At 42.9% G+C, this 55133-nt stretch carries 71 protein-coding genes (2 of these 71 only partly in view); 31 read left to right on the forward strand and 40 right to left on the reverse strand.

The genetic code is table 11. The features are described from left to right. The 3 genes in view from ttrA to ttrB are tightly spaced (each overlapping or abutting the next) and all read right to left on the reverse strand, a layout consistent with a single transcriptional unit that may run on beyond the window. Positions 1-831 carry the 5' portion of a tetrathionate reductase subunit TtrA gene (gene ttrA / locus I3B46_RS14225; RefSeq protein ID WP_104873376.1) on the reverse strand. It extends 2256 nt beyond the left edge of the window, so 831 of the gene's 3087 nt are visible here — the first part of the coding sequence; it begins with the start codon at positions 829-831; its stop codon lies off the left edge, out of view. Next, positions 824-1852: a tetrathionate reductase subunit TtrC gene (ttrC, locus tag I3B46_RS14230; protein WP_014658010.1), complete on the reverse strand. Its 1029-nt coding sequence runs from the start codon at positions 1850-1852 to the stop codon at positions 824-826. Before ttrC ends, ttrA begins: the two co-directional genes overlap by 8 nt. Continuing rightward, a complete protein-coding gene (gene ttrB / locus I3B46_RS14235) occupies positions 1852-2589 on the reverse strand; it encodes a tetrathionate reductase subunit TtrB (RefSeq protein WP_004918495.1) in 738 nt (245 codons plus the stop codon). The genes ttrC and ttrB overlap by 1 nt, the downstream gene beginning before the upstream one ends. Positions 2590-2853: 264 nt before the next feature. Here ttrB and ttrS point away from each other — a divergent pair, with 264 nt between their 5' ends. The 8 genes from ttrS to I3B46_RS14275 all read left to right on the forward strand — a co-directional run bounded on the left by ttrS (position 2854) and on the right by I3B46_RS14275 (position 11905). Continuing rightward, a complete protein-coding gene (gene ttrS, locus I3B46_RS14240; RefSeq protein ID WP_081384213.1) occupies positions 2854-4599 on the forward strand; it encodes a tetrathionate respiration histidine kinase TtrS in 1746 nt (581 codons plus the stop codon). 128 nt (positions 4600-4727) lie between these two features. Continuing rightward, entirely contained in the window at positions 4728-5324 is a 597-nt protein-coding gene (ttrR, locus tag I3B46_RS14245; protein ID WP_004918493.1) for a tetrathionate respiration response regulator TtrR, read from the forward strand. Positions 5325-5592: 268 nt separating this feature from the next. After that, complete coding sequence (locus I3B46_RS14250) at positions 5593-6537, forward strand: Kdo(2)-lipid IV(A) acyltransferase (protein WP_004918492.1); 945 nt, start codon at positions 5593-5595, stop codon at positions 6535-6537. Between the two features lie 71 nt (positions 6538-6608). After that, the gene (gene mdtG, locus I3B46_RS14255; RefSeq protein ID WP_004918491.1) at positions 6609-7829 is read left to right on the forward strand and encodes a multidrug efflux MFS transporter MdtG; all 1221 of its coding nucleotides are present in this window, start codon (positions 6609-6611) and stop codon (positions 7827-7829) included. A 443-nt stretch (positions 7830-8272) separates the two neighbouring features. Then, entirely contained in the window at positions 8273-9805 is a 1533-nt protein-coding gene (locus tag I3B46_RS14260; RefSeq protein ID WP_004918490.1) for a peptide MFS transporter, read from the forward strand. Between the two features lie 142 nt (positions 9806-9947). Beyond that, positions 9948-10739: a PhzF family phenazine biosynthesis protein gene (locus I3B46_RS14265; RefSeq protein WP_036943694.1), complete on the forward strand. Its 792-nt coding sequence runs from the start codon at positions 9948-9950 to the stop codon at positions 10737-10739. A 212-nt stretch (positions 10740-10951) separates the two neighbouring features. Further along, positions 10952-11356: an acyl-CoA thioesterase gene (locus I3B46_RS14270; RefSeq protein WP_004918488.1), complete on the forward strand. Its 405-nt coding sequence runs from the start codon at positions 10952-10954 to the stop codon at positions 11354-11356. A gap of 267 nt (positions 11357-11623) precedes the next feature. Continuing rightward, entirely contained in the window at positions 11624-11905 is a 282-nt protein-coding gene (locus tag I3B46_RS14275; RefSeq protein ID WP_060561364.1) for a DinI-like family protein, read from the forward strand. A 47-nt stretch (positions 11906-11952) separates the two neighbouring features. Here I3B46_RS14275 and I3B46_RS14280 read toward each other — a convergent pair whose 3' ends face one another. The 31 genes from I3B46_RS14280 to I3B46_RS14425 form a co-directional block, all read right to left on the reverse strand. Further along, positions 11953-12276 (reverse strand): helix-turn-helix domain-containing protein, encoded by a 324-nt coding sequence (locus I3B46_RS14280; RefSeq protein WP_042116475.1) that lies wholly within the window; start codon positions 12274-12276, stop codon positions 11953-11955. Positions 12277-12394: 118 nt separating this feature from the next. Next, entirely contained in the window at positions 12395-13732 is a 1338-nt protein-coding gene (locus I3B46_RS14285) for a phage tail fiber protein (protein ID WP_196993037.1), read from the reverse strand. A 64-nt stretch (positions 13733-13796) separates the two neighbouring features. Beyond that, complete coding sequence (locus I3B46_RS14290) at positions 13797-18107, reverse strand: phage tail tip protein J-related protein (RefSeq protein ID WP_196993038.1); 4311 nt, start codon at positions 18105-18107, stop codon at positions 13797-13799. Beyond that, on the reverse strand, positions 18108-18506 hold the full coding sequence (locus tag I3B46_RS14295; RefSeq protein WP_036940605.1) for a DUF6950 family protein: 399 nt from the start codon (positions 18504-18506) through the stop codon (positions 18108-18110). It lies immediately after the preceding gene. A gap of 56 nt (positions 18507-18562) precedes the next feature. Continuing rightward, positions 18563-19201 (reverse strand): hypothetical protein, encoded by a 639-nt coding sequence (locus I3B46_RS14300; protein WP_196993039.1) that lies wholly within the window; start codon positions 19199-19201, stop codon positions 18563-18565. A gap of 45 nt (positions 19202-19246) precedes the next feature. Then, positions 19247-19828 (reverse strand): hypothetical protein, encoded by a 582-nt coding sequence (locus I3B46_RS14305; protein WP_196993040.1) that lies wholly within the window; start codon positions 19826-19828, stop codon positions 19247-19249. After that, positions 19828-20424, reverse strand: a complete 597-nt coding sequence (locus tag I3B46_RS14310) for a phage protein (protein WP_036940609.1) — start codon at positions 20422-20424, stop codon at positions 19828-19830. The genes I3B46_RS14305 and I3B46_RS14310 overlap by 1 nt, the downstream gene beginning before the upstream one ends. Before the next feature lie 3 nt (positions 20425-20427). Then, positions 20428-23538, reverse strand: coding sequence for a tape measure protein (locus I3B46_RS14315; protein WP_196993041.1), 3111 nt, complete (start codon positions 23536-23538; stop codon positions 20428-20430). Positions 23539-23559: 21 nt separating this feature from the next. Next, a complete protein-coding gene (locus I3B46_RS14320; RefSeq protein WP_306464634.1) occupies positions 23560-23829 on the reverse strand; it encodes a phage tail assembly protein T in 270 nt (89 codons plus the stop codon). A gap of 14 nt (positions 23830-23843) precedes the next feature. Next, positions 23844-24236, reverse strand: a complete 393-nt coding sequence (locus tag I3B46_RS14325) for a phage tail assembly chaperone (protein WP_036940612.1) — start codon at positions 24234-24236, stop codon at positions 23844-23846. After that, entirely contained in the window at positions 24236-24718 is a 483-nt protein-coding gene (locus I3B46_RS14330) for a phage tail tube protein (RefSeq protein WP_196993042.1), read from the reverse strand. Before I3B46_RS14330 ends, I3B46_RS14325 begins: the two co-directional genes overlap by 1 nt. Positions 24719-24779: 61 nt before the next feature. Beyond that, the gene (locus I3B46_RS14335; protein WP_014656484.1) at positions 24780-25112 is read right to left on the reverse strand and encodes a hypothetical protein; all 333 of its coding nucleotides are present in this window, start codon (positions 25110-25112) and stop codon (positions 24780-24782) included. Then, positions 25109-25558, reverse strand: a complete 450-nt coding sequence (locus I3B46_RS14340; protein WP_196993043.1) for an HK97-gp10 family putative phage morphogenesis protein — start codon at positions 25556-25558, stop codon at positions 25109-25111. The genes I3B46_RS14335 and I3B46_RS14340 overlap by 4 nt, the downstream gene beginning before the upstream one ends. Continuing rightward, positions 25551-25874 carry a phage head closure protein gene (locus I3B46_RS14345; protein ID WP_036940618.1) on the reverse strand — a complete coding sequence of 108 codons (324 nt, stop codon included), beginning with the start codon at positions 25872-25874 and terminating at the stop codon, positions 25551-25553. The genes I3B46_RS14340 and I3B46_RS14345 overlap by 8 nt, the downstream gene beginning before the upstream one ends. A 9-nt stretch (positions 25875-25883) precedes the next feature. After that, the gene (locus tag I3B46_RS14350; RefSeq protein WP_036940621.1) at positions 25884-26210 is read right to left on the reverse strand and encodes a head-tail connector protein; all 327 of its coding nucleotides are present in this window, start codon (positions 26208-26210) and stop codon (positions 25884-25886) included. Next, positions 26210-26395: a DUF7210 family protein gene (locus tag I3B46_RS14355; RefSeq protein WP_036940624.1), complete on the reverse strand. Its 186-nt coding sequence runs from the start codon at positions 26393-26395 to the stop codon at positions 26210-26212. The genes I3B46_RS14350 and I3B46_RS14355 overlap by 1 nt, the downstream gene beginning before the upstream one ends. Before the next feature lie 47 nt (positions 26396-26442). Beyond that, on the reverse strand, positions 26443-27657 hold the full coding sequence (locus I3B46_RS14360; protein WP_014656489.1) for a phage major capsid protein: 1215 nt from the start codon (positions 27655-27657) through the stop codon (positions 26443-26445). An 11-nt stretch (positions 27658-27668) separates the two neighbouring features. Next, complete coding sequence (locus I3B46_RS14365) at positions 27669-28520, reverse strand: head maturation protease, ClpP-related (protein ID WP_036940627.1); 852 nt, start codon at positions 28518-28520, stop codon at positions 27669-27671. A 5-nt stretch (positions 28521-28525) separates the two neighbouring features. Next, positions 28526-29842: a phage portal protein gene (locus I3B46_RS14370; RefSeq protein WP_036940630.1), complete on the reverse strand. Its 1317-nt coding sequence runs from the start codon at positions 29840-29842 to the stop codon at positions 28526-28528. Continuing rightward, a complete protein-coding gene (locus I3B46_RS14375; protein ID WP_036940632.1) occupies positions 29842-31359 on the reverse strand; it encodes a terminase large subunit in 1518 nt (505 codons plus the stop codon). Before I3B46_RS14375 ends, I3B46_RS14370 begins: the two co-directional genes overlap by 1 nt. 9 nt (positions 31360-31368) lie before the next feature. After that, entirely contained in the window at positions 31369-31845 is a 477-nt protein-coding gene (locus tag I3B46_RS14380; protein ID WP_036940634.1) for a hypothetical protein, read from the reverse strand. Positions 31846-31968: 123 nt separating this feature from the next. Then, the gene (locus I3B46_RS21870; RefSeq protein ID WP_231405862.1) at positions 31969-32562 is read right to left on the reverse strand and encodes a hypothetical protein; all 594 of its coding nucleotides are present in this window, start codon (positions 32560-32562) and stop codon (positions 31969-31971) included. Position 32563: 1 nt separating this feature from the next. After that, complete coding sequence (locus I3B46_RS14390; protein WP_196993044.1) at positions 32564-32902, reverse strand: HNH endonuclease; 339 nt, start codon at positions 32900-32902, stop codon at positions 32564-32566. Further along, positions 32899-33579 carry a phage tail tip fiber protein gene (locus I3B46_RS14395; protein WP_196993045.1) on the reverse strand — a complete coding sequence of 227 codons (681 nt, stop codon included), beginning with the start codon at positions 33577-33579 and terminating at the stop codon, positions 32899-32901. The genes I3B46_RS14390 and I3B46_RS14395 overlap by 4 nt, the downstream gene beginning before the upstream one ends. Before the next feature lie 190 nt (positions 33580-33769). Then, positions 33770-34537 carry a KilA-N domain-containing protein gene (locus tag I3B46_RS14400; RefSeq protein ID WP_196993046.1) on the reverse strand — a complete coding sequence of 256 codons (768 nt, stop codon included), beginning with the start codon at positions 34535-34537 and terminating at the stop codon, positions 33770-33772. 826 nt (positions 34538-35363) lie between these two features. Then, a complete protein-coding gene (locus I3B46_RS14405; RefSeq protein WP_196993047.1) occupies positions 35364-35588 on the reverse strand; it encodes a hypothetical protein in 225 nt (74 codons plus the stop codon). 15 nt (positions 35589-35603) lie between these two features. After that, positions 35604-35867 carry an Rz1-like lysis system protein LysC gene (gene lysC / locus I3B46_RS22725; RefSeq protein ID WP_072197211.1) on the reverse strand — a complete coding sequence of 88 codons (264 nt, stop codon included), beginning with the start codon at positions 35865-35867 and terminating at the stop codon, positions 35604-35606. After that, a complete protein-coding gene (locus I3B46_RS22470; RefSeq protein WP_231405863.1) occupies positions 35755-36159 on the reverse strand; it encodes a hypothetical protein in 405 nt (134 codons plus the stop codon). Before I3B46_RS22470 ends, lysC begins: the two co-directional genes overlap by 113 nt. 1 nt (position 36160) lies before the next feature. Continuing rightward, positions 36161-36493, reverse strand: a complete 333-nt coding sequence (locus tag I3B46_RS14415; RefSeq protein WP_036976899.1) for a M15 family metallopeptidase — start codon at positions 36491-36493, stop codon at positions 36161-36163. Next, positions 36480-36773 carry a phage holin family protein gene (locus I3B46_RS14420; RefSeq protein WP_004918415.1) on the reverse strand — a complete coding sequence of 98 codons (294 nt, stop codon included), beginning with the start codon at positions 36771-36773 and terminating at the stop codon, positions 36480-36482. Before I3B46_RS14420 ends, I3B46_RS14415 begins: the two co-directional genes overlap by 14 nt. Next, the gene (locus I3B46_RS14425; RefSeq protein ID WP_004916901.1) at positions 36770-37159 is read right to left on the reverse strand and encodes a putative holin; all 390 of its coding nucleotides are present in this window, start codon (positions 37157-37159) and stop codon (positions 36770-36772) included. The genes I3B46_RS14420 and I3B46_RS14425 overlap by 4 nt, the downstream gene beginning before the upstream one ends. Before the next feature lie 149 nt (positions 37160-37308). Here I3B46_RS14425 and I3B46_RS14430 point away from each other — a divergent pair, with 149 nt between their 5' ends. After that, entirely contained in the window at positions 37309-37551 is a 243-nt protein-coding gene (locus I3B46_RS14430; RefSeq protein WP_150376625.1) for a hypothetical protein, read from the forward strand. Positions 37552-37554: 3 nt separating this feature from the next. Here I3B46_RS14430 and I3B46_RS14435 read toward each other — a convergent pair whose 3' ends face one another. The 5 genes from I3B46_RS14435 to I3B46_RS14455 form a co-directional block, all read right to left on the reverse strand. Further along, the gene (locus I3B46_RS14435; RefSeq protein ID WP_150376623.1) at positions 37555-37770 is read right to left on the reverse strand and encodes a hypothetical protein; all 216 of its coding nucleotides are present in this window, start codon (positions 37768-37770) and stop codon (positions 37555-37557) included. 777 nt (positions 37771-38547) lie between these two features. Beyond that, complete coding sequence (locus tag I3B46_RS14440) at positions 38548-39045, reverse strand: hypothetical protein (RefSeq protein ID WP_150376621.1); 498 nt, start codon at positions 39043-39045, stop codon at positions 38548-38550. Positions 39046-39215: 170 nt separating this feature from the next. Further along, on the reverse strand, positions 39216-39995 hold the full coding sequence (locus tag I3B46_RS14445) for an antitermination protein Q (RefSeq protein ID WP_150376619.1): 780 nt from the start codon (positions 39993-39995) through the stop codon (positions 39216-39218). Between the two features lie 11 nt (positions 39996-40006). Further along, entirely contained in the window at positions 40007-41899 is a 1893-nt protein-coding gene (locus I3B46_RS14450; protein WP_196993048.1) for a toprim domain-containing protein, read from the reverse strand. 45 nt (positions 41900-41944) lie between these two features. Then, positions 41945-42889 carry a replication protein gene (locus tag I3B46_RS14455; RefSeq protein ID WP_196993049.1) on the reverse strand — a complete coding sequence of 315 codons (945 nt, stop codon included), beginning with the start codon at positions 42887-42889 and terminating at the stop codon, positions 41945-41947. 351 nt (positions 42890-43240) lie between these two features. Here I3B46_RS14455 and I3B46_RS14465 point away from each other — a divergent pair, with 351 nt between their 5' ends. From I3B46_RS14465 to xis, 19 genes are all read left to right on the forward strand, one after another. After that, positions 43241-43906 (forward strand): LexA family protein, encoded by a 666-nt coding sequence (locus tag I3B46_RS14465; RefSeq protein WP_154611481.1) that lies wholly within the window; start codon positions 43241-43243, stop codon positions 43904-43906. Positions 43907-44021: 115 nt separating this feature from the next. Then, entirely contained in the window at positions 44022-44483 is a 462-nt protein-coding gene (locus tag I3B46_RS14470; protein ID WP_231405864.1) for a helix-turn-helix domain-containing protein, read from the forward strand. A 3-nt stretch (positions 44484-44486) separates the two neighbouring features. Then, positions 44487-44726, forward strand: a complete 240-nt coding sequence (locus I3B46_RS14475; RefSeq protein ID WP_196993052.1) for a host cell division inhibitor Icd-like protein — start codon at positions 44487-44489, stop codon at positions 44724-44726. Further along, positions 44705-45028, forward strand: coding sequence for a hypothetical protein (locus I3B46_RS14480; RefSeq protein ID WP_014656512.1), 324 nt, complete (start codon positions 44705-44707; stop codon positions 45026-45028). Before I3B46_RS14475 ends, I3B46_RS14480 begins: the two co-directional genes overlap by 22 nt. After that, positions 45021-45260, forward strand: a complete 240-nt coding sequence (locus tag I3B46_RS14485; protein ID WP_014656513.1) for a hypothetical protein — start codon at positions 45021-45023, stop codon at positions 45258-45260. The genes I3B46_RS14480 and I3B46_RS14485 overlap by 8 nt, the downstream gene beginning before the upstream one ends. 257 nt (positions 45261-45517) lie before the next feature. After that, the gene (locus tag I3B46_RS14490; protein ID WP_014656515.1) at positions 45518-45928 is read left to right on the forward strand and encodes a hypothetical protein; all 411 of its coding nucleotides are present in this window, start codon (positions 45518-45520) and stop codon (positions 45926-45928) included. A gap of 74 nt (positions 45929-46002) precedes the next feature. Beyond that, complete coding sequence (locus I3B46_RS22475) at positions 46003-46353, forward strand: hypothetical protein (protein WP_196993053.1); 351 nt, start codon at positions 46003-46005, stop codon at positions 46351-46353. Then, positions 46340-46549 (forward strand): hypothetical protein, encoded by a 210-nt coding sequence (locus tag I3B46_RS14500; RefSeq protein WP_060560736.1) that lies wholly within the window; start codon positions 46340-46342, stop codon positions 46547-46549. Before I3B46_RS22475 ends, I3B46_RS14500 begins: the two co-directional genes overlap by 14 nt. Continuing rightward, the gene (locus I3B46_RS14505; protein WP_105874174.1) at positions 46546-47031 is read left to right on the forward strand and encodes a hypothetical protein; all 486 of its coding nucleotides are present in this window, start codon (positions 46546-46548) and stop codon (positions 47029-47031) included. The genes I3B46_RS14500 and I3B46_RS14505 overlap by 4 nt, the downstream gene beginning before the upstream one ends. Positions 47032-47040: 9 nt before the next feature. Then, positions 47041-47793 carry an ORF6N domain-containing protein gene (locus tag I3B46_RS14510; protein WP_060560722.1) on the forward strand — a complete coding sequence of 251 codons (753 nt, stop codon included), beginning with the start codon at positions 47041-47043 and terminating at the stop codon, positions 47791-47793. Further along, entirely contained in the window at positions 47793-48365 is a 573-nt protein-coding gene (locus I3B46_RS14515; RefSeq protein WP_196993054.1) for a hypothetical protein, read from the forward strand. The genes I3B46_RS14510 and I3B46_RS14515 overlap by 1 nt, the downstream gene beginning before the upstream one ends. Before the next feature lie 12 nt (positions 48366-48377). After that, the gene (locus I3B46_RS14520) at positions 48378-48917 is read left to right on the forward strand and encodes a hypothetical protein (RefSeq protein WP_196993055.1); all 540 of its coding nucleotides are present in this window, start codon (positions 48378-48380) and stop codon (positions 48915-48917) included. Positions 48918-48925: 8 nt separating this feature from the next. Beyond that, on the forward strand, positions 48926-49153 hold the full coding sequence (locus tag I3B46_RS22480) for a hypothetical protein (RefSeq protein ID WP_014656522.1): 228 nt from the start codon (positions 48926-48928) through the stop codon (positions 49151-49153). Then, complete coding sequence (locus I3B46_RS14530; RefSeq protein WP_196993056.1) at positions 49150-49395, forward strand: hypothetical protein; 246 nt, start codon at positions 49150-49152, stop codon at positions 49393-49395. The genes I3B46_RS22480 and I3B46_RS14530 overlap by 4 nt, the downstream gene beginning before the upstream one ends. After that, positions 49385-50134, forward strand: a complete 750-nt coding sequence (locus tag I3B46_RS14535; RefSeq protein WP_196993057.1) for a hypothetical protein — start codon at positions 49385-49387, stop codon at positions 50132-50134. The genes I3B46_RS14530 and I3B46_RS14535 overlap by 11 nt, the downstream gene beginning before the upstream one ends. Beyond that, the gene (locus tag I3B46_RS22485) at positions 50124-50276 is read left to right on the forward strand and encodes a hypothetical protein (RefSeq protein ID WP_158002586.1); all 153 of its coding nucleotides are present in this window, start codon (positions 50124-50126) and stop codon (positions 50274-50276) included. The genes I3B46_RS14535 and I3B46_RS22485 overlap by 11 nt, the downstream gene beginning before the upstream one ends. 1 nt (position 50277) lies before the next feature. Continuing rightward, entirely contained in the window at positions 50278-50457 is a 180-nt protein-coding gene (locus I3B46_RS14545) for a hypothetical protein (RefSeq protein ID WP_193450673.1), read from the forward strand. Then, positions 50454-50771, forward strand: coding sequence for a hypothetical protein (locus I3B46_RS14550; RefSeq protein WP_196993058.1), 318 nt, complete (start codon positions 50454-50456; stop codon positions 50769-50771). Before I3B46_RS14545 ends, I3B46_RS14550 begins: the two co-directional genes overlap by 4 nt. A gap of 17 nt (positions 50772-50788) precedes the next feature. Further along, positions 50789-50980 (forward strand): excisionase Xis, encoded by a 192-nt coding sequence (gene xis, locus I3B46_RS22730; RefSeq protein WP_223854887.1) that lies wholly within the window; start codon positions 50789-50791, stop codon positions 50978-50980. Between the two features lie 11 nt (positions 50981-50991). Here the strand turns inward: xis and I3B46_RS14560 are convergent, their stop codons facing one another. Next, positions 50992-52194, reverse strand: a complete 1203-nt coding sequence (locus tag I3B46_RS14560; protein WP_196993059.1) for a tyrosine-type recombinase/integrase — start codon at positions 52192-52194, stop codon at positions 50992-50994. 499 nt (positions 52195-52693) lie between these two features. Between I3B46_RS14560 and I3B46_RS14565 the strand changes: the two genes are divergently transcribed. From I3B46_RS14565 to I3B46_RS14575, 3 genes are all read left to right on the forward strand, one after another. Further along, complete coding sequence (locus I3B46_RS14565) at positions 52694-53149, forward strand: DUF1097 domain-containing protein (protein ID WP_014658006.1); 456 nt, start codon at positions 52694-52696, stop codon at positions 53147-53149. Between the two features lie 434 nt (positions 53150-53583). Next, positions 53584-54630, forward strand: a complete 1047-nt coding sequence (locus I3B46_RS14570) for an aliphatic amidase (protein WP_004918358.1) — start codon at positions 53584-53586, stop codon at positions 54628-54630. Positions 54631-54775: 145 nt separating this feature from the next. After that, positions 54776-55133, forward strand: partial view of an AAA family ATPase gene (locus tag I3B46_RS14575; RefSeq protein ID WP_163762094.1) — the start only. Its footprint extends 656 nt past the window's final position; only the first 358 of its 1014 coding nucleotides appear in the window; its start codon is at positions 54776-54778; its stop codon lies off the right edge, out of view.

Consider the following 55133-nt stretch of genomic DNA (forward strand, 5'->3'; position numbering starts at 1 on the left):
GTGCGCATTTTTATCCAGATCATCCATTAGTGCCCCAGAGCCAGCACGGTATGCCAGACCACAATAGGAGCCATGGGCACCAAAGTTTTTACTACCAAAAGCATTTTGGGCAAAGCGGCGTATAAAACCATCACGACCATCATCCCCCGCGTTAGTCACCAGCAGTTGGTTGGCTTTGGGGCCTAATTTAGGTTGTGATGGATCGAGAGGCGTTTCAAGGTCACGGATCGCCCGTAAGCCATCAACATGCCCTTCACCAAATAAATCGCCCCCTTCAACCACTTCTTTGATTAATTGTTCAAAACTGATACGTTCCCATTTACCTTCACCACGTTTACCAACACGTTTCATCGGCTCTAGGATACGCAATGGGCTAGTTAACCCTTCCATTAAGGTTGCACCGCGAGCACACGCCGTGGAGCGATGTTCTAACCCACTTTCGCCGCCCATTTTATTAAACGCCGTTTTCAGTGGCATACCATACGGGAAATGTTTTTCGTGAGACAGAGGGTGATATGGATTCCCCGCAATACGTAGCACTTCGTTTTTTGCCGTATCGACACGAGCACGGATCCCACATTGAGTCCAGCATCCAAAACATTGGGTCATCGCAATAACTTGGCTAGGATCCTCTTTCCAACCACCGTTAGCTTGCCCCTCTGGGCGCAATGAGTTGCCATGAATACGATCTAATGTGACTTTACCGGAAGTGCCATTGGCGAGGCCATCAACTGCACGCTTAGCCACATCACGGTAACCTGCACCAAATAGTGCTAAACCACCGACAACTAAACCACCTTTGAGCCACTGACGTCTTGAGAATTTAGCCATGTTGCACTCTCCTAGCAAACCAACGAACACCTTCACGAATAATAATAATCAGAGCGATCCACAAACCAAACGTACCAAGTAGAGCTAACAGTCCGTCCGTTCCCATCGGGAAGTGATATGGATTAACTAACACGTTATATTTTGGCACCGCTTGAACTTCCATTAGGAAAACCCAGCGCAAGCTCCACGTTAGCCCCATCGCCACTAATGCCGCTACTGTGATATAAACCATTGAGCGTGTAGCCTTTAATGTCATGATTGACATTGCCAATGCCACAACCCACAGTGCGCATATCCCCATGAGCATCCACCAGCCAGGGCTTGCGACCTCTAGTTGATGACGAACAGCAATACCCGAAACAGTGTCACCCGATAACCACAATGCAAAGCAGACAGCTAACAGAAGCAAGCTAATTGCCTGAAGACGTGCTAAGCGCTGCTGATATTGAGGTTCACGACGAGCCCCCAAGCTAATTAACGCAGGAACCGCTTGCATTGCACTAAAGAACAGCAGTACAGGGATCCACCAGCTAAACCAAATAGGTCGTGCGATCAGCACCGAGGCTTCACGACCGGTATATAACAATAAACCTACCGCAGACAGCGCTGACAGTAAGGCCACCCAACGTGTTGCTTTAAATTCTTTTTTCCAAATTAATTTCACCAACAATGCAACAAAGTAGAGGCCGCTAAAAGTGGTAAACAATGGCAGTAAAACTGAGCCCCACCACATCCATGACCAAATAGTTGGATGAGCATAGAAGTGCCAAACACGCGCCGTTTGGTGTAAGTCGGCGGTCAGCGCTAATGGAGCCGTGATCCCCATCGTTATCGTGATAAAGACGGCAATCATCTCTAATCGGCTATTTTCACTCTTACCTTGCCAGTGCAAGTAACAAGCATAAAGTGTCGCGCAAGCCGCGATACCGATAAAAAAGAAGTATTGAACGGCCCAAGGCAACCAGAAAAACTCTTGTGGCTGTGCCATAATTTCCGAAATATAGGTCACTTGTTCGCTCATCAGAATACCTCCTGCCATAATGCGGGTTGCCCTTTACCGGCTAGCGGTTCAACAAAAGCATCATCCAAGCCTAAATAAAACACTTGAGGTAATGTGCCACTTTCCGGTTTCAGCACTTTAATTTCGGCTTTATGTTCTTCGAGCATTTTCCGGATCGTACTGTTTGGATCTCTTAAATCACCAATAATTCGCGCGCCACCAACACAGGACTCAACGCAGGCTGGTAGTAAGCCGACTTCAAGACGATGCGCACAAAATGTACATTTATCTGCGGTTTGGGTCGTATGGTTGATAAAACGCGCATCATATGGGCAAGCTTGTACACAATAAGCACAACCAACACAGCGCTCATTATCAATAACCACAATTCCGTCTTCCCGTTGAAACGTGGCTTGTACTGGGCAAACGGGCACACAAGGCGGGTTATCACAGTGGTTACACAAACGTGGTAATAGGACGTTTGCCACGCCCTCCTGCCCTTTTAAAGAAACTTGATATTGGTTAACCGTCGTACGAAACTGACCTTGCGGTGTCTGATTTTCAACAGAACAACTAACGGTACAGGATTGACAGCCGATACAACGGCGTAAGTCAATCAGCATACCATAACGTTTTTCAGGGTTACCTTCGCGGCGAGTTGGGGAGAAATTGAGTCCAGCTTCGGCAATCGGTATTAACGATGCCCCCGCGGTGACTGCCCCTAATTGTTGTAGAAATTTTCGTTTACTCAGATCCATAATTGGCTCCAGTAGGACATTGCTAATGCAAAAACAGATGGTAAATATTAGTATGCTTTTGGTTTTACAGGCTTTATTTACCGTTACCTCAACCTATTTTTGATAACCACGGTAATTCTTATTTCTCTTTAAAAACGGTGTGTTATCTTTAATTAGCTTTATTGTATGAGGGGCTGCGTAACGACCCTATTGTGGTTTACCACATACCCGTAACTAAATTGATCTAACGCAACGAATAACCCAAATATGTTAAAGAAATCATCTATGTCTTTGTATCGCCTACTGTTCATCTTGCTTCTTGCTGGCAGTTTTCCTGCTATGGCGGCTGAATGGAAAATCGGGGTGCTTGCACTACGCGGTGCAAACTCAACACAATCCCACTGGCAAATATTAGCCGACACATTAAATGAGTCTCTACCGGGTGAACATTTCACGTTACAGCCACTTAACTTGGATGAGATGCGTGACGCAATTGCAGAGCGTAAGATAGACTTTCTGCTGACAAACCCTGCTCAATTTATCCAACTCGATAGTCGCTATCATTTACGCTGGTTACTTTCATTGCGTTCATCCGTAGAGCCTGATAGCGCCACTCGTAACGTTATCGGAAGCCTTATTTTAGTGCGGGCAGACAGTGATATTAACGAGGTAAAAAACCTAATTGGTAAAAAAGTGGGGGCAATTTCTCCAGACGCTTTCGGCGGCTACCTTTTAGGTTATAAGGTACTCAGAGATATGGGGTATGACGCAGAAAAAGATTTTCGTATGCAGTTTCTCGGTTTCCCCGCCGATGCGCTCTTATATGCCTTACGCGATAGCTCACTTTCGGCTGCTATCATCCCTGTTTGCTTATTGGAAAATATGGACAGTGAAGGATTAATTGATAAAAACCAGTTTCGGCCTTTAATTGAGCATGCGAGCACTCTACCTTGTAAGACCAGCACTGAGCTTTACCCTAACTGGTCATTTGCTGCCTTGAATGATGTCCCCGATAATTTAGTTGATAAGGTGACCAAAACATTACTTTCATCCGATAAATCTGGAATGCGTTGGGGAGCCCCAGCATCAGTGAACCAAGTCGAAACCTTGTTACGTGATGTAAACCAACATCCACAGCAACGGCAAATTTGGCAAGACATTATAAGTTGGTTGATCCAGCATCAACTATCGCTAGGCCTCGTCTTACTCTTTTTTATCTTACTTGGGGTCAATCATGTTTGGATAGCCTTCTTAGTTCGCCGCCGTAGCCGCCAATTAGAAGAGGCTCACAATCGCTTACGCCAACAGGAAGCGAATTTAGAAAAAGCTCAGCGATTAAATATATTAGGTGAAATGGCCTCAGGGTTTGCCCATGAGCTTAACCAGCCACTTTCCGCGATCCGCCACTACGCACAAGGTTGTATTTTACGTCTCAAAAAAGAGTCAGATGATCATCCCCTGATTAATGCCTTAACAAAAATTGATAATCAAGCGCAACGCGGGGCCGATATTATTCGTAATCTTCGCCTATGGGCTGGGAAACCTCACCAAGAGGTCGCACTGCAACTGAGTGAGCAGCATGTTATACCGACGATACAACATATTTGGCAATTACTACGGGTATCGCAACATTATCCACAGGTCAAACTCATGTTACCGGACAGCCGTGACGTTTCATTGAAGCTACCTGAAACACTGCTGGATCAACTGCTATCAAACCTCATTAGTAATAGCTTGCAAGCCGGCGCGACAACATTATGTTTTAGCTTTCACTTTGCCCCAGAACGGTTTTTACTCGTACTACAAGATGATGCAGGCGGCATGCAGCCTGAACAACTGACTCAAGGGATCACGCCTTTTGCAACCACTAAAAAAGAGGGATTAGGGCTAGGTTTAGTGATCTGCCAGCGATTGATCCAAAGCCAAGGGGGCGACATTCGCATTGAAAATAATGTGAGTGAGGCTGGCTTAAATGGGCTAAGAGTAACCCTCATTTTCCCGTACCATCATGGAAAATCGAGCGAAACATAGCCTTATTCAGTAACGATAAATAGGACTTTCGCATACTATTGATAACATTAACTATGTTAATATGTAAAAATACATTCATCATGAATTTAAACATTGATATCCCAATTTGATGAAGTGAGGTTCTATTCATGCCTGTTATCCATCTGGTGGACGACGATCCGGCAGTTACCGATGCTTGCCAATTTCTCCTTGAAACGCTCGGTTATACCGTCGTTGTTTGGAATGACAGTGAACAATTTGTTCAGCAAGCCGACCTTCACCAAGAGGGCGTGGTACTCCTCGACATGCGTATGCCAAAACTGGATGGTCGCCAAGTTCACCAACTGCTCAAAGCCCAACAAAGCACATTAGCGGTGATCTTTCTCTCTGGTCATGGCGATATTCCTATGGCCGTCGAACAAGTCAAACTAGGCGCTGTCGATTTTCTACAAAAACCAATTGATAGCCAGCTATTAGCAAAAACACTTGAGCAAGCACAAGAAAAAACCCAACAAGCCACGGCAAGTTATCTTATTCAGCAGCGTTACCAAACACTGACACCAAGAGAAAAAGAGATTTGCAAATACGTTTTGCAAGGCTTAATTAACCGGGAAATCGCCGATGTGGCCTGTGTTTCTGTTCGAACCGTCGAAGTGCATCGTTCTCGCATGATGGAAAAAATGGCAGTACGGAATTTGGCCGAACTGATGAGTACCCTACAGACGGCCAATTTATTAAATGAATAATTTGTTATACTCACCATACTTTAGGTGGCAACGCTGTTAATTAAGTGAATTTACTCAAATTACAGCCTTAGGTCTCTACTGACCTGCCCCTCAAATTATTTAGAGTATATAATAGATACTATTGATAATTTGATTGCTTTTAGCACTGGCTTGCTTGCTCATCTCATGGCCTTCTAGTCGCTAAAATCAATCTGTTAATCGCTGTTGTCATAAAAATTTAAACAACTCACAACAGCCTTCAGTCACTAACCTAATTTTTTGGAAACCAATGATACAAGCTCCAAAGTTTGATAAAAGTTTATTACACCCACGTTACTGGCTCACTTGGTTTGGTATCGGTCTGCTTTACGTACTGGTTCTTTTGCCCTATCCCATGATTTATTGGATGGGAACCCGTTTAGGCTTATTGTCCAAACATTTGCTAAAAAAACGCGCCCAAATTGCCGATCGCAACCTAGCGCTCTGTTTTCCTGAAATGAGCTTAGAAAAACGCCAACACTACATTGATAAAAATTTTGAGTCCGTGGGTATGGGGGTTTTTGAAACAGGCATGGCATGGTTTTGGCCTGAATGGCGCATACGCCGCTGGTTCAAAATCGAAGGGCGTGAACATATGATTGCGGCTCAATCGACAGGTCGTGGCATTATTGTATTAGGGATCCATTTTCTGACATTAGAGCTTGGTGCAAGAGCTTTCGGTATGCTTAACCCCGGCATTGGCGTTTACCGCCCAAATGATAATAAATTAATGGACTGGCTTCAGACCCGAGGACGCCTACGCTCTAACAAATATATGTTGGACCGCAAAGACGTCAAAGGGATGGTACGCAGTCTCAAACAAGGGGAAATATTGTGGTATGCCCCCGACCATGATTATGGTCCTCGAAATAGCTCGTTTGCCCCACTATTTGCAGTAAAAAATGCAGCAACCACCAATGGCTCAGCGATCTTATTGCGCTTAGCGAATCCGCTTATTGTTCCTTTTATTCCGCGTCGCTTACCCGCAGGAAAAGGTTATGAGTTGGTTATTCAACCTGCTGTCGATGATTTCCCTATCGATGATGAAGTCGCGGTTGCAACCAAAATGAATCAACTTATTGAGCAAGCGATATTATTAGCCCCCGAACAATATATGTGGCTACACCGACGTTTTAAAACGCGCCCCAAAGGAGAAACTTCTTTGTACGGTGATTTAGACAAAATCCATCATTAGATAAAACACAACGGCTGTCAGTTATCTGGCAGCCGTTGTGTTTTAAGCATAAACAGTTGAGCAAGGAGTCTATGTTAAACAGAAACAGTTATTGGAAACGTAATCTTTATGTCGTTTGGTTCGGTTGTTTTTTAACCGGTGCGGCATTTAGCCTGATCATGCCTTTTCTTCCGCTTTATATTGAGGAGTTAGGGGTTACCGATCACAGCTCATTAAACCTATGGACAGGGGCCGTTTTCAGTATTACGTTTTTGTTTTCCGCTATTGCCGCTCCATTTTGGGGGCGTTTATCTGACCGCAAAGGCAGAAAGTTGATGCTACTACGCTCAGCACTCGGTATGGCAATAGTGATGGTGCTCATTGGTTTCGCTCAAAACATTTGGCAATTATTGATACTAAGGGCCTTATTAGGATTACTCGGTGGATTTGTGCCCAATGCAAATGCCCTCATCGCCACACAAGTTCCCGTGAAAAAAAGTGGTTGGGCAATGGGCGTATTAGCGACGGGTGCCGTTAGTGGTGCCCTGATCGGTCCATTGATTGGCGGGTTACTTGCTGACCAATATGGCTTACGCCCCGTTTTCTTTATTACTGCAACGGTCCTCTTTATTTGTTTTATTGTGACCTTATTCTATGTTCGTGAACGTTTTACCCCTGTTTCACGTAAAGACGCGCTGAATAACAAACAAGTATTTGCCTCCCTCAAAAATAAGAATTTGGTGATTAGCTTATTTTTTACCACCATGATTATTCAAGCTGCGATTGGTTCCATCAACCCTGTCATTACACTCTATGTTCGTGATCTTGCAGGCACGACTGAGAATTTAGCCTTTATTAGCGGGGTAATTGCCTCAATTCCAGGGGTTGCAGCGCTACTCAGTGCGCCTAGATTGGGGAAACTAAGTGATCGTATCGGGCCAGAAAAAGTGCTACTTGCAGTATTAGCGGCCTCTATTTTCGTTTTATTCCCTATGGGATTGGTGAGTAATTACTGGGAGTTGGGGGCGCTGCGTTTCTTGCTCGGTGCATTAAACGCCGCTTTATTGCCCGCAGTACAAACATTAATTATCTATAACATCTCACATCAAGTGACAGGGCGCATTTTCAGCTACAACCAAGCCTTGCGGGATGTTGGGAACGTGACTGGCCCGCTAATGGGCTCGTTTGTGGCCGCAAGCTATGGCTTTAGAGCCGTCTTTTTCTTTACCGCTGCCTTAGTTCTATTTAACTTACTTTATTCATGGTACATCATTAAACGTCAATCTCAGGATTGTAAATCACCATCGGCCTAATAGAAAAGAGAGGGCTAAGCCTTCTCTCGCTGCTGAACAAAACATCCCATCACGTTCACTGTGAATAATCGGTAGAGTTATTTATTCATTTCCCTCATTTATTGTAGGTATAACAGCATTTTATGCAAAAAACACAGAAAACATAACATAAATTTATGTTTTATAAGGCTATGTTTCTTTTATAATCACCTCTTTTCTTGTCAACAAAATTCCTGTATTGTCGCCTACCTTATCGTGAAAAATGCGAGTGATATCGACTTTTCACCTTAAAAAAACACTTTTCACAATAAATATATTCTGTTTTTCAGTGTTTTTATAATAATGTATGTTAAAAATATGTTTACAAAATGAAGTTAACATATCTCTAAATTTTGGCACCTACCACTTTGTCAGGTGTTTTTTCAAGCACAACTAATCAAAATATAATTTATCGGAGTTCACAGATGAGTCATTCTGCGACTAAAACAAAAACCTTTTTTGGGCATCCATACCCACTGAGTTCACTCTTCCTCACCGAAATGTGGGAAAGGTTCTCTTTCTATGGCGTGCGCCCACTGCTCATCTTGTTTATGAGTGCCGCACTGCTACAAGGGGGAATGGAGTTACCTATTGAGCAAGCTTCCGCTATCGTCGGGATCTTTGCTGGTGGGGTTTATATCACATCACTTCCTGGTGGCTGGCTAGCAGATAACTGGCTAGGGCAGCGCAGAGCGGTTTGGTACGGCTCGTTAATCATTGCATTCGGCCACTTATCGATCGCAATGTCAGCGTTTTTAAGCAATACCTTCTTCTTTGTTGGTCTCCTATTAATCGTGTTAGGAACTGGTTTGTTTAAAACCTGTATCACGGTTATGGTGGGAACACTCTATAAAAAAGAAGATACTCGTCGTGACGGTGGTTTCTCCTTGTTCTATATGGGGATTAACATGGGGTCGTTTATCGCTCCACTGATCATCGGCCCTTTGCATGAAAAATACGGCTGGCATCTTGGCTTTGGTCTTGGCGGTATCGGTATGCTGATTGCACTCTTGATTTTCCGTTTCTATGCCATCCCACAAATGCGCCGCTACGACAAAGAAGTCGGGTTAGATTCAACGTGGAACCGCCCAACTGTCGAGCGTAAAAATGTCGGTAAATGGGTAACGCTCGCTATGGCAATCCTCGCGGTGTTAGTGATCCTTATCGACAATGGCGTTATCCCCTTTAATGCGGCGACAATCGCAAAAAGCTCAGCCTACATCATCTCCACGTGTGTGGGTATCTACTTCTTTTTCATGTTCTTCTTTGCCGGCCTTAATAGCAGTGAGCGTTCACGTCTCCTCGCTTGTTTGATACTGCTCATTGCAGCAGCTTTCTTCTGGTCAGCGTTTGAACAAAAACCAACCTCATTTAATATCTTTGCGCGTGACTATACCGATCGCCAAATGGGCTCATTTGAGATCCCAACCATTTGGTTCCAGTCTATCAACGCATTGTTTATTATCCTGTTGGCACCTGTCTTTAGCTGGTTCTGGCCTTCTCTTGCCAAACGCAATATCAACCCAAGCAGCATGACTAAATTTGTCATCGGTATCTTATTTGCTGCGGCAGGCTTTGCGGTCATGATGATGGCAGCCAACCAAGTTCTTGCCACACAAACAGGGGTTTCGCCGTTCTGGTTAGTTTCGAGTATTCTTTTACTCACTCTCGGTGAGCTATGCCTAAGCCCTATTGGCTTAGCAACCATGACTCTGCTGGCACCACAAAAGATGCGTGGCCAAGTGATGGGGCTCTGGTTCTGTGCAAGCGCATTAGGTAACCTTGCTGCTGGTATCATGGGCGGGAATATCAATAAAGAGCAACTAAATTCAATGCCTGAGTTGTTCTCACATGTTTCAATCGCATTAGTTATCTGTGCAATCGTGCTAGCTGCATTAATCATTCCAGTCAGAAAAATGTTAAAAAATGCAGATGATAACGAAGTAAACGCAAAATAATTTTCCGTTAGTTATCAATCATCCCCTCGCCCGATATGCAGAATTGCCTATCGGGCGTTTTTATTTCATCCTTAAAACTATTATGTTAGTGATTAATTAACGCTATACTTTTCCCCTATTTAACCTGCTTTTGGAAACCGTTATGAGTCTTTCAACACTGCCTGTTTTCTATGTTGATGCTTTTACCAATACCCAGTTTCAAGGCAACCCTGCCGCGGTCGTATTACTTGATGAATGGTTACCAGATAACCAATTGATTGCGATTGCGGCTGAAATTAATTTATCAGAAACCGCATTTTTAGTTGGGGATCATATTCGCTGGTTCACACCGGCGGTAGAGGTCAATCTCTGTGGGCATGCCACATTAGCGGCTGCATTTGTCCTTAATCAGTTTAGGCAACACCCCATTAACCCTTTTATTTTTAAATCCCTCTCAGGGGAGCTGACGCTTTATAAAAATGGCAGTGGGTTTACTCTCGATTTCCCTATTCTCAACACACAACCCGCTTCAATTGCAGATTACCCACAGCTAGCCGATATTTTGGGGGTTGAAATTGAAGCATTGTGGCTAGCTAAAGATCGCTATGTCTGTTTCTTAAGTAGCCCTGACCAAGTGGCACACTGCTCTCCAAATATGTCTGCTTTAGCTGCACTGCCTCTACCTGGCCTAACAATTACAGCAGCAAGTCATGAACCACATATCGACTTTGTTTCACGCTATTTTGCCCCAGCTAAAGGCGTGGATGAAGATCCCGTCACAGGTACCTCGCATTGTGCCATTGCCCCATTATGGGCGGCTCGCTTAAATAAAAATCAGTTAGTCGGCCATCAAATATCGGCTCGTGGTGGTGTCGTACTATGTGCGGTTGAAGATCAGCGGGTAAAATTAACGGGTGAGGCAACACTGTTTTTAACGGGTCATATACATCTATGATCACTAATATATTTACCCTTAAAATATCATCGGTGTAATTTATTTTAAAAGCATATTACACTGAGTTGATAGATGAAAGGCAGCTAGGCGACGACGCATATGCCACTAAATACATACAAATGTATGCCATTATTGCATCAATGCCGTCAGCAATGCTGCCATTTGAAGTATGACGAATATCGTCTCCACAGCAATTATTGTAAGGCCATATTATGCGTTCTGACGTTGATGAGATAATCACGCAAAAAATTGAAGGTTCTATCACAAGTGTTTCAAAGGTTATTTTTCCAACCACCACTAACCACCACGACACCTTATTTGGTGGTACCGCTCTCGCTTGGATGGATGAGGTCTCTTTTATTACCGCAACACGTTTTTGCCGTAAACGCTTAGTGACAGTCTCAACCGAAAAAATCAATTTCACTCACCCGATTCCTTCTGGCACCATCGTCGAATTAGTCGGTAAAGTTAGCCGCGTTGGTCGAACAAGTTTGACTGTCAATGTGTCGATATTCTTAGAAGATATGTATCGTGAAGGACGCGAAGAAGTGATCCATGGTCAATTTAATTTTGTTGCCGTTGATGATAACGGAAAACCAACACCAATCATTGATTAATATAAAGTTTTAATTAGTTAAAATAGCAATAAATATACCAATGGACACACTCATGGACACAAAACCAATCCCTATAAACAAGGGCTTATTCACTATAAACTGCATTCTACATATATCAGTTGCCTAACATAAAAGATATTAAAAGCCCAACTCAATCGTGTGTTCTATTTTTCTGCTCCTATTGAAATTACATTGCATTTTACTGTATAAAACAACAGTGTTTTGTACGCAAGATGTTTATCACCTTACACCTATGAAGGAGCATTTATGGTTAATATCAAAATAAGACTTGACCTCAACATGAAAGGGAAGCTCCCTATCGGCACCTTTCAAGCACTTCAAGCTCAAGTTGAGAAGAGATTAAAAAACAAATACCCTGAATTAAATGTGGATATTGGCTGGGGAGCTCATACTAGCCTAAATATTGATGGGCTAAAAAAGAATGAAAAAAAAGACTACATCGAAGAAGTGCTGCAAGAGATTTGGGAAGATGATAGCTGGCTCCCCGAAGGAAAACAAACGGAAGATATAGAATATTTTGACAAATAAATTAAACGAGCCAACTCAAGCTGTTGGCTCATTCCAATTTGAGTAGATTAATTAGCATGGGAGGAAGAGGTAATTATTATCTGGGTATCCAAATACTGTTTTTCCTTATCAATATCTGTTAATTCATTTTCAACTAAACTTTCTTTAGTTATTAGTTCAAAAAATTCCCCAATATCAATATCTAACACTTGTAATGAAGAAATTAATTCATCAATACCAATCCTATTAATCCCCCTCTCGTAACGATATAATTGCTGTTCACTTTTAATTCCAGCTTGTTTAGCTAGCTGAAATGCTGTTAGCCCACTCTGTATTCTTAGCTTCTTAAGGTGAAATCCCACTAATTTAGAAATTGAGTTAGTGCTCTTCATATTGTGCCCCTTTAGTGTAATTAACATCTCGAAATGAAGCTCTTGATATAACCTTTACCTTTAACTGAAACAATTTTCAATACATTGAAGAAACTTTCTTATAAGTTATCGCACTATATTATTCTCTTTTTATATTAATTTCACTTTTCTGCTCCTCCTCCGCTTGCCTCTCCGCCTCCTCTTTCGCCAATCGCTCAGCTTCTGCTTGCTTGAGGTTGTAGATAGAATTCACCGGCATTTCGACACGCATATCTATCCAGCGCGATTCAGGAACGTCACACGGTTCGTAGTTTTCGTAGTAAACAGGGTTGCCGTCTTCATCAAAGTGCTTAATGCGCTTGTTCTGAAAACGCTCCGGTAGGTCAGCGTTCTGTTGGTGGAAAACAAAAACTTCAATATCACCATCAGGTCTCACCTTGTAATCAATAAGCACCATGTTTTTACCGTTATGGTCTTGAGGAATGACAAAGCCGTTATTGATACCCCATGCGCCGTCTGCATTGAAACCCACAACGCCTTTGATTAAATAGTGCCCTACACCAAGGTGCTCCATTTCAACGCCTTCTGACTCTTCGTTAGTCTCGATGTGGTCAGCAAAAACTTTGACAATCGGGGATGCGGCTTTTAAGTTGCCGTTGGAGTCTTTGGTTGTATTGCCTGTTGAGTAAATTTCAAACCAGCCATTCCACACGCCATTATTTTTTTGTCGGTAAGCGAGTAATTTGGCGGTATTTCCTTGAAGTTGCAGTGTCATCCCTGACTGGTCGGCTCCACCCGCTCGACACGCATGAATGAGTGGAGAGTAACTATGAAAGTTATTACCTGCCGTAGTCGCTCCACCTCCACCCGAATAAAATCCACTTTCTAAACGCAATTCATTAGCATCTGTAAAAATGGGTCCCACCCCTCCCACTCCATAATCACCAACTTGCATTAGTGTGCCAGAGTTAGCAGGCAAGGTGTGCGTCCCTTTTGTCGACTTAATTGCGTCCTTACTGAAAGTCACATCACCAGAGATAGTTCCGCCCGTTTTATCAAACTTCCCATCGAGCAACTTATCCCGCTCTGCTTCTGTGCGTGTTTTGCGCACAGTGCCATCAGGAAGTTTGATATCAATAACTCCAGACTCTGTCATGATGCGATTCTGTATATCACTGAACTGTACATTAGATACGTTCATTGCAACAATCGCGTTTGCTGCTGCTGAAATTGAATCCATTGTTGTTGTGAAAATAACGTATTTAGCACCAGTTTGTGCTGTCGGGATTGGAAAGTTTAATGTTAGTTCTGTGTTCGACTGTATTGAGTGAATGCTGTTGTTATGAACAGTGTTGCCGATTTGAATCTGTATCATCTGCATTGGAAGTACAAGATTAATATTCTCTTTCCACTTAGTGCCCACTCCAATTAGTTTTGTGCTGTTTGCTGTCGTTGTGACTGTTCCTACGTTGTACATAATATTCTCCGAAATTTAGATACAAAAAAACCGCAATTAAGCGGCTTGTTTATGTGATAGACTTTTAACTGATTTTAAATGATGATGAGTTATGTTTGCAGGCAATAACCATTGCTGGCAGTATCTTAGTCGTACACTTCCCTGCATGATATGTGGTGTATCTAACTGTAACGACAACGTCTTTTTTGCTAGCTGGTATTGTTGCGTAGAATGAGCAAACTAATTTCCATGAACTTCCATTTATCACCTTTGTTGTTTGCGGTGTATGTGTTACCCCATCAATAATGATTTGAACATAGGCATCGATAATTGCGTCTGAATAAGACCCTGCTGACTCAAACTGCATCGTTGGCATTAATAAATCAACATCATACGGCATCCCCCCTGTATAAATGATCTTTGACTCAATGACTTGGTCATATTTACTACCATGGATTTCTTCTTTGGTGGCATACTTGTAAGTTGCTGCTACCGCATTATCGCCAATTAACTTTTCAACATAAACAGTTCCATTAAACTCGCCATCAGTTGCATAAATCTTACCGGTTATTTCAGCGTCATTTGCAATCAGCTTCCCGTTTTCAAAGTCCAGCATGAGACCTTTTTTAGCTAAAGGATCCCAATTTTTGGATTTGATAGTCGAACCGATTAACAGCTTTTCAATTGTCGCTTGATTAATAAACGCTTCATTGATAAAAACTTGTCCGTCTTCAACGAAAAACACGGGTTCTAGCTTGCCACTTACAGGGTTAAAGATACCAAACGTATCAGCACTGAAACCAATTTGCGTGACGACTTGGCCGTTTTTTACCTCCACTCCCATCATGAACTTAGCGTCGTAATATTGACCATTCCAATTAATGCCGGTCTTAATTGTGTAGATAGCAGAGCCATTGCCGTTGTGGTCAAAAATGGTTTGCCCACGTTGCTCAATCGCTGCCTGCTGATTGTCAAACTCAGCTCTCGTCAACTGACTGAAATCCGCCAAAGCTTGCTCGTTGTCGCTGATTGACTGCTTGTTATCACTGATTGACGACTCTGCTTGACCGATTCGAGTAGATAAATCTGTGTTAACTTTAGCAATCGCTTGGTCTTGCTTCGCAATCGCTTCTTTCTGCGTGTCAATTTGAGCTTGAACGGTGTTAATCCTGCTATCAAACTTCGCGTTGAGCTGCTCATGGCTTTTTGCAACTGATTGCTGAGTATCTGCCAGCGCTTCTTCTACTCGCGTAAAACGAGCGCCGTTCTCACCGAGTTGAGCATCAATTTGCGTGAACTTCTGCGCATAAGCTTTATCGTTATCAGCAACAATTTTGTTAGTTTCACGGATAGAAGCTTTAGCACGCAAAATCTCAGTGCCTTGCTGATTCTGCTGAACTGCAAGTTGCAATGTGCTTTCAGCGTGGGTGCTATCGGCATTCGCTTGCGTGTGTTGCACATTCGCAATGGATGAACTGTTGTCATTAAACTGGGATGTTTGAAGTTGCTGAAGCTCCGTGACAGTCTCATCCGTTTTCGCTATCGCTTTTGTGTTCGTCGTGACAGCGGCACTAACTTTCGATAACTCCTCTTTGTTCGAGTTGATGTCTTTCCCGAGTTCTGCGCGTACTTGCTCTGTGCGCTCAGAGTGTGCTTTGTCTTGCTCTGCGATTGATTTACGCACATCCACGAATTCAGCTTGCGAATCTTCGTAGTGCGCTTTCACGCTCTCTGCAAGCTCGGCTGTTGCTTTTTCATTCGTCGCTGTTGCATTCGCGATACGCTTAACTTCCGCTTTCGACTGTAGCAACTCAGAGCTATGTTGGTTCACTTGAGCTGTCGTCTGCATAATCGCTTCTGAAACTGCAAGCTCCACATTTGACAATGACGTCTCAAAGTGCGTGATATAGCCGCGCATCTCGCCGAATTCAGCTGTAGTTGATTGTTCAAACTTCGCTTGTGATTGCTTTAAATCGGCGGTTGCTGTTTCGACTGTTGTGACGCGTGATTTAACACCATCGACATCAGCTTTTACTTGACTAATTTGCTGCGCCGTTGCTTTCTCATAGCTCGTTTGAGTATCTTTGATATTGAGAATTTCAGCGGCGTTATAGCTTACTTCAGCACTGATTTTCTCTTGCCAGCGCGCCGCCGCTTCTCTGTCAGTGACTTGCACTTGCTCAATGCGGAATATCTCAGCTTTTCTATCAGCAACCTCTTCTTTCAAGCTGAAATGAACTTCCGTCGTGAACTGAGTGTTCATCATCACCGCTTCGTTGACCGCTTCAACATCTCTATCAATGCTGACAACTTTCTGCTTCACATCAATCGTGTCCAGCTCAAGCTCTGCAATCGCTTCTTTGCTAAAGTCAATCTGCTCTTGCATCTGCTTTCCAGCTTCATTGGTGAGGAAGGTGTCGCCCAGCTCGTCAACCATATCCTTTGGCGTTCCACTAGCTTGACCCACAGCTTCGACAAATTGCGATTTTCCATAGCTGTTAACAGTACGAACATAAAACCAATAATCTGTACCCGCCTTTAAGTTATCCTTAGTCCAAAATTGCCCCTGACCTTGTCGGTTGGCTTTTGTGGTGACTTCGACGTCATTCGTACTGGCCAGTTTTTTGTCGCTGAACCAGAATTCAAATGTATAGCCATGCTGCGCGGTTTCACCACCATGAGGGATGCAAGTCAACGAGAATATACCGCCAACCATTTCAACACTGATCGGTTTAGGTGGAGCTTGAATATCAAAGTCAACAATAGCAGGGGCAGACATCGCACCAGCCGCATTAATTGACCGAACTTCGGCACGATATGAGCCACGCACAAGCCCCGATAACTCAACGCGGTCACTCGGTACTTGAATCGATTGGATAACCTTGCCATTTTCAAGAATATTCACTGTGTTATAGCGAACATCGGCAGCGGCTGACTGCCAACTCAGATAGCCTTGAACCACTTCACCAATATTTGTGGCCACAAAAGCAAGGTTAAGCGGAGGAGCCACCCCGCCAGTCGGCAAAACAGTAAATGGCGGTCTAACAAACGGCTTGCCGATGATGTCTTCATAGATATGTGGCCCATCCTCTTCGAGCAGTAACTCGACACCCTCTTGTGGATGAAACTTCCACTCAGCCACGCGGCACTCAAAGTCCTGTATACCGATATGGGGCAAGTTAAGTAAGCAAACATCCCCTGGTCTATATGCGTAACCATCCATATTCATTTTTGACTGAATGCGACGACCCGCGCGTTTTTTACGTAGATACAAGTTTGTGACTCTTGCAGCTTGGTACGGACTAACAATAAAACGATAGTCAATGTTCTCTTTAATCTCTAATCCGTCTTCTTCAACCCACTCTTCAACAATAACAGGCTCAAAATCTGTTTGGATATATTGCTGTTCGGCATCAATAAATGTACCGTAAATGGCGTTAGTTGCATCACGTAGCCCTAGTTCTGGCGTGATATTGACCGTATCAATGATTTGATTTGGCTCGATACGCAATACAGCAGGTCCATTGTACGCTTGCATCAAGATACCGTGCTTTCCAGCCACATAGGTTGGCTCAGCAGCTATGCATTTGTGCATGTGGTCAAGCACTGATGCTGGCGATTCGGAAAGCTCATAAGCGCCATTAATTGTATAGCGAGGCTCCGTATTACCCTCTGGGGTCATTACAGGCTCATCACATAAATCAGCAGCGACTTTGAACGCATCAAAATCAATGTCGGAATCAGGAACGTTTAAATAACTACGATAATAATCAAGAATGACTAATGCGCCGTTATTACTCCACACGGTTTTACCAGTGCGCGGGTCATAGATTTGCTTCCCCCACACTTCGACTTTGACATTCGGCACGCCGTAGGGAAATTTCTCAGCATCGTACTTTAACGTTAAGCGTAACCACGCTAAACCATCCCCTATCATATCCTCTTTCCATGAAGGGGCATTTTTCAGCATATACGGATCACAATCAGTGCGGCCGTTATGAAATTCATACTCAGCTTTATCGCCAAACTCACCGATTAAATCATCGTTCAACCAAATCTGGCCAATGTGATCGAGTTTATGTGCTGCAATTGCTAACGCTAAAAATAAACGCTCATTTTCTGTTTGTTCGCCTTTTTCTTCTTCTGCAAAGAATAACAGGCCAGAGCATACTGTTTTACCGACAATGATTGTTTCTGGTGCAACGGCTGAACGCAACATCTGCTTACGTTCGGATTGGTCGCGGTAACCAGAGGGCATTTTGTCTTTGAAGATCATTGAGCCGGCAGCTTGAACAGCAATACCCGCTGCAATTAAAGCCGTTCCGAGTCCGCCAGTAACAATGACACCTGCAACCATCAGTCCAGCAGAAACGATATTGGTGACTGTCTTACCCATTTACTCTACTCTCCATGCCTTCGTTGGTTGATGCCTTACAGGTCTAGCCCCTTCTTCAGTAACTGCCCAAATTTTATTCGCCCACAACACGCCAAGAGTTTTACCTTCGTCACCCTCAAACAAAACAATGTCACCGCGACTTGCTGCACTCACGGGAATTTCAGCAAAAAAGCATGATAATGCTGACTCGATATCACCAAACTCGGATTTCAGGACACGCGCTGCTCCTGTTTTTGTTTTGTATCGACCTCGCACATTTGCGCACGGATCAAAGTCACAAATCGCCATCACGCAATCCGCTGCAAACAAGCAGCAATCATGCTCACCCCATGCAAAGGGTTTTTGCATTGCATTTTGTAGTGTTTGAGGGAGTCGAGTTGTCCAGTTGATGTGTCGCATTTACCGTTCTCCGGGCATAAAAAAACCCGCCGAAGCGGGTATGTTTGTTGTATTACTTAAAGTGGGTTTCTTTGTTTCTGGCACTCTAATTTTATTTTATCCATTATTTGGCTCATTTCTTTTTTATCTTCCTTTGGCAGAAATGCATGTATCATCCAAATAGAATAAAACCCATCAGAGCCTGATCCTGATAGCATCACATGTCTATTGCCATTTTCAAAGACGTATAGACTGCTTTTCTCGCTATCTACCTTTGTCTCTATTGGGTTGCCATATTTAAGCTCAAGATTTTTTAATATGTCATTAAAGTCTATTTTATAGATTTCTTTATTTGTAGTTGTATAGTCGTACTCCACTACCATAAGCCCGCTAAAATTTATCTCGTCATTCTCAGGAAGAAACTTTAGCTTGTAGATTTCATCTTTATTGTTTAAGCCGTAAGGTAATTTTTGCGTTTTAACTTTAATGAATGGGCATTCACTCTGGCTACTTAATACCTCGGCATTATTACCAATTTCTGCCATTACCCCCTCAAGCGAAGATCCCCATTGTAAACCAAACGGCCCAATATACCGGTCATCGATAACGCTTTTAGCTGAGCTACTGGAGACTTTGTTGGCGTCACCATCGCGTTTATCGCATGCGGTCAAATGCAATGCGGCTACCATAATGTATAAAATGGCTATTTTTTTCATTAATCACCACCAGAAATATGAAGTAATTATTTATAATGCCAGCATTTATTTATAGATGAAAGCTGGAGCATCTTTTTTACTTCCCCAATAAATGGCACGTTCAGCCATTTGGGCTACATATCGAAATATGCGGTCTCCAATATGTCGTTTTTGCCACGATTCGTCAGTAAACCTATCAGGCAAGCCTTGCGACCAACGCTCAAAGCGATTCGAAACAGTAACAGCCACCTCACACTTATCCCCCGCACTTACACCAATATTGCTAATCTGCCCTGCAAATAGCACCTCTGCAAGTACGGGTTGCCCATCTTCGTTAAGCGCAACCATCATTAGCCTAACATCACGCCCCCGACTACGCTCATTCATAACATCACCTAAGAGCGAGGAGTCAAAGCCACTAAGCGATAAAATAAGTTGCTGAGGACTGGTTGTATTTTCTTCTGATACTGTTTCAATGGCACCAAATTGCCCCACGCCTTGATAGACCTCTCCAGCGATAATTAAATTACCTGTTGAGGTGTGAACACGCGTTACACCAGATTTAAGATCTAGCTTAGCCGCAATCACAATGTAACATCCCTCATTAATTGCCTTAGTCATCTCATTTGAAAAAGGATGATAGATCATCAGTAAAGCGCCTCCTCAAAAGAAAGGGTTGTTGATGTGAATACACCCGGCACTCGACGCAATCGGCCTTGATTATTATCAGTAAGCTTAAAAATGCCATAGGGTTCACGTACTTCTATTTTATCGCCCATTGCTGGGGAGTTACGAAGCATCGGAGAAAACATAATAGTTGCATTTCCCTCTGTATCACTCATAACGTCAGAAGTCACTTTTTTAAGTTCATGATTAATTGTGATGTTATCAGCGGCTCTTAGCACTAACGAGTTGGGCTTCCACCCGCGAGTTAATAAAGATCGCCCCGTTTGGTTTGGCTGGTTAACAATCGGATCCCCTACATTACTAACGCCAGTTCTGAGCCAATCAAACAACTTAATGCGGCCTGACTCTCCGTCCAGTTGCGCCAAAATAACTTCAAGCAATCGTGATTTTTCGTCCGTTAAATTGTTGAGCGTTAAATCACAGCGCCAACGGCTACCGGGGTAACGCACGGTTTGTGCGCTCCCCGTAAACGTCGAAATGAAGGTTTTGGAGTTACTCAGCAATTGCCAATCTAGCGCCGAGGGTTCTAGCTCTTTAGGCCATGTTAAAATATCCATGGATTATTTTCCTAGTGTTTTTCGTAACTTACCATTTGTTTGAAAATCTCGCATGATATCCGCTTTAGCCTTTGCCGCGCCCTCTTCCGCCCCTTGGCGCGCCGCCTCTCTTAATGCCGCTTCAAGCGCAGCATCACCATTACCATGAACATGAATTTCCTGCTGAATAGTTGTGCCGCCAGCCGGTTTTTCATTAACAGGCATGTCAATTTTAGGGAGTTGAGCACGAACACCCAGCGAGCCATCTTTAGCGCGAGTCAGTGGCATAATGGCTTCGGGACCAGCCTCACCCATCAAGCCAAGCGATGGAACACCGCCCTTTGCAAACGGGAAAAATGTCGGAGCGTCAATAACTTGACCACTATAAGCGCTAAGCCCCGGTGTGTTGTACATTCCACCTTTAGCGTTCGGCACATAGCTTTGCCAACTCGTAGACATCCCCATGGCACCTGTATTTGCACTAGAAGCTCCCGCGCTCGCCCCCGCTGATGAACCGCCAAGACCGCCAAACAACCCCGTCAGTGAATTTGTTATCATGGCTTGCATGGCGATTCGAACAAGGTCTTGAATAATAGCTTGAGCCAGTGACGCTGATAGCTCTTGCAACGCTTCAGAAAATGACTTAGAACCTGTCAATATTCCCGTCAACGCATTGCTAGTGCGTTGCTCAACAGTTTCCAACAAGTTCATCTGCATTTTCTGCCATTTGCCCTGTGCACCATAAAGCTCTTTTGCAGCTTCTAATTGAGCCTCTTTCGAGCGATTAGTTGCTGCAATCATGAGTTCCTGGTACCGCTCCTGACTAATCAAGTCATTGTTGCGGTAGGCCTCATATAATGCTCGTTGTTCATTAAGCTGGTTTTGCAGTTTAACAACAGGGTCAATTTCCCCCGAAAGCTCATAACTTGGTAAGGCCTTTTGGTTGGCTTCTTCGGTTAACTTTTGCTTGATGTAATCATTACGCAGTTGCAAGCTGGCGGTATAATACTGCTGCTCACTTAACAGATTGGCTTGACGAAGTTCGTTCAACTCCTTGGCGGCTTCTTTTTCTTTGCGAACAATGGCTTCATAAGGACTGTATTTTTCTGCGAGCTCTAAGCGCTTGCGCTGATGATTTTCTTCATTCAGTAGCGCTAGACGCTTCATCTCAGACTGACTGACGTAGCCTTTTTTATTCAACTCAATTAATTTGTCGTTGTTCTCCTTTTCATCAGCAAGTATCTTTTGCAGACTTGAAAAATGTTCAGACTCAATCGATTTCCGCAACTGCCGATAATCGTTAAGTGCTTTATTTTTACCTTTGTCTGTGTTGCTGGTGAGTGATGGCACGGGCAACTCACTACTATTTTCAGGTTTTATATCAAATTTACCACTAGCTAAAATATTTTGAGTGTTCTCACGGCTCTTTATTTTGGCATCAAGATCTTGATTTATATCTTCTAATGCCCCTAAAACCTTTTTCCTTTCTTTCAAAAACTCATCAGGACTAGTACCAAATGTATCGGCCAGAAACTTACCTACGCCGCCCCCATCTTTTATTGCCTGCATTTCAGCAGCTCTAGTTTCAGAATATTTTTGAGCTTCACCATAAAGACGCTTGCGTTCTTTCTCTAGAATCTGAATATCGTCGTTTAGCTCATCAAGCTTTATTTCAAGTTTGATTTTTGATAACTGCTGTAGTTGCTCGATTGTTTCCACAACAGAGCCGCGCATGCTATCAAGTTTTTCCTTGGCTTCATCTGATTTTTGAGAGAAGTAAAATAAAGCCCCGCCCGCTAACATCGCCGCGCCGACTGGTCCGCCTAATAACGCTAAGGTTCCTCTGGCTGCTCTAGCTGCAAAATTCAAGCGATTTTGTGCGGCCGTAAGCTCGTCAACAGTTGCTCTTTCAGCACGATTAAGAGAAATGATTGTGGCTGAGTTTTTCGCCATTTGTTGACGTATTGCATTACGCTGAGTTTCAGTCTGAGCCGCACGTAGCTGTGCTGCTAATGACTCTTGAGTGGTAATAGCAAATGCCTTGTCAGCTCGAATTTTCTCAAGCGTGGTCTCTAACCCTTTCGCCTGTGCCGCATTCAAAACATAATTGTTTTTCGCTGTAACAAGCATGTTTTTACCAGCTTCATACGCACTCAGCGACAAATTGCCCATATAGCGCGATAAACCAATTCCCCCTATCGCAATCGCCGCTGTCGCAAAGCTGCTAAAGTTTTCACTGATTGTAGCTAACCCTGCCGCCATGGAACGAGTGATCCCAAAACTGGCGTTAATTTCACCAAAATAAGATTTGGCTGCATTGGTCGCCTTGGTGAAACTATCCGAAACCGTGTTATCCATGCTGTCCGCAAGGGCATTATTCGCCTCTTTGGCATTAATCAACGCGTTGGCAAATAATGTCATTGCAATGCCGCTTTTAGCTGCCATTTGCTTTACATCATTTTCAGTGACTTTAACGCCACCGCGCATGCGTGAGAGTTCTTTGGCTATATCCCCCACGACAGAAGGCATGGCATTTAACACAGAATGCCAGTCATTACCCTTTAAAACGCCGGTGACCATCGCGCGGTTTAATGCGTTATAGGCGGATTCAGTTTGTTGTGCACTGGTCGCATTGGCCGTAAAAACCGACGACAACGATTCAATATAATCCAACGTGTTTGCCGTGGAATATCCCAGCTCTTTCATGGCTGAGGCTGAACCGACATACAGTTCTTGGGTCGTTTCAATCGCCTTCCCGTTGCGGTTGCTCACCGTTAAAAAGCGCTGCTGAAGCTCCTCATAACGACTGATATCGCCTTCAACTGAATTTAATGCCATTTTTATCCGTGCGGACATCTGCCCCCAGTCATCAACAACGGTGATCAGCGTTGATACCGAAAAGAAGCCCGCTAACGCCCCTGACATCATCTTAGCGGTGTTAGTGACAGTGGCTAGTTGCCTATTGATGTCACTTAATGCCTGACGCTGAGCACGTAATTCACGCTCAAGGCGACGACTGTTTGCCCCCATCGAACGATAATAATCCGTTCCCATTCGGCTGGCGCGTGCGATTTCAGCCTGATAACTGGTTGAGTTAGCCGAAATTTTAATAATAAGTTCACGAAGTTTTGACATAAAAACCCCTCAGCAAAATCGCTACCCTGATAATGATGCAAAAAAATCTTCTAATCCCGACCCTGCTTGCTCCTCCGCCTGCACACTCTCGACATCCCACCGGAGCAGCGTATCGTTCAAGGTTGTCTTGACCCCTTGAGCATTAAAAATAGCGGCTGTAATTTGGGCTGCATGCACATCTTGACGCGCATCACCAATGGGGTTTATCGAATCAAATGCCCACCAGAGCTGTAATTCACTGGCAGGCATCTGACTGATTTCAGAGAGGGTTTTCCCTAGCCGTAAGGCCAAGGTGAGCAAGAACTTTAGTGCAGGCTCACGGACTTTTTTTCTGCCTCATTCGTGCTGGTAATGAGTTGAAAAGCCTGATTAACCAACCGTGCATGAACGGGGCCGTAAATTTTCAGTACCTCGCCCTTATCTTCGGGGGTAAAAACCGGGGTTAAATCTTCGTCAAGCAGGACGTTGATCAGGAACTCAACATCCGTTTCAAGGTTACGCTTCACCACCTCTTCCGTACTCATTTCGGTCGCCTCCCCCAAATCGCGGTGCTCTTTTAGCCATTTCAGCCAGATAGAGACCGACGGCTCGCGCAATACAACATCAGAACCCCACTCAGGGACGTGTACTTTTTTAGTGCGAAATGAATTTGCAGCATTCAGGGCGACATCACGCAAGTTTAAGGTTTTCTTTGCCATTACTTAGTGCCTCCGGTCGGTTGAGACTGCGTTGCTGGTGCTGACTTGCCTTTTACGACGGGCGTTGGCTTACCTTTCAAGCGCAGCGTAAATGAAGCGCTAACAACGCCACCAGTGGAAACTGACCAGCTATTTTGACGCACCTCCGCTAAAAAGACGTAACCATTACCCGAGGGAAAAACCACTTTAAAGGCATGAATCGTGTCGTCGTCATACGCCTGACGTAACACCTCCTGACCCTCGTCAGGTGTCCAGTTACCACTGATAGTCACTTCCGCCTGAGCTGGCAGCCCGTTTATGGTCTCCTGCTCGGTAGAGCATAGTGTTGTAACATCAATGTCGGCCTTTTGACCGCCCGTATAGCTAATTTCTTTCGTTGAGCAATCAATCGACACCGAATCTGTTTCGACTGCAGTAATATCCGTTGCTGCCAGTCTAGATACACTGATTTTGGTGCCTTGCGTTTTTTCATATTTAGCCATTCTTTAATTTCCTATAGACATAAAAAAAGCTGCCGAAGCAGCTTGTGAGGGTAATTTGAAGTTATTGCCAAACTTGACATTCTAGGGTGGCGCGAAAAAGCTTTGTGTCCGACTCATAAGATTGCCGCTCCGTTATTGATGTAGGGTTCAATACGTTAATCGCTTGCCGCATCCCATCACGAATGATCCGCGCTTCGTCAACTGTATTGGCATAAACATCAATTTGAATATTGGTCATGGTTTCCGCCTGCCCACTAAAGACATCACTCGGGATATCGTAAATAGACAAAACGCACCAAGGCGCTGTGACGGGTTTGTTTTGTGGTACAACATAAGAAAAGACCTTGTTCGGCAAAACCGGTTTTAACAGGGGGATGATATCGCCTTCGGTCATCGTCGCAGTACCTCATCAATGGCCTGATTTAACTTGCTGATCGCAAACTCTGCCGCTTCATCCGCTTTACTGTCAAATGCAGGGCGAATGAAGGGGTGCGGGGGCATTTTTGACGTTCCCTCCTCAAGAAAGCGCCAATAGTAAGCGTTATGCGGATCATCCGCTTTCATCTTACTATCACTGTTTGTTCCCGCTTTATTGGTGCCTCGAACATAAACCCCTGCCGAGACCTCACCACGCTGACGGCCGCGTTGATTGCCTGCAACAATGTTTTTGGCCAGTTTCCCTGTACGCTTTGGGGCTTTCGCTCTGGCTTCATCACGTAGCACACTCGCTGCCGCATAAGCCGCCTGTCGCAATACTCTGTTACTTTCTGCCTGACTAAGTAATTCCAACTCCCTAGAAACGTCATGGAGTCCGCCAAAATCAATACTCACATCAACCATCGGAAACTCCTTGCTTGCACAACAACTCAAGACGTGTGAATTTAACATCAGGGATCACGGATTGGATATCGTAATTCAGCCCACGGTAGACCATGCGGCATGCTGGGGTAATATCCGCCCGATAACGCAACCAAACACGCACAGTCACTTCGGCCATCTCTGCATCCGCTGCCAGTAACTCGCGACCGCTAATCATTCTCACTTCTGCCCGAACCGAGGCAATATCTTGCCAATTATCCACATAAGTGCCTGACGGTAATTCAACAGGATTGTTTTTCTGAAAGGTGACTTTGTGTCGTAATCGCCCTGCTTGCATCCCACCTCCTTATAAACCATAAATACGGTAAGGTTGAAGTAGCGCGCTAACCGCGAGAGGCTGGGATGAGAAAGACGACCCAATCACCGCATTTTCCCGATTGGCATACCATTGACCAATCAGTAATAGCATGGCGTTTTTGACATCATCACTTAGCAGTAATGGTTCGGGATCGTCCTGATAACCGGTAGATGATTCGCTTTCATACAATTTCCGCCGCGTGTAGTTTTCGACATACTTCACGGCAGCCGCTGTATAAACAGCCAGTAACTTATCATCATCAGTAAAATCAGCCTCGATATTGCAATGCGCTTTAACGAGTTCAAGAGAAAGCATTATTTCTCCTTTTTCGCCTTCGTTTGCTTTGTGCTCGACTGTCCAGTAGTGTGATTGACAACACTGTCAGAGGCATAGCCTTTTTGGATCAATTCACGCCCATGCTGCTCAGTTGTCTCAATTTCATCACCTTCAACGGCCACGCCACCGCCAAAGCAAATGGGGCGCAATAGCTTTAGTTTCATTTCGATGCTCCCAAAAGAAAGGCGACCGCAAAGGCCGCCTAAGTGGATTACTCACCCGACGCAGGCGCTGTAAAATCGCCGTAAACAAACGCCTCTGGACGCTTCACGGCTAATGCCAAACGCTCTTCACAACGGATAGAGATCATGTTTTTCTCAAAGTCATCCGCGTTTTCAGTTGAAATCACCACGTTGGTTTCTTCTCGGTCAAAAAGCTGAGCGCCCGCGTTGAAGGCACCGGTTAAGAACTTACCTTTAAATGCGGCAGTTTCCGTGACCACGACGGGCAAGCCCCATAACGTTGGCCCTGTTAATGCCGACGGATTCGCCAGAATGTAGCGACCCAGTGAATCTTTCAGCAGTTCAATCTTCGCCCAGTCGATGAAGTGCAGAACGTGCCCTGTTGCTGGGAAACGCGCTAACTGTGCTTGCAGCATAGCCAAACGCAAATCATCAATGCCGTTTTGTTTATCGACTTCAAACTCCGCCTTGAACTTAGACGCCTGCGGGATGATACCGTGCAAATGCGCGCCAGAGCCGTCACCGAACAAAATTTCTTGCTCTTCGACAAACTTCAAGCCGTAACGCATTTCAGCATCCACCAATGACTGCAACTGTGCAAAGTCATCCAAGATCTGCTTAGACGCCTTGAACATATGTGCAATCGTCGTGACCGGCGTAATTTTGGTTGCAAACTGAATGTCGCTGTACGGCTTGGTGGTATTTTCCGGCACCACGGTAGCCGCGTTAGTAAATCCCGTTTGTTGCACCCAGAAAATGGCCGGTGAGGTTGTCTTCCCAGAAGCAATTAAATCGCGAATGAATAAGCGTTGTTTCGGCGCAACATCAATTCCCGGTAAGCGTTGTGGCTCAACCACGCCTTCTGCAACATCAACCGAGGTCAATGCAGCCTGAACGGGAACCGAAATTCGCTTGTTGCCCTGAATGCTGGAATTAATATCTTTCAACACGTCGGCTGAAATGACTTGCTGACCGATACTTTTTGCAGCCTGAACCGCGTTACCTAGCGGCATTTGAGCGACATGTTGCTCCAACTCGCCTAAGGAAGCTTTCAGTGTTTTTTCAGACTCACGCAGCGCATTGAGCTCTGTCGCCATCTTGTCGACCGCGGCCTTAGTTTCCGCGCTAAGGCTGCCTACTTTTTGCGCTTCTTTTAGCGCTTCTTCGGCTTTAGCATTAAATTTACCGTTGGCTTCTTCAATTTTAGCCGACAGGTTTTTCAGTAATTCATTTGTATCAGACATAGTGTCTCCAATTAGTTAACAGTGGCAAAAGCATTGACTGCCTTTTCCAATTCAGAAAGCGTTTCGGGATTAATGTCAGTGGTAGCGCTTGGCATACCGTGAGGATCTGAAGTAGCGCTCGGCATACTTCGTGTTAACGCACTGATGAGCCTTCGCCGTTCAGAGCGTGGTGTTTTAGCTTTAGCCAGTAAGGCATCTAATTTACGGATAGCCGCTTGTGGGCTTTCATCGCCATCATCCATAGCATCGGCAGCGAGCAGGCTATCGGCAAAGCCTTTCTCAATCGCATCATTCGCACCAATATAGGTTTCGTTATCCATCATCTGGCTGATGGTCTCTTCTGGCAGACCGCTACGCGCAACGTAGATATCCGACATGGATTTATCGAAAGGAGCCAGATCATTCGCCAACTTCGCAAAGTCATGGCGATTGCCGACCCCCACAGCCCAGCAGTTATGGATCATCAAAAAAGCACCACGCCCCATTCTGATTTCATCGCCCGCCATGGCAATAACAGAAGCGGCTGAGGCTGCAATACCGAGAATGTTAACGGTGACTTTACCATTGTGTGCACGAAGCAGGTTATAGATGGCCAATCCTTCAAACATATCCCCACCCGGGCTATTGATGTTGACAACAACATCTTGGTTTCCGATAGCGCGGAGGGCGGCAGAAATCCGCTTAGCGGTAACGCCTTCCCCCCAAAAATCCTCACCAATCACATCCAACACCGAAATAGTGTTATCCGAACTGGCGGCACGAATACCGCTATTCCATTTATCCAGCGCCTTGGGTTTAAGCTCATAGCTAATCGATGTGCAGGGGCGATCCTCCAGTGCAACTGGCAGATGACTTTTTTTCATTTAAATTACTCCTCGATATGAGGTGAGTTGTGTTGAACTGTGGGAGCACCCTCAGGGAACAACCAATTTGTGATTTGCGCCTTGAGCTGTTCAGGATCATGACGCAATGTGTCTTTTCCCAATTGTTCAATGGGCGTCAGGTTGAGCTGAACAGTATAGATGTCTCCCCCTTCAATGGGGGGTAAGTTTTCGAGCCGTCTTACGTCATTTCGGCTCATCCACCCGTTTTGCAATGCCGTCGTGTAGTATGCAGCGCGACCCGCACTGTCCGCACGGAGCAATCCCTCAACTGAAAACTCAGCGTAATAATCATCATCACTATCAAGCAGGCAACGGTTGATTTCTTGCTCAATATTGACCAGTAACGGCCGCAAGGTGTTGGTCAGAAACTGCATGTTCATCCCTTCCACACTGGATGCCCAGCTGCTCTGTTTATCGGCATGCCCCACCATGAAAGGCGGCACCCGGAACCAGCGACAAATTTCCTCAATGCTCCATGAGCGACTCTGCAATAGCTGCGCATCTTCGGGATTCATGGAAATGCCGTTATAGGACAGGTCATTTTCCAAAATCATCAACTTGCCTGCATTTTCAGAGCTGATAAATGCGTTCAAGTAACCCCGCAACTTTTCGCGCTGCTCTTTAGTTAGTGCTGTTTTTGAGGATAAGAAGCCTGATGCGAGCAAGCCATTGCGAAAAATCTTAGCGGCCGTTTCATCGGTAGCTATCGCCGAACCTAAGATATTGCGCCCCACCTGGATCGGCGTGAGACCAACAACCCCGTCTAACCCAAACCCACGAATATGCATCATGTTTTTAACGGGGATAGGCCGATTCTTCCCCCCTTGCTCCACGCATTGATAATCCAACAGGCCATTATCAAGTCGCTTTACCGTCACTAATTGTGGCAATAATGGCTGCAAGGAAACCAGCTTTCCACCGATATAGCGTTTTTCAATATACGCATTACCTTGTAAACAAAGGCTGGCAACAACCATCAACATAAAGCGTGATGGAGTCATCTCTGCATTGGGTCGTCGGCACAATACCCGATAAGCCGGATGATCTTTCGCTATCACCCGTGAGCCATCTTCTTGGTGCAAATAGATTTTTAAAGGCAGTGTTGAAATCGACTCACTCAGGAGCCGAACGCAAGACCAGACAGCAGAAAGCTGTAGCGCCTTATCTGTTGATACGGTCTTCCCACTACTGCTTATCCCGCCTAGCGCTTTTAATAAATCTTGAGTATCAATCCCTGCCGGCGTTTTTTGCTGGCTAGCCTGTAGCTGCCGAGCTTTGCGTTGTGATTTTCGTCTGGCCATTAGAACCCTACCATGATTGGATCATCAAAAAAGCCATCGACGTCCCCACGCTCAACCTCAACACCATTTGAAGCCCCGACCGCCATGGCAAAGGCCACCATGCCATCCATGCGCCCTGTGGATTTTTCTTTGGTTAATTTACGGTTAGACGCCGCATCTTTGACAGTAATGGCATTCGCAGCGCACATGTTCATCACGGGGTGATTACCGTGCCGGATTTGTTTGTTCAGTAACATTTGCTCAAGCTTATCCAGTGCAGGTGCCATGTCTTTGTAGCCCTGCCCAAATTCAACCAGCGGCAGACTTAAACCGATATTTTCAGCCGCCTTCTTAAACATTTGGATACGCCAGCGGTCAAACGCAATGACTTCAATATCAAAATCAGCCAGAATTTCCGCGATATCTTTCACGACATAATCGTAATCAACCATAGAGCCGGGGGTCGTGCGAAGTAGGCCTTGTTTCGCCCACACGTCATACGGCACACGATCCGTTTTTGCACGGTCTAATAGTGTCTGTTTCGGAGTCCAAAAGAACGGATACAGGTTCCATTTGCCATCGGCAGACTGACCAATCACCACTAAGGCGGTTAAGTCTTTCGATTCTGACAAATCAAGGCCGGCATAACATTTGCCGACAATCGGTTGAACCGGTGATTGACAAGACTCCCACACCGAACGGGAAATAAACGGCGATACCGTGGAAACACGCTGATTTAAATTCAGGTTACGAAAGGTGTTTTCACTCGACGGCATGCGTGAAGCCATCTCCGCTAATCGTTTCATATCATCCAAGGAGCGGAAATTACCCAGCGCAGGGTTCGCGGCTTTCCATGCTTCGGGATCTAACACATCCGCATCTTTATCAGCTTCATACACATGAGACACAATGTGTGGATCTTTAGAGTTTTTTGCATCGTCGAGCCAAATACTGAATAAGTCAGCATCGCTCGCGGCTTGCGTACTGATCGCAATCAGTAAGGGGTTTTTATGTGCCCCTTGCGAAGTGACAATGGCATCCACAAACTCACTGTGCGGCCCCACTATCTGCCCGACTTCATCAAGAATAGCCAAAACAGGCGATAAGCCGTGCGCGGTTTTCCCTTCGGCGGACAAGGCGCGATACTCCACATTACACGGTTTACCCACTAATCGCTTACCACTGGGGATAATGTGGACAATCTCTTGCAGCTTCGGATTCAGGTTGATCATCTTCACTGCCAAATTGAACACGATTGCGGCTTGCTCTCGGCTCATGGCGCCGCTGACAATTTGTGAGTTTTGCACCGCTTCAGGGCCAATCAAATGCGCCAGTAAAATACCGGCGATCAACCCTGTTTTCCCGTTCTTACGGGCAATACTTAAATAGGCTTTATCCGTGCGATGTGGATTATCGTAGATCGCCAAAATAAACCGCTTTTGGAAATCATCCAACCGCATAGGTTGGCCTAATAGCTCCCCCTCGGGAACAATACAGTAACGCTCAATAAACGCGATAACACGTTCACCTCGTGTCATGGTTCCTCCTTAATGCATGGGAGCCGCCAGTAGATCATCATCCTGCATATTATTCAGGGTGTTTCTGGCATTGGCATCGTTTTTGTTTCGATTGCGTTGGTCACGACTTTCGCCGTTAGTGGCGTGAGAATGGATTTGTAAATCACGGCGTTGTGCAAGCACCGTACGCTGTAACTCCACGATCTGCTTGCGCAAATCTTTGATCAGCGCTTCGTTGCGCTCCTCACCTCGCATTCGCTCTTCTTTGCGTAAATCACGCCGTAAAACGGTGATATAGAGCTGATTATTGGCTAATTCTACCGCCGCCAACAGGTCAGAGGGTGTCCAACTGTCTAGGGCTTTCGAGCGGATATTGTCATGCCAAAATGGCTCCGCTTTTTTCTCCAAACCTGCATGGCGTGGCGGTTCGATGGTATCAGCGGCAGCATTTTGCATGGCTTGAATTTCAGCGCTCACACTGTCGGAGCGCTTTCGTTTTCCTGCCATTAGTGCCTCGTAAAAAAAGGAAAAAAATCGGGTTAGCGTTATTTCGAAGGTTAGCGGTCGGTAATTCAGGGTAAAGGTTTTGAACTTTTTACCCTCCCCTACCGTTATGATTTCATATTGAAACTATTTCAAGTGAATATCAGGAGCGTCTACGGTTAAATCTTTATGTGAATTAAATACAACTGTCACTTGTGGTGGGTGACGTCCATTTGAGTGCTCTATACGAAGTAAGGTTTGATTGCTCAGCAGAACTCCATCCACTGATAATCCAAATCCTACAAACGCATCGTCTCGATAAAGCTTTGATAACTTCACTTGCTTCCTTTCGTTTTGGCTTCTTAGTGGTTTTCTTTCGCTGTCCATATCTAGCCACTCATCTACCAAGCTACTATCTATTAATGCTAAGCACTCTGGGTTCAAAAACGCTAACATCCTATCTCGTACGCCATAGATACGAATAACTATTTCACTTGCTCGATCAGATGAATCCACAGGATGTTTCCATTCAAAAAGAGCTCGCAAGCTAAATAAGATGCGACTCAATTCTCGATCAACGATTTTAATAAACCAAGAAGGGGCGTTTTCTTTTTCTAGCTTAATTCGCATTTCTTTAAGTTCACTCAACAAGCCGCTTTCATTGATACTTGTTGCATAGATTTTAGCGTTCGTAATTGCATCAGTCTTGCTTTTGGGTTCAGGCAGCTCAGGTAATATCATATTATTTATTCCAATGCGAATTAGGGTCAAGCGGCATGCCATCCTCACTACAGCCGACAACAATACCGCTCTTCTCCATCCGTTGCTTAGTGGAGTTATGATGTGGTGCACATAGACTTTGGTAGTTGTTGGTATCCCAGAATAACTTTTGAGCTTTGGCTATCTGTTCAGGGTTACCTGAATCAAGCGCATCCTTCAATCTGTGAGGGATGATATGGTCGACGACGGTTGCGGCAGTAACGCGCCCTTGCTCTTGGCACATCACACATAAGGGATGCTTGGCTAAATAGCTAAGCCTGACCTTCGCCCATCGACCGCCATAAACATTTGGCTTCTTCATAACATGCGCGACAAAGTACCACCGCGGCACAGATCAGTAGCAACCGTTTTGATTATAGCTTCAGCCATCGACTTTTCTTGCTGCTCCATAGCTTGTCTTAAGCTGATGATAGAGTCTGTATTGGCGCTATCTTTCAGTCGCATTTCTTCAAGCCCTTTGTTTAGCTGAATAAGCTGACGTTTCAACCCTGAAATGTGTTGTGCCATCGATTGCTCACTGGCGGCTGATGAGCATTGAATATTGTTTATTTGTGATTGCATCTCACAGAATTGCTGGTCAATCCGCTTCACGGTTTCTTCGTACTCGCTTTGGGATTTATTAATCAATTCTGCAGTTTCTTGAATACTAGCGACCACATTAGGCAAAGTAACGGAGCATTCAGGTTCAACCTTAATATCACCACGAAAAACATTTTCTTCTCGCTGCTTATCTTCTCGTGTAACTTTTACACCATTAATTTTTGCGCTTGTGACTGTTCCTTTTGCAATACATGCTTCATTAAGAAACACTTGCCCGTTTGTAATAAGGAATACATCAGCATCAAACCCAACGCTTGCTGGCTGCTTCAATCCTGCACTACCCATCAACTCTTTAATGCGCTTTAGTTGTGCTTCCAGCTTATCTAAGTCGGTTGTGTCTACCGATACTTTTAGATGAATCGTCTTTCTATCTGACATGATTGTCTCCATAAATGAAAAAGCCACCAGCGGTTAACTGATGGCTATTTGGAATATTATTCTAGGTTTATTTATATGGGTCTCGTAAATTCCGAGACCGCCAGTAACAAAAACCTATATAAATCTCTATTAACGCCACTCTTAGAATGACGTTTGTAGAATTTTATAAAATAAAAAAGGCCGCTAGGGCCTATTGTAATGTTGCAGAGTGTGATGACTGTTGATGACTTGGAAAAACTAGAAGCCCTTGCATTCCTGACTTACCAAAAGCCTGAACACATCTAGCTTCAAAGTCTTTATAGTCAATGCAACCGTTAGCTAAAGTAGTGACAGCAACTAATTGATCCTGCACCAGTTGTAAAGCTTCTGGTTTTAGGTATTGGTGTATTTTATCTTTACTGTCCTTTGCCATCTGCTTAGCTTCTTCATAAACAGAATCAGGCAACACGGCTTGGTATACCCACTTAGCTGTTATCATCCCGAATCGCGATGGACAACCACCAACATGACCAGAATAAGGCAAACCAGACATTCGGCTTAATGCTTGATAGAAAGATTGTTGAAAGCGCTTCTCCCATGATGTTGGCTTATCAAGTAAGAATATCGCATTGATTCTCTCATCATTATAAACTGGCATATTACCACGGATAAGAGCATCAATTTGTTCATCACACCATATTTCAAAATCAACGGACAGCCAGCGAGCGAAACGCACTGCTAGTTTTGGGTGCAGCCATGTTCCGCCACCCCTATCTTTCCTAGCTTTGCTAGTTTTTACATACGGGATTTTCCCGTATCTACCTTCAAGTGCTTGAATATAGGCTATTGTTTCAGGAAGCCTGACCCACTCATTGGGCACTTTCCCAAATTTAGCTGCTATATCGGTAGCATTGATCCATCCGTCGTTATTAAAACGCACAGGGTGCCCATCATATTCGAGAGGAATAATATTATTCATACGTATTACCTTCATTTGAAATGAACCCTCGTTCACATAGGAAATCAGCCCGTCGAAGCTCGCCAGCTATAACTGACTTCCTCGAAGGCTCATATCAAAGTGATTGGATTCGACGTTTTAGAATTGCTCTGTGAATGAGCGGTGAAATGCGTAGAGTTCGCAGCTTAGCGATACTCTGCTAAGCAACTTCTAGTCTGTTCCTAGCAGTCAAGATAGCGATCACCCCCTTAAATGGTGGGATAATTACACCTATTAAAAAGCCTCTGATTCATTGGAAGATAAATAAATTTACATAATTAAACTTATTTTTAACTACCATGTAACTAATTGAATAAACTCTGTATAGAATTAGTGCCGTCCTTAAGATGTACACAGCAAAGATTATTTCCTTTTCAAGCCTCAACACCAGGGGCTTTTTTTGCCATTAAAAACCCCTGATTTCTCAGAGGCTCATTATTCGCTTGCATATTTTGAATGCGTCAACTACATTTAGCGCGGATATTCATTTTATTTTATATATGTATTTTAGCCCGCGGTGTGTGGGCTTTTTTTATTCTTTCGGAATGCTTTTATCCAGTTCTTCCCGGAATTGATCTGGCTTATCAAAACCCTGCGTTGCCATGATATTTCTCCATTAAAAAGCCCCGCTATTTTGCGAGGCTCAGATTTGTAATATCTACTTGAGATTACTACCTTTTTAATGTTGTGGTTATTCACGATTAACGTATAGTGACGTTACATTCATGAACTATTATTCTCTACTTTGCCTCGATATCTGGGGCATTTCTTTGTTGTTCAATTTCCCGTATTGCTTTCTTGTCGAGAGTTAATCTTTCCAAGTGATAGCTTTTACAGCCCACATTTGAGCATCCACAATACGGCGCATGGCTTCATTGTGAATCATCAATGCTTCTTCTGATGTAGCGCTTTCCATACTGTCACGCACTAAATCGATAAGTTCAGCTGATTTCTGCTTGACTTCATCTACTGTTGATAATGATGATGGGTTAAAGCCAATACCAACTAATTTTTGACCTAATGATTTGTTCATTTTAAACACTCCGTTCTAATGTGATATTGAATTATTTCTAGCCGATTCAATCTCTCGAATGGCTTTCTTATCTAAATTGCACTTTGCTATTGAATTCATCGCATCAACTAGCAGTTGTGGCATGTCGCCCCAGTCCACTTTTTCAGGAATATCAGGCTGAGGACAATCAGCGGTTAACTGTGCTGGTATTGGTGGAGACTGAACGGGAATCAATACCTCTTTTGTACTTGTGCAACTCACTAACAACATCGTCAGGCACAGCAGTATTAGCGCACTCATTGTCTTTGAGTACTGTTTTGATAACAGTCTTAACTTTGACATGTTCTGAGTCCTCTAATTGCTTTGCTTTGATGTTGTCGAGTGATGCTTGATAGTGAAGAGTTATTGCTGATTGGGTTACTTGGTTTAGTAGCTGGCTTGTTGATAGCTGGCTAGTGAGAAGCTTATTCTCATGCTCCAGAGAAGTATTTTTTATGCTCTCAACAAGAAACATTCCAACAAAAATAACCATTCCAACAGCAGTCATATTTTCCATCACCCAAGAGAAGCCCTTCCAGATGATCGACTTCATATTACTTCACGCCATTGTGTTCTAACGAGTAGTGATTACCGTCATTGAATCGACCGCCCCACGTACCGCCGATAGATTCCCAGTATTCGCCAAGCAATTTATGATCACTTGATGCTGTTAGATATTTACCGTCTTTAAATAGGTTGAAATCCACAGCTAAGCGTTGTGTGTGTAAGCTGTTTTTAATGCCCGCACCTGATTTGGCATTTAACTGTGCCTGCTCAGGCGTTCGGTATGCTTCTGAAAACGTCAGCTCATATCCGTTGTCGTAGGCAAAGATAATTAAGTCCGCAATCATGCGGGTGAATTTTCGTTGTTTCTCACCGAGTGTCATTTTTACTAACCCCTCTAAATATTTGCATCACGTTCCCACGACTAAGAATTATTAGTGCGCATAGCGTGATATTGATTCCGACTTCAAATGGATCTGCATGCGCGTAGTCATTCGTTAATATGCGTAGTGGGATAGAACCAAGCATAACAATGAGAACCCATGCTATAAGTGACGGAAAGAATTTGTATTTAGCGCCATTACGCTCATAGTTAACAAGACGAATAACAGCGAATAAGCATGAGAAAAAATTGACGTAAATCCAAAACATTGAGATGGTCATCTTCCACCTCCTCTGAATTTATCTATCAGGTTGTTAATAACGTTGTTGATACTGTCAGTTAGCGCACCGGGTTTAGATATTGTTACCAAAACACCAACCAAACCAGCCGATGAGAACATTGCACCAACAGAGCGATCGACTTCTCTATCTCCGACAATGCCACTCAGTAGTGACGACATGAAATCAGCGCCTAATATCCCAATCGCAAATGCAACCGTGAAATACGCCCATCGCTTTAACAGCCGGATATCATGAGCAGACAATACAAATATCACCGCCCCTGCGAACGCACCGATTACAACGCCTGCGTCCATACCTGAATAGAGACCTACAATAGAGACACCCGCTAACGAGGCGGTTGCTGTGCCTGTTAACGGCTCTTGCATATATGTAGTCCTGATTAGTTAATAGAAAGCCACCATTAGATGACCGGATTTGGATTAATGAATTTAATCAGCATTTGAGATAAGTTAAATGTTAAGCCCTATGTAACTTACCGAAGCGATGGCTGATTAACTTCGGTGTGAGGACTTTTATGACGATTACTGAAAAAGATAAAACACTTAGAGAAATACAAGATGAAGTTGCAGCACTTCGAATTGCATTCGGATATCTCGGATGTGTAATTCCACGTGATAATGCAGTTACGCTCGCCGATTTAATTGTGGCAATGGCTGATCATCAAGGGTTTGATGATAGCGTAAAAGAAAAACTAAAATTCCTTGCTGAGCAATTAAAAGGGAATGCTCAAGAACAAGGTAAGTTTGTTCAATTGTAATTACTAAGAACGGAGCTTCATTGGAGGTGCTGTTAATTTATCTACAAAAATAACATCATCTCCACCTTCTGGCGATTTACCCATTCTATCGATTAAGGTGGAGATAACCTCGCCTTGTTGATGTGATGCAAGCTCTAATGCTGCCACCCGTTCTTCTAGGCTTAAATTACCATTAGTAACAATAACGCCTAAAAATTCACCTTCATTTTGATTGCTCATAACTACCTCTCTTAAATAGAAAGCCGCGCACAGTTCATTAGCGAGGGTAAAGGTTAGCAGTCGAGTCTGTGGCGGCTGTATACGAAAAAGGCCGCACTAGGCGACCTCTTGAATGTGAAACTTGCAAGCAATCCTTACAGCTTTAATTGGCGATATGGGAATTCCCATAACGGAACAATATCAACCAGTTATAAATAGAACATCAGATAAAACCTGTTTCTTTTTTTAAATTGGTTGGTTAAAATAACTGCGACTAAGTATTTTGGCTGTTCTTGCTCATCGGGCGTTGCTCTCAACGATCCTTTGCCACCATCCTAAAAAGTTGGTGGCTTTTTTTATAATCCCGTTTTCTTAACACTCTTCATCTGACAGCTTATCGCGCTCGGTGTAAGGGCTGGCTTTTTGTCCAGTACGGCAAACGACCAGCAAGTACGCGAAAAAGGTTGCAGTAGCTGGTCAATGGCTTTACGTCTACGCCTATCATTTCAGGCAACAAAAAACCCCGCCGAAGCGAGGTCTTGAATTTGTTTAATGCGACTAGGTATAGAATGTCCATTATTAGAAGATGATAAGCCAATTTTATGCAAAAAACAATTCCTAAATAGAAAAATTTGGCTTTATTCTAACTCCCTGTATATCTCCTCGTATTTTGGCCAAATATCCAATATGTTGATTGAACAATTTCTAAACTGATTTAAATTGTAAGTAAAACCCATGAATTCCGCGCATTGAACGTTAGTGTTTTATAGAAATATTATGGATGATAAACTTAACAATCTACATGTTGAATACATGACCGTATTTTTTACATATATCTTCTTTTAGTTTAATCGCATCCCCTTTTATTTCCCCATACAATTTTTTTGCGTAGTCAAAGAGTTCCTCGGTCTCATAAAGAGAATAATTATCCTGCGCATCAGATAGTTCTCTTTTTATTTCAATCAACTTGACTGAAATAGTTTTAAGCCTGACGGCAAAGTTAATACCCATCAAACTAAAATCCGTATCTTTATTTAAACTAAATGCAGGATAATCTTTTACATTGATATAATAACGATCATCGCCTTGTTTCTGGTATATATCAGAGCTCATATATCTATCACAAGAACGAATAAACGACGATAACTCCACTATTATATCAATGACTAAGTTATGTTCAGCTGCTTTTCTTTTTTGTCGCTCTATTCTTCCTGAGATCCAAAGCATAATAAACTGGCCAATAATTGTTATGAATGCACCTAACGCTGTATTTGCCAAACCAACCCAAATATCCATACCTGTCCCTCGCAATAAATTTAAGATTTATATTAATCATTAACAGGAATAATATCTACACCTTAAAAATATGCTTGACAGATTGCTAATTTAGTTCGATTTTTACACAAAAACATAACTAATTATTACATTAAATGTTAATAGTTCAAGAGCACCACCTCTTGTTATGTTTATTTGGTTACTTTGTTAAATGCCTGTTCAGCGATGCTCTCTTCAATAATGCATTTACTTATAAGTTTTTCATAAAATGGTTTCCAATTGCGTGACCACGATGATTGAGTCAAATCAGGTACTAAGTGCTTTATCGCATTAAATGCCACCGACGACGGTACACGCTTAAAGCCCCGGCCAGCACACCGAGGGCAATCTTTAAACACTGGCACACCTTGTAACTCGGTTTGTGCTTCATCTAATACCTTTCCCCGCCCTTTGCAGCGACAACGGTTAGTTAGCTGACCTTTTCCGTTACAGTCCTGACATAGCTCACCAACTAGCTCCTCTCTGATATTTGGATCAACAATCGTTTCGCCTTCAAGAGTAGTGATGCCGGGATGTTTGACAACATCTTTCATTTTGTAGATCAACCCTTTCCCGTTACATACTGAACACTGACAAACTGAACCAGCTGAACGGGCATAATCTTCAAATGCCATCTTGGCCAGAACTATTAAACAGTGACCTAATTTCTTTCCAGCTGCTTTGCGAACTAATTTAGGCGCTACTTTAAGTGCATATTGGGTCAAGGCTTCCACAGTCGAAAATTTATCCTCTTCGCTGATGTCATTTTTAGCCAGAAAGGCTGTCATGCCGAACTTAGCTTGTGATTCAGTCATCCCCATAGCAGCCATGATATCCGTTCCCGTTATTCGGTCAGGGGAGGTGCAACCTGCTACATTGCCAAATGTCGGTGACTTAGGGTGAAAGTTTTTCAGTGCATTTTCGAGTTTCATTAAGCCACCTCTCAGCGCTCAGTTACATACATCGCTCGCCAATCCTCATCATAGTGAGAGGCAGGCATGTTGCTAATGTAGTTATAAGGGTCAGCATCCTCTTGAGTTAAAAATTGGTGTGAACGTTTGTTTAAATACAACCCAATTGCCCCCTCCCATCCCTCGCCATTTCGTTGTTTTTCAATAAATAGCGTTGAGGCTGACATCTCTAGTTTTTCAAGATCTTTGTCTGTGAGCATGACGCCAGACTCTTTTTTTTGAACTACTCGCTCACGAGCCTTGTTGCGCCAAATAATCATCAAATTATCCGTGAGGTCAGTAATTGCCCCTGTGCCTTTGACGTCCATCTTTCCTGTGGGCTTTTCTTCGCTATCAGATTTACGGCTATGAGTGACTAAAATGACATGGCTGTTAGTTTTGTTTTTAAAATCACACAGCGCATCAACAAAGGCTTTTTGCCCGTTGTAGTCTTCTTCCCCAATACCGCACTTCATCAAACTGTCAATGACAAACAGTTTTACACCGTATCGACGATGAGCATATTCGAATATCTCAAGTAAGCGCTCCGCTTTGGCTGTACCAGTTAAACCAAACACCCAAAGACGATCATCATAAAACCCAAACGAGGAATCTATTTCCATTATCGGCGGCTTTTCAGAGCACGTGGTTTGTCTTATTAACCGCTTTAATAACTGACCTGGCTTAAGCTCTAAAGATGCTACGCAGACACGAGTTTGCTGGCGCATAGCCTCAAGCATAATATGCCCAACAACTTCCGTTTTGCCATGACCATTTACCCCGTTGATAACAGTTAACTCAGCCTCTCGGAAGCTAAAGTTATAATTGAGCGGCTCCCACGGCGTTCTGAACAAGTATTGTTCTTTTCCGTAAAACGCATCAACAGCATCTTGATAAAACTCCCGAGCGCTATAGAGTTCCTCGGGATCGAAATATGCCGCTGTTTCAATGTAGCGAAATAACTCATCTTCGGTCATGCCTGCCTGTAGGCATTCATTGATGTCCTTTTTCGGCAATTTAAGCATGCGACAACGATGCTCACCCAATCGACTGGCGATTTCTTTTGCGGCGATCTGCCCGACTTCGTCATTATCGAGTGATAACCAAATTTCGGTAAAGCGATCTAGGTTGTGGTATTCAAATTCAATCCACTGCTGTTTTGCGCCCTTTCCGCCTCCGAATGGCACCGACAGGGCTGGTAGTCCGTACTGGTGATAGCTCATGCAATCAATTTCACCTTCGCACAAAATCAAAACTCTGGCATTATTTGGCATTGCCTGCCAACCAAATAGGCAAGGCTCACAGTTAGCCTCAGCCATGATGACTTTTTTCCCATTCGGACGCTCAATACCGATGCGCTTTACTTGCAATAACTCACCGTCTCGCTTGTACGGGAATGCAATTGCAGGAAGCTCGCGATTTTCATCATGCGACCAGACGACAGCATCACAGACGCCAAAAGCTTCTGCGGTTGCCTTGCTAATGCCTCGCCCTTCTAGATATTCGAAACAGTTCGTTGTCTTACGAACATGCTTTGCGAGCACCTTGCGATCAGGTTTTGAAAATGCCTTTTTTTGCTTGGCTGCAAAGTGGTGATTTGTATCGTGAATACCGAGAAATTGTTTAGCTTCCGCCATCGCTTGATGCAAACTGCAATTACGAACAAGCACCCACAAATCGAGCAGGTCACCACCCTCCCCTGTAGCAAAATCAGACCAAACTCTTTTGCCTGCTAAGTTGATCTTTAAACTTTTCCCTGCTTCACCGTGGACATTTCCAGCAACCCACTCCTGCCCATCTAAACGCGCATTAGGTGGTGGCAGCAAATACTTAGCCACCCGTTCAACATTGTCCCATAATTTCTCTGATAACTCATTCAATGTCATATCAAAATCCTTAAAACCAAGCCTGCAACCCCGTACCAACCCCTGCTATTCGTCGCGGATATAGATCCCATCCCCAAGATGAATTAATCCACCTGCAGGGCGTCGAGGCTGTGTTTTCGTGCTTTGCTGACCTCGCTGGAAAGTTTTGGCATTACGAAGCCATGTATTTAACGCTAAACTCCAATTAGCGTAGGTGGATCCCTTACTGCCGTGATGGTCGCGGAATTTCAAAAATTCTTCCTGCAAGTCAACACCTAACTCACGAGCCAGCTCCTGATGCTTTTCCGTTGGGGCAAAGTCCTCTGGCATGGTGTGTTTTTTGGTTTTGTTTTTTTTGGGTGACGGCTGAGATTTTTTGTTAGCCGCGTTTTCGCGGTTATAAATATTCTCTGTAGTAATCTCTGTAGTAATCTCTGTAGTAATCTCTGTATATGTATCACTTTTCAACGTAGGTGCACTTACGTCAGAACGTAATAGGGGTTCCGTTTCAACGTAAGAGGTGTTACGTTCAGATGTAACAGGTATTCCATTTTTTGCATCTTCATCCACCAGCTTTGAAGCATCATTCGTGATGGCATAAATAGCTTCGGGAACAACTTCAACGTACAGAACATTATTCAGCGTCGTTCCTTCTGGAGTGGTAACTGTTCGCAATTCCAGTGTGATTAATCCTGCTGCTCGCAGTCTCTTCAGAGCATCCGTAGCTTCTCGTTTTGAAAACCCAAATTGATTAGCAAATGCCTGATAACTACGCTGCAACTTGTCGCCATGGAAACGCTTGCGCCATCCCATAAGCTCACCAGTTACCTCGTCTCTAACTTCCGATGGACGATACCAATAAACAATATCAGATAGTAAAATAATGGCTGTAGAATCAGGCTTGCCGCTAGGTAATTTAATGTGTTGCCACCAACTTGAAGGAATGACATTCCCAGACAAATTTAGTTTACCGATCTGGTTAACCGCATCAGTTGGTGTGAGCTTATTCATTGATAATCTCCCCGAAAAACATTATTCCACCTCGGTATGTTGTGTATCTGACTCATTGACACCACCTACCGAATAAATGTCAGGTCGTAAATCACTCCTGCTAATTTGGCCATTTGAATTTTGTTCAATTAGCTTGCACATTTTGTATCCGGGTTTTTTATGACCAGAAAAAACTAATCTCAAATAACCAACCGACGATTCACACATTACGGCGAACTTTGTTTTTTCTTCATTTGATAATTTTTTCCAAAAGTCGTACATTTATCTGTACCTCCTAGGTACATTATGCACAATAAAAATGTACCTGCAAGAAACTTGTAACTTGAAGGTACATAAGATTAAATTATGAGCATGAAAACTATCGATCAGATCAGGGCAGAAAATGCCCGAAAGCTAAGAGACTCAGTAGGCGGAAACGCAGCATTTGCAACGCACATTGATCGTGAACCTACACAGGTAAGTCGCTTAATTGGTATAAATCCAACTAAAAAAATTGGCGATATAATGGCTCGCCATATTGAAAAATGCTTTGGTTTACCTATTGCTTGGCTAGACCAGGAGCACGGGGACAATAAAACCAACCCACCAGAGATTAAATCCCCTTCAAAGGAATTTAAAATAAGACAAGTCCCTTTGCTCACATGGGTACAGGCAGGGGCTTGGACTGAATGTGAGCCTATTGATATTGACGAAGATTTTATAAAAAGATATCCATGCCCTGTACCATGCAGTGAGCGAACATTCGCATTAAGTGTTGTTGGCGAATCGATGTACCCTGAGTATATGCCCGGAGAAATTATTTTTGTTGATCCCGAAGTTCCGGCACTTACTGGTGATGACGTTGTTGCAATGCTTGTAGATACTGGGCAAACAACATTCAAACGCCTGATTGATGACGGCTTTTCAAAGATGCTAAAAGCAGTTAACCCGAACTGGCCAAATCAATATATTCCCATTAATGGAAATTGTAATCTGATGGGTACTGTTATTTTCTCTGGTCGAGCAAGAAAAAAATAAACGCTTAAATATCATTGAATTAACCCTTTTTTAATCAAAAAGGGTTTTTTTGTGCTTGACTATGTACCTCAAAGGTACATAATAAAATCAAAGTTAACCAAAAAGGTACATGCAGATGGATTTTGAAAACATATTATTTAAATCTAAGCAGCTGACATCTCAAATAACTGGAGTTTATGAGTTATCTCTTTCGGGGTTCTCCGGTTCAGATCTGACTGAAATGGTTGGTGTGGCACTAAACCTTTGTTCTTCATTGAATAGCGAAATTCAAGGCATTATTGCCACTGCTGAAAACGCACAACCCAAATCAAAAGTAACAATGGACGAAAGACACCAAACCTCATTCGCCGCACGCTTGCGCCTAGCTCTTACGCACTCTGGAATGACACAGGCGGATTTAGCAAAACAGATTGGTGTATCCCAAAGCACAATTAGCCAGATGGTAAACGGGAAGGTATCAGGTGTGTGCCGCACTAGCGTGATGGCTAAAGCATTGGGTATTGAGCGTAATTGGTTGGCTTTCGGCGAAGGCGAAATGCTACCAGCTAAAAATTTAACTCAAAATGATAAGGTGTAAAAAATGGCGACTATACATTATGCGTCAAATACCAACGTACTTAAACCTGATATCCGTACAGGTCTGTTTAAGTTCTGCTTCTTTGCTGTAAAGCGTAGTGACCCGCAGGCTAAAGCCGAACGCAAAGAAGTTTATGCAACGGATTTGAAATCAGCGAAGTTACAACTTGTTCGTGATTATGTTTTATCACTGGGATCACAAATACCAGCAGGAGTCGTGACATGTCACACGAAATTAAATTAGAAAACGATGCAAAAAAAACATGTGAATATGATTGTGATAATACCAGCATTGAAACTCACAATGATATTTGCGAACAGGCAAATTTAATAATTCAGAATGTAGATATCAGTTTAGCTAAAAATAAATCACAGCGCCGACTTTTAGAGCACGATGCATTATTGATCCACTTGATGGAAACTGTTTTCCCTGAGCTAATAAATGACCATGATATTTTATTTAAAGTTCAATCTTGGATGTCTCATTTACATCGTCCATCTTGGTTTGAAAGAAGTGAATTAAAAAAGGAGAATAATCATGAGTGATTTAGCCATATATTCACCTTCTACCGATAGTAAGTATTCTAATTTACATAAAACCGCATCATGCGCTCAAAGGTATACCAGAGAATTAAAATTAGAAATGCAGCCGTTGTTAAATAAGCTATTCACAACCTATCCTAAAGAGGCAGGTAGATTTATTGGGTTGCTTAATGAAATTGATTTAATGACTAGCGCGACCTTGGCAGGAATAGAGCACACAATGAAAACGGATTAATTATGAATAATACAGCTTATAACGCAATGACTATTTGTAAAATGAACAATGTCCCCCCCCTAAATACATTGATGAATTTTGGCAACATCACGGTGAATGGGAGTGCAAGATATATAAACTGGTAGATGGTGATTATCAATTAGTAAATTCATTTTTCGAATATGAAAACGCATCAAGTGAAGCTAAAGAAATAATGAATCAATTACCAAAAATGAAAGAGCGAATTATCGCATTTTTAAACTTAAGGAAATAAAGTCATGGTTAAAGCAATTGAATTAGCAACAGGATTTGAAATTCAGGTCGTTGAGCGCCCCGTGTATATTATTAATGGCGCCAAACGTGCATATCTCAGTGAGCGTGCAGCTCTCAATAAATTATCTAGCATCCTAACAGAACGTGAGTTCCGTGAAAAAGGTATTGAAACAAACTATGAAGATGAACATATTACCCTTGAAAACGGTACTATCGCTCACAAACGAGGTGAGCCAACTGAGCATTTCATGGAGCGTAAAGAAGCTAAATATGCTGAGCTAAGCGAAAAGCTGAAAAAAGAACGCGAAATTAAACGCCTTGAAATGGAATACAAAAAAGCAAAAGATAAATGCAAAGATGCAGATATCGTAGCTAATGAAGTATATAAAAAATTAATGGCTGCTCAAAACTTATAATTAAATAACCAAATTAAATTTAAATCAGCGCCAATGCTGAGGGAATCCCCTTATCTAAATTCAGGAATAATTAAATGGAATATAAACTATTAATAGGCAAAAGGAGAATGACTTACATCAACTGTCTATTAGATTACTTTAAACATGAAGGTAAAAAGCCCCAATTTAAAGCAGTCGTTAACAATGAAGAAGTCATAATCACATTAACTAACGAAAACCTTAATAATTTCTTTCGTGATGTATATGAGGAGTTGGATTGCAAGCAGCGCTGTAAGTATTCAGACAAGGATATATACGATACTTACGCATTACTTTATACGAAATACGGAAACATAACCGAACTGGGAAAATTATTAATCGATGTAATTACAAAATATATGCCTGCTTATTTAAATGGGGAGCCGTATGTATATGACGAGATTTGACCAATTAATGAATGAAGGGAAAGAGCTAGAAGCAAAGAAATTATATCGCCGTGCTGCAGATAAATACAACCAAGCCTTTTCTATTTCAATCCCCGGCAGTTCTGATGGTTTGAGTTATCAGGAAAAGGAAAGCAAGGCAGCAGCTGACCGTTGTTTATCTAAAGCAAGAATTAAAGTGACGGAGAGTTATTTATGAAAAGTGAAAATATGGCCGTAACTCAACTAATAGAAATTTTAAAAGAAAAAGTACCAGACTGCCCTGCTTGGATGCTCGATGAGTCTCGTGCACATGATCAAGCACTAACGCACCAGGAGCTAACAGAGTTCGCTGAATGCGCAGTTAAGCGCAAACGCTACATTCAGGCCGCAAAGTACCTTATTTACTGCAAGGAGCGATTTGGACTCAGCGCCAATGGAGACTATCAGTTTTCTTATAAAAACTTTGACGTCTACCTAGATATTGAAGTGATTGAAACCTTATTGATCCATCAAATTGAGCAACCACTATTAGCTGAAAATCCAGAGGAAAAATATATTGCCTTGTGGCGTTTTTATATAAATAACGAAACTAAAGAAACTGAAACAGGTATTACATGGCTGTTTGATTTCATAGATGACGTTTTTATTAAGGGCTTTCAGCTTTTGAATTCACCTTTATCAAATAGCTCAGTTCACTAGGGAAAATATATGAACAACTTAATTACTATTAATAAAACTCAAATGCCCGTAGTTGAGTATCAAGGTCAGCGTGTTGTTACTTTTTCAATGATTGATTTGGTACATGCCCGACCAGAGGGAACAGCTCGTGCCGCTTTTAATCGTAACCGTGAACACTTTATTGAAGGCGTGGATTTTCATGAACTGACTGCGGACGTAATACGTACGGAGTCACTTTCATCGGTTTTCGCCCCTCGCACACCAAAAGGGCTCGTATTGACTGAAACGGGTTATTTAATGTTAACCAAGCCATTCAATGATCCTATTGCATGGCAAGTACAGCGTGAGTTGGTCGGTAGTTACTTTCGCCCACAACAAACCGCTATTAGTGAATTAGAAATGATCGCCCGAATCGCCAGTCATAATGCCCAGCAACAACGTCAAATTAATCGCATTGATGAGAAAGTTGAACAGATGCATGAGACTGTCGAGCAAATTAAGCAAGGTTTCATCCCTATAGGCTATGTCTCCTACCCTGTTATATCAAACAAAGCAGGAATAACAAAAGGTAAGTGTCGAACTCTTGTTAACCAGTTTGATGTACCAGAAAAGATTATCAGCGCCCTCTCGCCTGATGGCGTTCCTTTCAAGATGAAGGTCGTTCTAGAAGATGACTTTATGGTTGTATTTCATTCGATGATGTGTGAGGCAGAGAAGCGAGGTACCCGTTGGTATCACCCGAAAATGGGATTGTTTCAGGTAATTGGTTGGGAGGAAAAATAATGGCTTATTTTACTGACACAGGTAATGGCGTTATTGCCGACGATGGCACTTTGATTACCTATTCTGATGCAGTTAATGCGCTTGAGTGTGGCCACTACGACGAAGAACTCCTGAAAGGCTTGCATTTGGCGGCTGCCGTGATGGGCAAATTAGCCGATGAACCCGACACACTGACACCAGAACAAAGAGTTTCAGTTTGGCGTTGGGTAGTCGTGGCTTGCTTTATCCGAGAACAACAGGAAAAAAACGGCACTATTAAGGTGCCAAATGGTAACGGTGGCTTTGATTTGGCAACCATCTATAGCAATGGCAAATCGTCACTGAGTATTTACCCTGCTCCTTTGCGCCTTGCACTAAGTGAAAACTTAGAACGGATCATGGTTGAAACAGTCGGGAAAGCATTATGGGCTGACTTTACTGTCAGAGTGTATATCGATTTTCTTGATATCTCACTAGAGCACGGACCTCGCCTATCAGCCAAAGGACGTGAAGGTCTTTGCATTCTTCACGATGATTATATCCGTGCACTGCAATCAGAGGGGATTTTCCCTGCAATGCCAACGATGCACTAAGGGTGGTGAACAATGATTATCCAAACACATTTATTACGAGCAGCTTTGGTTTGTGTTGCTAAAAATGACCCTCGTTATTACTTGCAAGGTGTTCACATTAACAGTAAGCACATTGAGGCTACTAACGGCCATGTTGCCTTGCGTATGGAGCATGGAATTAAAACTCGCAAAAATGTAATCCTTGAGTTTAGAGGGAAGATCCCCGCCAAAGCGGAAACAACTGAAATTGTTTTTGCAAAAGAGCCTTACGCTGTACATCGTGACTCCAAAGGAGTACGAGTCGGATTTACAGCAATTGTTTCGCACAGCGATGCAAGATTTCCAGATTTAAATAGAGTGATTCCCACTAAATTTGAAATGTGCACGCCTTATTTTCAGGCTGCTTACTTGGCTTACCCAGAAAAGATGTTTGGTACAGGTGGGCGGCACTGGCTTAATACGTTGTCATTTCATCCTTCAAGTATGACTGGAGGGTGCTTGATTAGGTTTAGTGACTGGGTTGACGAAAAGTATGGCAAACCACAGTTCGTTGTTATGCCGTGTCGGGAATGAGGTGAGTTATGAAAATTGAATATGTCACCAGCAAAACAGGCAACACAGCCAAAGTAGTAATTCTGTCTTTCATTACCGAGCGCCGAAAACTGAATCGCATTGTCGACACAGTAAAACTATGGACGCCAGTTCAAGAATCATCAACAGGCTTCTTTTTTCGAGTGACGACGATTTACGGCAAAGCAAGCCACGTTTTAAGGGCATACAAAATCATTTGTTCGGAGGAAAGCAAGTGATTGAACAAGATAACAATGACTATGAAATGGTTGATTACGACGATGTGATAGTTCGGGTTACTCACTATGTGGATGATGGTAGGGATCACACAGCTCGAATTATTCACTGGTTCAGACAACGCTGTTATATCAGGATGGGTGTATGCCCTCCTCTACCACCAGCACCACAAATCGTTGCACCTAAATTAATCCCGATCACCAAAAAGAAAAAACGCGCAAGGAAGGTGAAAGATGAGCAATAACCCTTTAATTATCGATGCTCTTGAAGAAGTGGGCCCATGTGATATCGATACGCTTGCTTTGCATATGGATCAAAGCGCCCAAGTTGTTAATGCAATGATTACCAATCAAATGCGAAAAGGTACGGTAAAACTGGTCAATGGATTGTATCAGCTTACTAATCAGCCAGAACCAAAAACAATTAAGAGCCCTATTGCTTCAAAATTTTCATGTCAGGCTAGCGATGAGCGTCCTAAGATTGAAATTTTAAGAGAAGTTTTGCAGCAAAGTACCCGCGCTATGACGGCTGCTGAATTAGCCAAAGCAACTGGAGATTCGGCAAATAACATTGGTGGGCGTTTAAAAACTGATATCAAAAATGGAAATGTGGTTAGTCAGGTAAAAAACGGCTCAAGAGTTTACCAGTGGGTTGAAGCCAAAGAGGAGAAATCGCCTCTTTTATCAAATACTACTGCTGAAATTAACACTGAAAATAAAGTGGCAGAAATCTGCCCTTTGGCGCCCGAGCCTAAAGGTGAGAAAAATCACCTTACACCAGAGCAGCACGCCTCCGTTTCAAACGGAACCCTGAACGTACCAAACAGCAAGCAATTACGTGCCGAACTGGTGAAAATTGATGATGAGCTGATTCAGATAAACAGCCGCATGAGCGAATTAACAAAAGTGCGTCAATACAAAAGTGAAATGTATGAGTTAGTCGTGAGGCTTGAGGGGTTAATGGAGGTGGGTAATGATGGGTAAATTTAGGCTTTTCTTCATCTACTTAATCGCTTTTGTATGCACTGTCGTCATCGGCATGGAAACTGGTATGCCTAAGCCAGCGGTTTATGCGCTGGGTCTTTGGACTGGCTTCATAGCAAGCCTTCTAATTGAAGAGGCCTGATATGAGTGAAATTAAAGATACCCGAAACTGGAAGTGTTTCTTTGGTATGCATCAGTGGGTAGCTATTAGCAAAAATCCTTTTAAGGAAAACTATGGTGGTGGTGACTTCAGTGAAGGAACGCTCTATCACCTTCAATGTGTTCATTGCGGAAAAATTCAAGGTAAGAAGGTGATGCTATGACAACGCTTGATTTTAACCTCGTCAGTATCATTAAAAATGCAGGTGGGGATCCGAGTGATGTAACTGAGGCTGTTTGGAATGCTGGCTATCAGAAAATGGATTTTACTACAGAGGAAATCATTCAAATGACCACCAGCCAGATAGCTGAATGCCTTTATTATGACGTCCCGCAAAATGTATGGCCAAAAACAGTTGAAAGTCTCAGTAAGGGAAATTTAAACGCCATTATCGATGATGCAATGTGGGAAGGAACTCCAGAAGAAGTTGCTGCAGAAATATTAATGAACGGGTATAGAAAAGGAGGTGCGGAGTGATTTGTGATAATGCCTATATGACAACAAAAGATGTATGCAATCATCTTCGTATTTCATCTAGAACGTTAAACCGCCTAAGAAATAGAGCTGCACTACCATTCCCAGCCCCTGACTGTAGCTCCAAGGGCTCAAAAAACCGATGGTTCAAGTATAAAGTATTGGAATGGCAAACGAAAGATTCGGAACTAAGTAAAGCGAGTCGAAAATGAAAATAACGCCCCTACCTTGGGGCGAATTTCGTTATTAACTCCAATTTATCCCACCACTTTTTATAAGCCTCTCTCATTTCATTCATATAGCTGTATTTATCATAAACACCCCATACCCCGGGTAATTTATGACCTAGCATTGTTTCTGCGACATGGGGCGCGGTTAATTCTGAGAAATTCGTTCTAGCGGTACGTCTTAGGTCATGCATAGAAAAATGAGGGATTATTACATCATAACTTCTTTTGCAGTATCGAATAAGATTTTTAGGAAATGATAGGTGGAAGTTAAAAGATATAACACCCGTTCCTGAGTTAAAAATTACTTCACTATCAGCTAACTCGATAAGCCTTTGTATAGTAGGAACGGAGTCTTCTATTATTGGTCTTATTAATGGCATTCCTGTTGAGCCTCCTGTCTTATGGTTCTCTGCTGGAACTACCCATATCATTTTATTGAAGTCAAAATCGCTTTTTTTGGCTAATCGAAGCTCACCAACACGACAACCATAGTAAAGGCATAAAAACACAAACAAAGCGTTTTTCTCTTCCATTCTTGATTCTTTGCTAGCTTTTAAAATGTAGTAAATCTCTGAGTCGTCTAACGTGCGTGAACCTTGCCCCTTTTTAACACCGAAATCTTTAGGGCTAAGATTTAATAGCGGGTTTAGAGCTATCATGTTCCGCTTTCTAGCCCACTCATAACATTCAGCGGAGTAATTTAAAATGCGCTTTGTGATTTCTGAGTACTTTTTAGACATCCCATCTAAATAAGAAACCCATATTTTTGTAGTTAACTGTTCTGGTGAATACTTACCTAACTTAGGGAATACGTGTATTTCAAAAGTTCTCAATACGTTCACTGAACTTACCTTCCCTTTAAAATGCATCTCATGCCACTGTCGATATAAGTCTTCAAATGAGCTATTCTGATTGATAGTTTCAATTTCCAAGGACTGAACCAGTTTTGGGTTTTGCCCCTCGCTTAGAACTTTTGACCAGTACAAAACTTTAGATCTGGCTTCTTTGAGTGACATTACAGGGTATCTCCCAATAGTCATCTTATCCTGCTTACCTAAGAATCGGTATCGATAGAAAAAAGACACCACGCCATTTTTAGAAATGCGCACCCATAAACCGTCACGGTCTGACTTTTCGATAACCGATGATTGTTTTTTGCCATGGTTTGTTCGCAAAAATGTATCTGTTATTGCCATTGTTGCCCCATTTTTACAATTGTCACCAAGTTTTGATGGACACACTGGTGGACACACTAAGTATGTCTTATGGTGGCTTAACCTGTCTTAGCTTGTCAATGGGGATTTTATTAAATCATTAAATAACAATTGATTATATAAATAGTTTGACTGGGGTTGTCTTTTGTTGTCATGGGTGTAAATGTTGCCGTTGATGATAACGGAAAACCAACACCGTTATTTGATATGGAATAGTGTATATCTAGGTAGCAAGCTGTCAATCGAACCCGTTCAACAAGCACTCACCTGCTACCTAGCCGTCTAAAAACAACACGTTCAATCTAGATAGGAAAATTTCCGCGTATATCTTGATCAAATGCTTTTTTTTACCTGATTAGCTAATGATAGAATCCCCTCCCTTCGATAACCTCTCCCGATAGATGGCTCGATAAACATGTCAAGAGAATGACGGGTTCATTTTCTATTCTGGTTTAACTTTAATCATTATTTAAGAATCACTGTGAAAATACTTTTTTCTATTTCTTTAACAACCGCGATTTTGTCAGCCGTTTGGGCGTGGTTAGCGAATTCGTTAGGGTTGATTGGGTGGGCTGGTTTTTTAGGCTGTACCGCTTATTTTGCTTATCCAAAAGAAGGCATTAAAGGGTTGTTCATTACCTTCTTCACTACCGCCAGCGGAGTCGCATGGGGTCTCATTATGCTCCACAGCGATACCTTGTTTAATGGTATTCCTAATTTATTGGAATATTTGATCACGGGTATTGTGGCTTTTATGATGTGCATTCAAGCAAGGCAGCAATGGCTATCATATATTCCCGGCACATTTATTGGCGCATGTGCTCTTTTTGCCTCTCAAGGCGAATGGACAGCCGCCCTTCCTTCATTATTGGTGGGGGTCTTATTCGGTTATTTAATGAAAAAAAGTGGCTTATGGTTATCTGAAAAATTAAAGTGACATTTCAATTTTACGGGGTTGCCGTTTATCATGACATTGATCAGTTAGTTGTGCTGATTTTTTACAAATAAGAACGACAACCCTCTACTAAAGATTAAACTTTGAAAAACAGCTAAGCGCGCCCATCACCAACATTTATCATTAATTTAAATCAAAATCACAATATAAAAATAAATTTATTACACAAATTTTCGTTATTATCCCCCATTACCTCTTCTGTGATTGACCAAGTAAAACCCCATATAAACGATAAAACACACTCTCTAAGAAAAAATTAGCTAATAAAATCAAACAATTAAATAACTCCACAAAATTCATTATAAAAATGCGACGTAAATCACATTTCGGCGCCATTTACTCCCCCCACTTGTAACTTAATAACTATATTTACTTAGTCGTAAAACGAACATCAAAATGACACAAAGGGGAAACTTATGAGACATGGTGATATTTCAAGTAGTCCAACATCAGTGGGTGTTGCGGTTGTGAACTATAAAATACCTCGTTTGCATAATCGAAAAGAAGTTATTGAAAATGCAAATAAAATCTCAGATGTTATTGCAGGAATGAAAACCGGTTTTCCAGGACTTGATCTGATTATTTTTCCTGAGTACAGCACTCAAGGCATTATGTATGATCATGAAGAGATGATGGAAACGGCAGCAACTGTACCGGGTGATGAAACACAAATTTTTTCAGCTGCATGTAAAGCAAATGGTGTGTGGGGCGTATTTTCAATCACAGGTGAACAGCACGAAGAACATCCCTTAAAAGCCCCTTATAACACACTTATCTTAATTGATGACAAAGGGAATATTGTACAAAAATACCGCAAAATTATCCCGTGGTGCCCTGTCGAAGGTTGGTATCCCGGCGATAAAACTTATGTTTCAGAAGGACCTAAAGGGTTAAAAATAAGTCTGATCATCTGTGATGATGGTAATTACCCTGAAATATGGCGTGATTGTGCAATGAAAGGCGCTGAGTTAATTATTCGCTGCCAAGGCTATATGTATCCTGCCAAAGAGCAGCAAATTATGATGGCAAAAACCATGGCGTGGGCAAATAACTGTTATGTCGCCGTGGCGAATGGAACAGGTTTTGACGGTGTTTATACCTACTTTGGTCATTCCGCTATTATTGGTTTTGATGGTCACACATTGGGCGAATGTGGTGAAGAAGAGATGGGCGTCCAATACGCGCAACTTTCCGTCACGGAAATTCGCGATGCGCGTCGATATGATCAATCACAAAACCATCTCTTTAAAATATTACATCGTGGTTACACCGGTATTTATCAATCAGGTGATGGTGATAAAGGTCTCGCAGAGTGCCCGTTTGAGTTTTATCGTAGTTGGGTTCTAGATGCAGAAAAAACTCAACAGCAAGTTGAAAGCATAACCAGAGAGACTATTGGTGTTTCAGAGTGCCAAGTTTACAATTTACCAACCGATGGCAATAAAATAAAAATTGTAGGCTAATGAATAAACTATAAATTTACTAAATATAAATTGTTATTTTTAAACGTTGTCGTATGCGTCAACAACGGGGAATATTATCGTATTTTATATAAATAGTTTTTCTTGATTTACTACTTAATAAATTATCACTATTTAGGAATAATCCATGCCCTTTATTAATGATATGCTAGCTGAAAGTCATAAAGAAAAACACATTTCAGAGCCCCAAAAAAAGATGGGCCATTTCCGGTTTATTTTTGATCCTGATAAAGTCATTCAATATATTGAAAATACTATTATTGGCCAAGAGGAGGCTTTAAAACAGTTAAAGGATATTCTTTATTGTATTAAAACCAATATTTTTGATCCCGAAAGGCCACTAAGTACCATGCTATTTCTTGGGCCAACTGGTGTTGGTAAAACAGAAACAGTGATCGCTTTAGCAAAAGCGCTTAATAATGGTAAAGCGCATTATTGTCGCATAAATATGAATACGTTGTCTCAAGATCATTATGCCGCATCTT

The sequence above is a fragment of the Providencia sp. 2.29 genome (genome assembly GCF_015832305.1).
In the GTDB taxonomy this organism is placed as follows: Bacteria; Pseudomonadota; Gammaproteobacteria; order Enterobacterales; family Enterobacteriaceae; genus Providencia; species Providencia stuartii.

Excerpts from the sequence above, each read along its gene's own strand:
- I3B46_RS14330 (WP_196993042.1), bottom strand. The coding sequence starts at position 24,718 with ATGGCTAAATATGAAAAAACGCAAGGCACCAAAATCAGTGTATCTAGA.
- I3B46_RS14265 (WP_036943694.1), top strand. The coding sequence starts at position 9,948 with ATGAGTCTTTCAACACTGCCTGTTTTCTATGTTGATGCTTTTACCAAT.
- I3B46_RS22475 (WP_196993053.1), top strand. The coding sequence starts at position 46,003 with ATGGAATATAAACTATTAATAGGCAAAAGGAGAATGACTTACATCAAC.
- I3B46_RS14465 (WP_154611481.1), top strand. The coding sequence starts at position 43,241 with ATGAAAACTATCGATCAGATCAGGGCAGAAAATGCCCGAAAGCTAAGA.
- I3B46_RS14360 (WP_014656489.1), bottom strand. The coding sequence starts at position 27,657 with ATGTCTGATACAAATGAATTACTGAAAAACCTGTCGGCTAAAATTGAA.
- I3B46_RS14440 (WP_150376621.1), bottom strand. The coding sequence starts at position 39,045 with ATGGATATTTGGGTTGGTTTGGCAAATACAGCGTTAGGTGCATTCATA.
- I3B46_RS14420 (WP_004918415.1), bottom strand. The coding sequence starts at position 36,773 with ATGACCATCTCAATGTTTTGGATTTACGTCAATTTTTTCTCATGCTTA.
- I3B46_RS22480 (WP_014656522.1), top strand. The coding sequence starts at position 48,926 with ATGAAAATTGAATATGTCACCAGCAAAACAGGCAACACAGCCAAAGTA.
- I3B46_RS14365 (WP_036940627.1), bottom strand. The coding sequence starts at position 28,520 with ATGAAAAAAAGTCATCTGCCAGTTGCACTGGAGGATCGCCCCTGCACA.
- I3B46_RS14485 (WP_014656513.1), top strand. The coding sequence starts at position 45,021 with ATGAGTGATTTAGCCATATATTCACCTTCTACCGATAGTAAGTATTCT.
- I3B46_RS14470 (WP_231405864.1), top strand. The coding sequence starts at position 44,022 with ATGGATTTTGAAAACATATTATTTAAATCTAAGCAGCTGACATCTCAA.
- I3B46_RS14315 (WP_196993041.1), bottom strand. The coding sequence starts at position 23,538 with ATGTCAAAACTTCGTGAACTTATTATTAAAATTTCGGCTAACTCAACC.
- I3B46_RS14290 (WP_196993038.1), bottom strand. The coding sequence starts at position 18,107 with ATGGGTAAGACAGTCACCAATATCGTTTCTGCTGGACTGATGGTTGCA.
- I3B46_RS14395 (WP_196993045.1), bottom strand. The coding sequence starts at position 33,579 with ATGTCAGATAGAAAGACGATTCATCTAAAAGTATCGGTAGACACAACC.
- I3B46_RS14405 (WP_196993047.1), bottom strand. The coding sequence starts at position 35,588 with ATGAACAAATCATTAGGTCAAAAATTAGTTGGTATTGGCTTTAACCCA.
- I3B46_RS14480 (WP_014656512.1), top strand. The coding sequence starts at position 44,705 with ATGTCACACGAAATTAAATTAGAAAACGATGCAAAAAAAACATGTGAA.
- I3B46_RS14355 (WP_036940624.1), bottom strand. The coding sequence starts at position 26,395 with ATGAAACTAAAGCTATTGCGCCCCATTTGCTTTGGCGGTGGCGTGGCC.
- I3B46_RS14390 (WP_196993044.1), bottom strand. The coding sequence starts at position 32,902 with ATGAAGAAGCCAAATGTTTATGGCGGTCGATGGGCGAAGGTCAGGCTT.
- I3B46_RS14340 (WP_196993043.1), bottom strand. The coding sequence starts at position 25,558 with ATGGTTGATGTGAGTATTGATTTTGGCGGACTCCATGACGTTTCTAGG.
- I3B46_RS14550 (WP_196993058.1), top strand. The coding sequence starts at position 50,454 with ATGACAACGCTTGATTTTAACCTCGTCAGTATCATTAAAAATGCAGGT.
- I3B46_RS14510 (WP_060560722.1), top strand. The coding sequence starts at position 47,041 with ATGAACAACTTAATTACTATTAATAAAACTCAAATGCCCGTAGTTGAG.
- I3B46_RS14430 (WP_150376625.1), top strand. The coding sequence starts at position 37,309 with ATGACGATTACTGAAAAAGATAAAACACTTAGAGAAATACAAGATGAA.
- I3B46_RS14400 (WP_196993046.1), bottom strand. The coding sequence starts at position 34,537 with ATGAATAATATTATTCCTCTCGAATATGATGGGCACCCTGTGCGTTTT.
- I3B46_RS14455 (WP_196993049.1), bottom strand. The coding sequence starts at position 42,889 with ATGAATAAGCTCACACCAACTGATGCGGTTAACCAGATCGGTAAACTA.
- I3B46_RS14415 (WP_036976899.1), bottom strand. The coding sequence starts at position 36,493 with ATGACACTCGGTGAGAAACAACGAAAATTCACCCGCATGATTGCGGAC.
- ttrR (WP_004918493.1), top strand. The coding sequence starts at position 4,728 with ATGCCTGTTATCCATCTGGTGGACGACGATCCGGCAGTTACCGATGCT.
- lysC (WP_072197211.1), bottom strand. The coding sequence starts at position 35,867 with ATGAGTGCGCTAATACTGCTGTGCCTGACGATGTTGTTAGTGAGTTGC.
- I3B46_RS14515 (WP_196993054.1), top strand. The coding sequence starts at position 47,793 with ATGGCTTATTTTACTGACACAGGTAATGGCGTTATTGCCGACGATGGC.
- I3B46_RS14285 (WP_196993037.1), bottom strand. The coding sequence starts at position 13,732 with ATGTACAACGTAGGAACAGTCACAACGACAGCAAACAGCACAAAACTA.
- I3B46_RS14560 (WP_196993059.1), bottom strand. The coding sequence starts at position 52,194 with ATGGCAATAACAGATACATTTTTGCGAACAAACCATGGCAAAAAACAA.
- I3B46_RS14370 (WP_036940630.1), bottom strand. The coding sequence starts at position 29,842 with ATGGCCAGACGAAAATCACAACGCAAAGCTCGGCAGCTACAGGCTAGC.
- I3B46_RS14450 (WP_196993048.1), bottom strand. The coding sequence starts at position 41,899 with ATGACATTGAATGAGTTATCAGAGAAATTATGGGACAATGTTGAACGG.
- I3B46_RS14445 (WP_150376619.1), bottom strand. The coding sequence starts at position 39,995 with ATGAAACTCGAAAATGCACTGAAAAACTTTCACCCTAAGTCACCGACA.
- I3B46_RS14295 (WP_036940605.1), bottom strand. The coding sequence starts at position 18,506 with ATGCGACACATCAACTGGACAACTCGACTCCCTCAAACACTACAAAAT.
- ttrS (WP_081384213.1), top strand. The coding sequence starts at position 2,854 with ATGTCTTTGTATCGCCTACTGTTCATCTTGCTTCTTGCTGGCAGTTTT.
- I3B46_RS14305 (WP_196993040.1), bottom strand. The coding sequence starts at position 19,828 with ATGATCTATCATCCTTTTTCAAATGAGATGACTAAGGCAATTAATGAG.
- I3B46_RS14425 (WP_004916901.1), bottom strand. The coding sequence starts at position 37,159 with ATGCAAGAGCCGTTAACAGGCACAGCAACCGCCTCGTTAGCGGGTGTC.
- mdtG (WP_004918491.1), top strand. The coding sequence starts at position 6,609 with ATGTTAAACAGAAACAGTTATTGGAAACGTAATCTTTATGTCGTTTGG.
- I3B46_RS14520 (WP_196993055.1), top strand. The coding sequence starts at position 48,378 with ATGATTATCCAAACACATTTATTACGAGCAGCTTTGGTTTGTGTTGCT.
- I3B46_RS14375 (WP_036940632.1), bottom strand. The coding sequence starts at position 31,359 with ATGACACGAGGTGAACGTGTTATCGCGTTTATTGAGCGTTACTGTATT.
- I3B46_RS14335 (WP_014656484.1), bottom strand. The coding sequence starts at position 25,112 with ATGACCGAAGGCGATATCATCCCCCTGTTAAAACCGGTTTTGCCGAAC.
- I3B46_RS22485 (WP_158002586.1), top strand. The coding sequence starts at position 50,124 with ATGATGGGTAAATTTAGGCTTTTCTTCATCTACTTAATCGCTTTTGTA.
- I3B46_RS14570 (WP_004918358.1), top strand. The coding sequence starts at position 53,584 with ATGAGACATGGTGATATTTCAAGTAGTCCAACATCAGTGGGTGTTGCG.
- ttrC (WP_014658010.1), bottom strand. The coding sequence starts at position 1,852 with ATGAGCGAACAAGTGACCTATATTTCGGAAATTATGGCACAGCCACAA.
- I3B46_RS14535 (WP_196993057.1), top strand. The coding sequence starts at position 49,385 with ATGAGCAATAACCCTTTAATTATCGATGCTCTTGAAGAAGTGGGCCCA.
- xis (WP_223854887.1), top strand. The coding sequence starts at position 50,789 with ATGACAACAAAAGATGTATGCAATCATCTTCGTATTTCATCTAGAACG.
- I3B46_RS14345 (WP_036940618.1), bottom strand. The coding sequence starts at position 25,874 with ATGCAAGCAGGGCGATTACGACACAAAGTCACCTTTCAGAAAAACAAT.
- I3B46_RS14545 (WP_193450673.1), top strand. The coding sequence starts at position 50,278 with ATGAGTGAAATTAAAGATACCCGAAACTGGAAGTGTTTCTTTGGTATG.
- I3B46_RS14475 (WP_196993052.1), top strand. The coding sequence starts at position 44,487 with ATGGCGACTATACATTATGCGTCAAATACCAACGTACTTAAACCTGAT.
- I3B46_RS14280 (WP_042116475.1), bottom strand. The coding sequence starts at position 12,276 with ATGAAGAGCACTAACTCAATTTCTAAATTAGTGGGATTTCACCTTAAG.
- I3B46_RS14300 (WP_196993039.1), bottom strand. The coding sequence starts at position 19,201 with ATGAAAAAAATAGCCATTTTATACATTATGGTAGCCGCATTGCATTTG.
- I3B46_RS22470 (WP_231405863.1), bottom strand. The coding sequence starts at position 36,159 with ATGAAGTCGATCATCTGGAAGGGCTTCTCTTGGGTGATGGAAAATATG.
- I3B46_RS14270 (WP_004918488.1), top strand. The coding sequence starts at position 10,952 with ATGCGTTCTGACGTTGATGAGATAATCACGCAAAAAATTGAAGGTTCT.
- I3B46_RS14310 (WP_036940609.1), bottom strand. The coding sequence starts at position 20,424 with ATGGATATTTTAACATGGCCTAAAGAGCTAGAACCCTCGGCGCTAGAT.
- ttrB (WP_004918495.1), bottom strand. The coding sequence starts at position 2,589 with ATGGATCTGAGTAAACGAAAATTTCTACAACAATTAGGGGCAGTCACC.
- I3B46_RS14500 (WP_060560736.1), top strand. The coding sequence starts at position 46,340 with ATGACGAGATTTGACCAATTAATGAATGAAGGGAAAGAGCTAGAAGCA.
- I3B46_RS14325 (WP_036940612.1), bottom strand. The coding sequence starts at position 24,236 with ATGGCAAAGAAAACCTTAAACTTGCGTGATGTCGCCCTGAATGCTGCA.
- I3B46_RS14275 (WP_060561364.1), top strand. The coding sequence starts at position 11,624 with ATGGTTAATATCAAAATAAGACTTGACCTCAACATGAAAGGGAAGCTC.
- I3B46_RS14490 (WP_014656515.1), top strand. The coding sequence starts at position 45,518 with ATGGTTAAAGCAATTGAATTAGCAACAGGATTTGAAATTCAGGTCGTT.
- I3B46_RS14380 (WP_036940634.1), bottom strand. The coding sequence starts at position 31,845 with ATGGCAGGAAAACGAAAGCGCTCCGACAGTGTGAGCGCTGAAATTCAA.
- I3B46_RS14505 (WP_105874174.1), top strand. The coding sequence starts at position 46,546 with ATGAAAAGTGAAAATATGGCCGTAACTCAACTAATAGAAATTTTAAAA.
- I3B46_RS14350 (WP_036940621.1), bottom strand. The coding sequence starts at position 26,210 with ATGCTTTCTCTTGAACTCGTTAAAGCGCATTGCAATATCGAGGCTGAT.
- I3B46_RS14260 (WP_004918490.1), top strand. The coding sequence starts at position 8,273 with ATGAGTCATTCTGCGACTAAAACAAAAACCTTTTTTGGGCATCCATAC.
- I3B46_RS14250 (WP_004918492.1), top strand. The coding sequence starts at position 5,593 with ATGATACAAGCTCCAAAGTTTGATAAAAGTTTATTACACCCACGTTAC.
- I3B46_RS14435 (WP_150376623.1), bottom strand. The coding sequence starts at position 37,770 with ATGAGCAATCAAAATGAAGGTGAATTTTTAGGCGTTATTGTTACTAAT.
- I3B46_RS21870 (WP_231405862.1), bottom strand. The coding sequence starts at position 32,562 with ATGATATTACCTGAGCTGCCTGAACCCAAAAGCAAGACTGATGCAATT.